The sequence below is a fragment of the Devosia submarina genome, assembly GCF_003056345.1.
GTDB lineage: Bacteria > Pseudomonadota > Alphaproteobacteria > Rhizobiales > Devosiaceae > Devosia > Devosia submarina.
This window is the reverse complement of the sequence record NZ_PYWB01000013.1, coordinates 1-55,325: the sequence shown is the minus strand read 5'-3', so window position 1 is coordinate 55,325 and position 55,325 is coordinate 1. Positions and strand designations below refer to the sequence as shown.

Annotated in this window: 62 protein-coding genes and 1 tRNA gene; 31 read left to right on the top strand and 32 right to left on the bottom strand. The window is 58.8% G+C overall.

Annotated features, from left to right (window positions below; genetic code table 11):
• Positions 1–24: 24 nt before the first annotated feature.
• Positions 25–300: a BolA family protein gene (locus DDE77_RS17395; protein ID WP_108398744.1), complete on the top strand. Its 276-nt coding sequence runs from the start codon at positions 25–27 to the stop codon at positions 298–300.
• 126 nt (positions 301–426) lie between these two features.
• Here the strand turns inward: DDE77_RS17395 and aroB are convergent, their stop codons facing one another.
• Both aroB and DDE77_RS17385 read right to left on the bottom strand, forming a co-directional pair.
• Positions 427–1,536, bottom strand: a complete 1,110-nt coding sequence (gene aroB, locus DDE77_RS17390) for a 3-dehydroquinate synthase (RefSeq protein WP_108398743.1) — start codon at positions 1,534–1,536, stop codon at positions 427–429.
• Positions 1,537–1,539: 3 nt separating this feature from the next.
• Entirely contained in the window at positions 1,540–2,124 is a 585-nt protein-coding gene (locus tag DDE77_RS17385; protein ID WP_108398778.1) for a shikimate kinase, read from the bottom strand.
• A 149-nt stretch (positions 2,125–2,273) separates the two neighbouring features.
• On the opposite strand from DDE77_RS17385, the gene DDE77_RS20260 reads away from it, so the two are divergent.
• The 5 genes from DDE77_RS20260 (at position 2,274) to DDE77_RS17360 (ending at position 6,650) form a co-directional block, all read left to right on the top strand.
• Positions 2,274–2,570 carry a hypothetical protein gene (locus DDE77_RS20260; RefSeq protein WP_425430762.1) on the top strand — a complete coding sequence of 99 codons (297 nt, stop codon included), beginning with the start codon at positions 2,274–2,276 and terminating at the stop codon, positions 2,568–2,570.
• Positions 2,567–3,475, top strand: a complete 909-nt coding sequence (locus tag DDE77_RS17375) for a site-specific tyrosine recombinase XerD (RefSeq protein ID WP_108398742.1) — start codon at positions 2,567–2,569, stop codon at positions 3,473–3,475. The genes DDE77_RS20260 and DDE77_RS17375 overlap by 4 nt, the downstream gene beginning before the upstream one ends.
• 218 nt (positions 3,476–3,693) lie before the next feature.
• Positions 3,694–4,647: an acetyl-CoA carboxylase carboxyltransferase subunit alpha gene (locus DDE77_RS17370; RefSeq protein WP_108398741.1), complete on the top strand. Its 954-nt coding sequence runs from the start codon at positions 3,694–3,696 to the stop codon at positions 4,645–4,647.
• 267 nt (positions 4,648–4,914) lie between these two features.
• Entirely contained in the window at positions 4,915–5,937 is a 1,023-nt protein-coding gene (locus tag DDE77_RS19775) for a L,D-transpeptidase family protein (protein WP_210204424.1), read from the top strand.
• 74 nt (positions 5,938–6,011) lie between these two features.
• Positions 6,012–6,650 carry a hypothetical protein gene (locus DDE77_RS17360; protein WP_108398740.1) on the top strand — a complete coding sequence of 213 codons (639 nt, stop codon included), beginning with the start codon at positions 6,012–6,014 and terminating at the stop codon, positions 6,648–6,650.
• Positions 6,651–6,861: 211 nt separating this feature from the next.
• Here the strand turns inward: DDE77_RS17360 and secA are convergent, their stop codons facing one another.
• Positions 6,862–9,606: a preprotein translocase subunit SecA gene (gene secA / locus DDE77_RS17355; protein ID WP_108398739.1), complete on the bottom strand. Its 2,745-nt coding sequence runs from the start codon at positions 9,604–9,606 to the stop codon at positions 6,862–6,864.
• A 372-nt stretch (positions 9,607–9,978) separates the two neighbouring features.
• Between secA and DDE77_RS17350 the strand changes: the two genes are divergently transcribed.
• The 5 genes from DDE77_RS17350 (at position 9,979) to DDE77_RS17330 (ending at position 13,803) form a co-directional block, all read left to right on the top strand.
• A complete protein-coding gene (locus DDE77_RS17350; RefSeq protein ID WP_245895372.1) occupies positions 9,979–10,932 on the top strand; it encodes a peptidylprolyl isomerase in 954 nt (317 codons plus the stop codon).
• A gap of 264 nt (positions 10,933–11,196) precedes the next feature.
• On the top strand, positions 11,197–12,432 hold the full coding sequence (argJ, locus tag DDE77_RS17345; protein WP_108398776.1) for a bifunctional glutamate N-acetyltransferase/amino-acid acetyltransferase ArgJ: 1,236 nt from the start codon (positions 11,197–11,199) through the stop codon (positions 12,430–12,432).
• Positions 12,433–12,439: 7 nt separating this feature from the next.
• Positions 12,440–13,189 (top strand): GNAT family N-acetyltransferase, encoded by a 750-nt coding sequence (locus DDE77_RS17340; protein WP_157959920.1) that lies wholly within the window; start codon positions 12,440–12,442, stop codon positions 13,187–13,189.
• Positions 13,186–13,584 carry a (deoxy)nucleoside triphosphate pyrophosphohydrolase gene (locus DDE77_RS17335; protein WP_108398737.1) on the top strand — a complete coding sequence of 133 codons (399 nt, stop codon included), beginning with the start codon at positions 13,186–13,188 and terminating at the stop codon, positions 13,582–13,584. Before DDE77_RS17340 ends, DDE77_RS17335 begins: the two co-directional genes overlap by 4 nt.
• Before the next feature lie 24 nt (positions 13,585–13,608).
• Positions 13,609–13,803 carry a Flp family type IVb pilin gene (locus DDE77_RS17330; RefSeq protein WP_108398736.1) on the top strand — a complete coding sequence of 65 codons (195 nt, stop codon included), beginning with the start codon at positions 13,609–13,611 and terminating at the stop codon, positions 13,801–13,803.
• Positions 13,804–13,806: 3 nt separating this feature from the next.
• Here the strand turns inward: DDE77_RS17330 and DDE77_RS17325 are convergent, their stop codons facing one another.
• Together DDE77_RS17325 and DDE77_RS17320 are read right to left on the bottom strand one after the other, a co-directional pair.
• Positions 13,807–15,288 carry a M48 family metalloprotease gene (locus tag DDE77_RS17325; protein ID WP_157959919.1) on the bottom strand — a complete coding sequence of 494 codons (1,482 nt, stop codon included), beginning with the start codon at positions 15,286–15,288 and terminating at the stop codon, positions 13,807–13,809.
• Complete coding sequence (locus DDE77_RS17320) at positions 15,285–16,094, bottom strand: thermonuclease family protein (protein ID WP_157959918.1); 810 nt, start codon at positions 16,092–16,094, stop codon at positions 15,285–15,287. The genes DDE77_RS17325 and DDE77_RS17320 overlap by 4 nt, the downstream gene beginning before the upstream one ends.
• Positions 16,095–16,239: 145 nt before the next feature.
• On the opposite strand from DDE77_RS17320, the gene DDE77_RS17315 reads away from it, so the two are divergent.
• Positions 16,240–16,316: transfer RNA gene (locus DDE77_RS17315), tRNA-Arg, on the top strand.
• A gap of 197 nt (positions 16,317–16,513) precedes the next feature.
• Here the strand turns inward: DDE77_RS17315 and DDE77_RS17310 are convergent.
• The 4 genes from DDE77_RS17310 to DDE77_RS17295 form a co-directional block, all read right to left on the bottom strand.
• Positions 16,514–17,110 (bottom strand): metallophosphoesterase, encoded by a 597-nt coding sequence (locus tag DDE77_RS17310; RefSeq protein ID WP_108398733.1) that lies wholly within the window; start codon positions 17,108–17,110, stop codon positions 16,514–16,516.
• A 10-nt stretch (positions 17,111–17,120) separates the two neighbouring features.
• Positions 17,121–17,552, bottom strand: a complete 432-nt coding sequence (locus DDE77_RS17305; RefSeq protein WP_157959917.1) for a hypothetical protein — start codon at positions 17,550–17,552, stop codon at positions 17,121–17,123.
• A 54-nt stretch (positions 17,553–17,606) separates the two neighbouring features.
• Positions 17,607–17,921, bottom strand: a complete 315-nt coding sequence (locus tag DDE77_RS17300) for a hypothetical protein (protein ID WP_108398731.1) — start codon at positions 17,919–17,921, stop codon at positions 17,607–17,609.
• Positions 17,922–18,129: 208 nt separating this feature from the next.
• Positions 18,130–18,810 carry a hypothetical protein gene (locus tag DDE77_RS17295; protein WP_108398730.1) on the bottom strand — a complete coding sequence of 227 codons (681 nt, stop codon included), beginning with the start codon at positions 18,808–18,810 and terminating at the stop codon, positions 18,130–18,132.
• A 322-nt stretch (positions 18,811–19,132) separates the two neighbouring features.
• Between DDE77_RS17295 and DDE77_RS17290 the strand changes: the two genes are divergently transcribed.
• Entirely contained in the window at positions 19,133–19,651 is a 519-nt protein-coding gene (locus tag DDE77_RS17290; protein ID WP_157959916.1) for a hypothetical protein, read from the top strand.
• Between the two features lie 58 nt (positions 19,652–19,709).
• Here DDE77_RS17290 and DDE77_RS17285 read toward each other — a convergent pair whose 3' ends face one another.
• The 5 genes from DDE77_RS17285 to DDE77_RS19700 all read right to left on the bottom strand — a co-directional run bounded on the left by DDE77_RS17285 (position 19,710) and on the right by DDE77_RS19700 (position 22,942).
• Positions 19,710–19,961, bottom strand: a complete 252-nt coding sequence (locus DDE77_RS17285) for a helix-turn-helix domain-containing protein (RefSeq protein ID WP_157959915.1) — start codon at positions 19,959–19,961, stop codon at positions 19,710–19,712.
• 2 nt (positions 19,962–19,963) lie between these two features.
• Positions 19,964–20,818: a hypothetical protein gene (locus tag DDE77_RS17280; protein WP_108398727.1), complete on the bottom strand. Its 855-nt coding sequence runs from the start codon at positions 20,816–20,818 to the stop codon at positions 19,964–19,966.
• Positions 20,819–20,988: 170 nt separating this feature from the next.
• On the bottom strand, positions 20,989–21,183 hold the full coding sequence (locus tag DDE77_RS17275) for a hypothetical protein (RefSeq protein ID WP_157959914.1): 195 nt from the start codon (positions 21,181–21,183) through the stop codon (positions 20,989–20,991).
• A gap of 126 nt (positions 21,184–21,309) precedes the next feature.
• A complete protein-coding gene (locus tag DDE77_RS17270) occupies positions 21,310–22,215 on the bottom strand; it encodes a hypothetical protein (protein ID WP_108398725.1) in 906 nt (301 codons plus the stop codon).
• Between the two features lie 460 nt (positions 22,216–22,675).
• The gene (locus tag DDE77_RS19700; protein WP_108398724.1) at positions 22,676–22,942 is read right to left on the bottom strand and encodes a hypothetical protein; all 267 of its coding nucleotides are present in this window, start codon (positions 22,940–22,942) and stop codon (positions 22,676–22,678) included.
• Between the two features lie 701 nt (positions 22,943–23,643).
• Here DDE77_RS19700 and DDE77_RS20105 point away from each other — a divergent pair.
• From DDE77_RS20105 to DDE77_RS17230, 7 genes are all read left to right on the top strand, one after another.
• Entirely contained in the window at positions 23,644–23,793 is a 150-nt protein-coding gene (locus tag DDE77_RS20105) for a methyl-accepting chemotaxis protein (RefSeq protein WP_281261313.1), read from the top strand.
• Between the two features lie 80 nt (positions 23,794–23,873).
• Positions 23,874–24,302 carry a hypothetical protein gene (locus DDE77_RS17255; protein ID WP_108398723.1) on the top strand — a complete coding sequence of 143 codons (429 nt, stop codon included), beginning with the start codon at positions 23,874–23,876 and terminating at the stop codon, positions 24,300–24,302.
• An 86-nt stretch (positions 24,303–24,388) separates the two neighbouring features.
• Complete coding sequence (locus DDE77_RS17250) at positions 24,389–25,999, top strand: methyl-accepting chemotaxis protein (RefSeq protein ID WP_245895370.1); 1,611 nt, start codon at positions 24,389–24,391, stop codon at positions 25,997–25,999.
• Positions 26,000–26,344: 345 nt separating this feature from the next.
• Complete coding sequence (locus tag DDE77_RS17245) at positions 26,345–26,704, top strand: hypothetical protein (protein ID WP_108398722.1); 360 nt, start codon at positions 26,345–26,347, stop codon at positions 26,702–26,704.
• Between the two features lie 411 nt (positions 26,705–27,115).
• A complete protein-coding gene (locus DDE77_RS17240) occupies positions 27,116–27,511 on the top strand; it encodes a hypothetical protein (protein WP_157959911.1) in 396 nt (131 codons plus the stop codon).
• 428 nt (positions 27,512–27,939) lie between these two features.
• Positions 27,940–28,269 (top strand): apurinic/apyrimidinic endonuclease family protein, encoded by a 330-nt coding sequence (locus DDE77_RS19765; protein ID WP_210204423.1) that lies wholly within the window; start codon positions 27,940–27,942, stop codon positions 28,267–28,269.
• Positions 28,270–28,667: 398 nt separating this feature from the next.
• Positions 28,668–31,043 carry a heavy metal translocating P-type ATPase gene (locus tag DDE77_RS17230; RefSeq protein WP_157959910.1) on the top strand — a complete coding sequence of 792 codons (2,376 nt, stop codon included), beginning with the start codon at positions 28,668–28,670 and terminating at the stop codon, positions 31,041–31,043.
• A 65-nt stretch (positions 31,044–31,108) separates the two neighbouring features.
• Here DDE77_RS17230 and DDE77_RS17225 read toward each other — a convergent pair whose 3' ends face one another.
• On the bottom strand, positions 31,109–31,312 hold the full coding sequence (locus DDE77_RS17225; RefSeq protein WP_108398719.1) for a hypothetical protein: 204 nt from the start codon (positions 31,310–31,312) through the stop codon (positions 31,109–31,111).
• A 210-nt stretch (positions 31,313–31,522) separates the two neighbouring features.
• On the opposite strand from DDE77_RS17225, the gene DDE77_RS17220 reads away from it, so the two are divergent.
• Entirely contained in the window at positions 31,523–31,984 is a 462-nt protein-coding gene (locus DDE77_RS17220) for a DUF305 domain-containing protein (RefSeq protein ID WP_245895369.1), read from the top strand.
• A gap of 56 nt (positions 31,985–32,040) precedes the next feature.
• On the opposite strand, the gene DDE77_RS17215 is transcribed toward DDE77_RS17220, so the two are convergent.
• Both DDE77_RS17215 and nirK read right to left on the bottom strand, forming a co-directional pair.
• Complete coding sequence (locus DDE77_RS17215; protein WP_108398718.1) at positions 32,041–32,523, bottom strand: DUF411 domain-containing protein; 483 nt, start codon at positions 32,521–32,523, stop codon at positions 32,041–32,043.
• A gap of 46 nt (positions 32,524–32,569) precedes the next feature.
• Positions 32,570–33,550, bottom strand: a complete 981-nt coding sequence (nirK, locus tag DDE77_RS17210) for a copper-containing nitrite reductase (RefSeq protein WP_245895368.1) — start codon at positions 33,548–33,550, stop codon at positions 32,570–32,572.
• A gap of 309 nt (positions 33,551–33,859) precedes the next feature.
• Between nirK and DDE77_RS20155 the strand changes: the two genes are divergently transcribed.
• Entirely contained in the window at positions 33,860–34,090 is a 231-nt protein-coding gene (locus DDE77_RS20155; protein ID WP_342748581.1) for a hypothetical protein, read from the top strand.
• A 458-nt stretch (positions 34,091–34,548) separates the two neighbouring features.
• On the opposite strand, the gene DDE77_RS20295 is transcribed toward DDE77_RS20155, so the two are convergent.
• On the bottom strand, positions 34,549–34,743 hold the full coding sequence (locus DDE77_RS20295) for a four-helix bundle copper-binding protein (RefSeq protein WP_483863849.1): 195 nt from the start codon (positions 34,741–34,743) through the stop codon (positions 34,549–34,551).
• Entirely contained in the window at positions 34,656–35,795 is a 1,140-nt protein-coding gene (locus DDE77_RS17200; RefSeq protein ID WP_108398716.1) for an FAD-dependent monooxygenase, read from the bottom strand. The genes DDE77_RS20295 and DDE77_RS17200 overlap by 88 nt, the downstream gene beginning before the upstream one ends.
• A gap of 110 nt (positions 35,796–35,905) precedes the next feature.
• Here DDE77_RS17200 and DDE77_RS17195 point away from each other — a divergent pair, with 110 nt between their 5' ends.
• Positions 35,906–36,427: a TetR/AcrR family transcriptional regulator gene (locus DDE77_RS17195; RefSeq protein ID WP_170116545.1), complete on the top strand. Its 522-nt coding sequence runs from the start codon at positions 35,906–35,908 to the stop codon at positions 36,425–36,427.
• Positions 36,428–36,448: 21 nt separating this feature from the next.
• Here the strand turns inward: DDE77_RS17195 and DDE77_RS19590 are convergent, their stop codons facing one another.
• From DDE77_RS19590 to DDE77_RS17175, 5 genes are all read right to left on the bottom strand, one after another.
• A complete protein-coding gene (locus DDE77_RS19590; protein WP_157959909.1) occupies positions 36,449–36,622 on the bottom strand; it encodes a hypothetical protein in 174 nt (57 codons plus the stop codon).
• A 107-nt stretch (positions 36,623–36,729) separates the two neighbouring features.
• Positions 36,730–37,806 carry a DNA polymerase IV gene (dinB, locus tag DDE77_RS17190; RefSeq protein WP_108398714.1) on the bottom strand — a complete coding sequence of 359 codons (1,077 nt, stop codon included), beginning with the start codon at positions 37,804–37,806 and terminating at the stop codon, positions 36,730–36,732.
• 66 nt (positions 37,807–37,872) lie between these two features.
• Positions 37,873–38,262, bottom strand: a complete 390-nt coding sequence (locus DDE77_RS17185; RefSeq protein WP_108398713.1) for a hypothetical protein — start codon at positions 38,260–38,262, stop codon at positions 37,873–37,875.
• The gene (locus DDE77_RS17180) at positions 38,262–41,588 is read right to left on the bottom strand and encodes an error-prone DNA polymerase (RefSeq protein ID WP_108398712.1); all 3,327 of its coding nucleotides are present in this window, start codon (positions 41,586–41,588) and stop codon (positions 38,262–38,264) included. The genes DDE77_RS17185 and DDE77_RS17180 overlap by 1 nt, the downstream gene beginning before the upstream one ends.
• 203 nt (positions 41,589–41,791) lie before the next feature.
• Positions 41,792–42,526, bottom strand: a complete 735-nt coding sequence (locus DDE77_RS17175) for a phosphotransferase enzyme family protein (protein ID WP_108398773.1) — start codon at positions 42,524–42,526, stop codon at positions 41,792–41,794.
• Positions 42,527–42,687: 161 nt separating this feature from the next.
• On the opposite strand from DDE77_RS17175, the gene DDE77_RS17170 reads away from it, so the two are divergent.
• The gene (locus DDE77_RS17170) at positions 42,688–43,209 is read left to right on the top strand and encodes a thermonuclease family protein (protein WP_108398711.1); all 522 of its coding nucleotides are present in this window, start codon (positions 42,688–42,690) and stop codon (positions 43,207–43,209) included.
• Positions 43,203–43,460, top strand: a complete 258-nt coding sequence (locus DDE77_RS17165; protein WP_157959908.1) for a hypothetical protein — start codon at positions 43,203–43,205, stop codon at positions 43,458–43,460. Before DDE77_RS17170 ends, DDE77_RS17165 begins: the two co-directional genes overlap by 7 nt.
• Positions 43,461–43,597: 137 nt before the next feature.
• Here DDE77_RS17165 and DDE77_RS17160 read toward each other — a convergent pair whose 3' ends face one another.
• Entirely contained in the window at positions 43,598–44,677 is a 1,080-nt protein-coding gene (locus tag DDE77_RS17160; protein WP_108398709.1) for an acetamidase/formamidase family protein, read from the bottom strand.
• An 866-nt stretch (positions 44,678–45,543) separates the two neighbouring features.
• On the opposite strand from DDE77_RS17160, the gene DDE77_RS17155 reads away from it, so the two are divergent.
• Entirely contained in the window at positions 45,544–45,891 is a 348-nt protein-coding gene (locus DDE77_RS17155) for a DoxX family protein (protein ID WP_281261312.1), read from the top strand.
• Between the two features lie 67 nt (positions 45,892–45,958).
• Here the strand turns inward: DDE77_RS17155 and DDE77_RS17150 are convergent, their stop codons facing one another.
• Complete coding sequence (locus DDE77_RS17150) at positions 45,959–46,540, bottom strand: NADPH-dependent FMN reductase (protein ID WP_342748580.1); 582 nt, start codon at positions 46,538–46,540, stop codon at positions 45,959–45,961.
• Positions 46,541–46,712: 172 nt separating this feature from the next.
• Here DDE77_RS17150 and DDE77_RS17145 point away from each other — a divergent pair, with 172 nt between their 5' ends.
• Positions 46,713–47,090: a winged helix-turn-helix transcriptional regulator gene (locus tag DDE77_RS17145; protein WP_108398707.1), complete on the top strand. Its 378-nt coding sequence runs from the start codon at positions 46,713–46,715 to the stop codon at positions 47,088–47,090.
• Position 47,091: 1 nt separating this feature from the next.
• Here the strand turns inward: DDE77_RS17145 and DDE77_RS17140 are convergent, their stop codons facing one another.
• Entirely contained in the window at positions 47,092–47,592 is a 501-nt protein-coding gene (locus DDE77_RS17140) for a MarR family winged helix-turn-helix transcriptional regulator (RefSeq protein WP_157959907.1), read from the bottom strand.
• A gap of 104 nt (positions 47,593–47,696) precedes the next feature.
• Here DDE77_RS17140 and DDE77_RS17135 point away from each other — a divergent pair, with 104 nt between their 5' ends.
• Both DDE77_RS17135 and DDE77_RS17130 read left to right on the top strand, forming a co-directional pair.
• Positions 47,697–48,947 carry an HlyD family secretion protein gene (locus DDE77_RS17135; RefSeq protein WP_157959906.1) on the top strand — a complete coding sequence of 417 codons (1,251 nt, stop codon included), beginning with the start codon at positions 47,697–47,699 and terminating at the stop codon, positions 48,945–48,947.
• An 11-nt stretch (positions 48,948–48,958) separates the two neighbouring features.
• Entirely contained in the window at positions 48,959–49,996 is a 1,038-nt protein-coding gene (locus DDE77_RS17130; protein ID WP_157959905.1) for an FUSC family protein, read from the top strand.
• A 436-nt stretch (positions 49,997–50,432) separates the two neighbouring features.
• On the opposite strand, the gene DDE77_RS17125 is transcribed toward DDE77_RS17130, so the two are convergent.
• Positions 50,433–51,622 (bottom strand): IS3 family transposase gene (locus DDE77_RS17125; protein WP_108398703.1). Its coding sequence is split into 2 segments (ribosomal slippage): positions 50,433–51,364 and positions 51,364–51,622, totalling 1,191 coding nucleotides; the frame shifts between segments, so codons are not numbered across the junction.
• Between the two features lie 72 nt (positions 51,623–51,694).
• Between DDE77_RS17125 and DDE77_RS17120 the strand changes: the two genes are divergently transcribed.
• Both DDE77_RS17120 and DDE77_RS17115 read left to right on the top strand, forming a co-directional pair.
• Positions 51,695–52,996 (top strand): GH1 family beta-glucosidase, encoded by a 1,302-nt coding sequence (locus DDE77_RS17120; protein WP_108398702.1) that lies wholly within the window; start codon positions 51,695–51,697, stop codon positions 52,994–52,996.
• Between the two features lie 291 nt (positions 52,997–53,287).
• Positions 53,288–53,581: a site-specific integrase gene (locus tag DDE77_RS17115; RefSeq protein WP_245895366.1), complete on the top strand. Its 294-nt coding sequence runs from the start codon at positions 53,288–53,290 to the stop codon at positions 53,579–53,581.
• 310 nt (positions 53,582–53,891) lie between these two features.
• On the opposite strand, the gene DDE77_RS17110 is transcribed toward DDE77_RS17115, so the two are convergent.
• The 4 genes from DDE77_RS17110 to DDE77_RS19760 all read right to left on the bottom strand — a co-directional run.
• Positions 53,892–54,248 (bottom strand): PepSY domain-containing protein, encoded by a 357-nt coding sequence (locus DDE77_RS17110; protein ID WP_108398701.1) that lies wholly within the window; start codon positions 54,246–54,248, stop codon positions 53,892–53,894.
• A 245-nt stretch (positions 54,249–54,493) separates the two neighbouring features.
• Positions 54,494–54,901: a BLUF domain-containing protein gene (locus DDE77_RS17105; RefSeq protein WP_108398700.1), complete on the bottom strand. Its 408-nt coding sequence runs from the start codon at positions 54,899–54,901 to the stop codon at positions 54,494–54,496.
• Between the two features lie 27 nt (positions 54,902–54,928).
• Positions 54,929–55,186, bottom strand: a complete 258-nt coding sequence (locus DDE77_RS20255; protein WP_157959904.1) for an EAL domain-containing protein — start codon at positions 55,184–55,186, stop codon at positions 54,929–54,931.
• Positions 55,114–55,325 (bottom strand): hypothetical protein (locus DDE77_RS19760; RefSeq protein ID WP_210204429.1); only part of this gene is annotated, 212 nt, incomplete at its 5' end. The genes DDE77_RS19760 and DDE77_RS20255, both read right to left, overlap by 73 nt.

Below are 55,325 nucleotides of genomic sequence, written 5' to 3'. Positions count from 1 at the left end.
AAACCGAATAGAAAGCCCGCCCTCATGAGCGTCACAGACACCCTGATCAGCAAGCTAACCGACAGATTTGCCCCCGCTTTCCTCCAAGTGCTCGACGAATCGAACAAGCATCGAGGACACGCCGGGTGGCGGGAGGGTGGTGAAACCCATTTTCGTGTCAGAATCGCGACCCGTCATTTTGACGGGCTGAGCCGCGTTGCGCAACACCGCGCGGTGATGGAAACGCTGGACGCTGAACTCAGGGATCGCGTCCATGCACTGGCCATCGATGTTTTACCATTGGGTGGCCCCTACGAATAGAGGCTTCACCTGATTGCGTTGCCTCATGGTGAGCCTGTGGAGCCATGAAGGCGTGGCAGACAGGGCTCCACACGCTCAACCTCGTGGTTCGACAGGCTCACCATGAGGTTTCTGGGGGTGTGGCGCCTAGCGCATGTCCTCCAGAAATGCGGAAACCACCGCAGGATTGACGTTTTTCTCGATAAACGCCTGCCCGATCCCACGGGTGAGGATAAAGGTCAGGGCACCGCGCGAGACCTTTTTGTCCTGCGCGATAGCCGCCATCAAAATGTCGGTGGACCCCAGCGTGCCGGGGATGTCAGCTAATCTGGTGGGCAGACCCGCCTTGTGCAAGTGCTGGATGATGCGCCCCGTATCTTGTGATGGAGCAAGGCCCTGGCGGGCGGAAAATTCATGCGCCAGCACCATGCCGATGCTGACGCCCTCACCATGAAGGAGCCGGTCGGAATAGCCGGTGTCTTTTTCGAGCGCATGCCCGAAGGTGTGCCCAAGATTGAGCAGCGCGCGTACGCCGAGCTCGCGTTCATCCTCGATCACGACGCGCGCCTTGTGGCGGCAGCAGCGGGCAATGGCTTCGCCGCGTGCTGTGCCGCCCGCAAAGATCTCGGCCTGGTGTTCCTCGAGCCAGAAGAAGAAGTCTTCATCATCGATGAGGCCATATTTGACCACTTCGGCATAGCCGGCGGCGAACTGGCGGGGATGGAGCGTGTCGAGCGTGGAAAGGTCGGCCAGAACCAGGCTTGGCTGGTGGAAGGCGCCGATCAAATTCTTGCCATGAGGCGAATTGATGCCCGTCTTGCCGCCGACGGAGCTGTCGACCTGCGCCAGAAGGCTCGTGGGCATCTGCACGAACGGCATGCCGCGGCGCGCAATGGAGGCGGCAAAGCCCGCAAGATCGCCGATCACGCCACCACCCAAGGCAATGACGAGGTCATTGCGCTCGAGCCGGGCCGCGAGAATTCCCTCCACGGCCTGGCCGAGATAGGCCCAGCTCTTGGTGCTTTCACCGGCCGGGAGGATGATTTCGCTGTGTTCAAGGCCTGCCGCATCGAGGGACGCAGTGAGACGTCCTAATTGCGCCTTGGCGACGGTTTCGTCGGTGATGATGCCATAACGGCGGCCGGGGAAGCGCTCGGCGAGCAGGGCGCCGGCTTGGTCCAGCAAACGGTCGCCAATCAGGATGTCATAGGCGCGCTCACCCAAGGCAACGTGGACTGTGTGGGCTATATCGGCCATGGGTCAATCCTGGCGCTTGAGGAAATGCAGCACGGCGTCGATCACGTCATTGGCGACGACGTCCTGGGGGACATCGCGGCTCGAGACGGTGAGGTCGGCTTCGGCATAGATGGGGTAACGCTCCTCGATCAGCTTTTCGAGCGTGGCGCGCGGATTGGCGGTCTTGAGAAGCGGCCGGTTGGAGCGGCGCGAGACGCGCTCAAAAAGAATATCGGCATTGGCCTTGAGCCAGACGGAGATCGCCTCTCCCTTGACCAGGGCACGCGTTTCCCCATTGACGAACGCCCCGCCCCCGGTCGCCAAAACAATATCCCTGTCCTTAAGGACACGGGCAATGACACGGGTTTCCCCGGCGCGAAATTCGGCCTCCCCACGCTGCTCGAACATTTCGGGAATGCTCATTTGTGCGGCTTTTTCGATTTCCTCGTCGCTGTCGAGAAATTGCCGGCTAAGCTTGGCCGCGACACGCCGGCCAATGGTCGTCTTGCCCACGCCCATCATGCCGACCAGGACGATCGGCTTGCCGGCAAGGCGTTCCACTAATTCTTCGGCGCGGGCCTGTCGCGTTGCCGCGTCGGGACGGTTCACCAATACGCTCCCCAGATGATGCCGCTATCAACCCGCACGGGCGGGTGCTGTCAAGAAGCTGGACGCTATAGCCTGTGTTATGGTGCCATGCCTACCAAACAGAAACCATTTCCCTCTATATAGTCCCAAAACCAAAGCGCCGGAATTTCATGCCCACTTTGATCCGCCTTCTTATCACGCTGCTTTTCCTTGCTGGCCTCGTTTATGCCGGCATGATTGCGCTGATCAGCTTTGTCGAGCCCACGCCCAAGGAAGTAACGGTCCGTATTCCCTCGCGCGACCTGCTGGGTGGAGGCGCACCGGCCCTGCCCGGCAGCGCCCCGGCGCCTGCAGCGCCCGCGCCGGTTGAACCGCCTCCGGCTGAGCCAGCACCAGTGGGCAATGCGCCCGAGGGCACCGGCGCCAATCCGGGCGCTGCCGAAGAAACCCTGCCTGGACAGCCATGAGCGGCCAGCATCTGATCGGCGCTTTTCTGGAAATGATGAGCGCCGAACGGGGCGCGGCCAAGAATACGATCGATGCCTATCGGCGGGATCTGAGCGACTATGCGGGCTTCGTTGCGGGGCGCAAGCAGACGCTGCTCAATGCAAGCCGCGACAGTGTCAACGCCTATCTCGACCAGATCCGGCGCGATGGGCTTTCGGCATCCTCAAGCGCCCGCCGGCTTTCGGCCATCCGGCAGTTCCACCGGTTTTTATGCGCCGACGGGATCAGGGGGGATGATCCGACGCGGATCGTAGCCAGCCCCAAGCCGCGGCGCGCCTTGCCCAAGGTCTTGAGCATTGCGGAGGTCGACAAGCTGCTTTCAACGGCAGAAGAGGAGGCCAATGCGCCTGCCGAGCCGGCGCAGCAGGCGGCGGCCCTGCGGCTCTATGTGTTGCTGGAACTGCTTTATGCCACGGGGCTGCGCGTTAGCGAATTGGTGAGCCTGCGCCGTCAGGCCGTAATGCGGGACACGAGTTATTTGACGGTTGTGGGCAAGGGCAGCAAGGAGCGGGTCGTCCCGCTCAACGACCGGGCTCGTGATGCGCTCAAGGCTTATCTGGGAACGCTTGACCCGGGCCCTTTCTTGTTTCCGGCAGGCGGCGCGGAGGGGTATTTGTCGCGCCAAGTGTTTGCCCGGGATCTGAAATCGCTGGCAGGGCGCGCGGGGATCAGTTCGGCCCGTATTGCCCCGCACGTGTTGCGCCATGCCTTTGCGAGTCATCTGCTGGCCGGTGGGGCGGATCTGCGCGTGGTGCAGATGCTTTTGGGGCATGCCGATATTTCCACAACGCAGATCTATACGCATGTGCTCGATGACAAGCTGCGGGATCTGGTGGAAACGCACCATCCGCTGGCACAGGGGTAGTGGCCTCGTTCTGAGGGTTGATAGCTCCACTCGCGCGACCTCGTGGTTCGACAGGCTCACCATGAGTCTTTAGCCAATTGGCAAGGGCTTTCCGCACGCGATTGGCAACAAGTCTTGACTTGGCGTCGCCTGATCGTCACTTTCCGGCCACTTTAGGGCGCAACAGCAGCGGCCGAATTCATGGGTCGCGAACAACAGACCCCTAACGGGCAGGTGGGATGCAGTCTTATCTCGATTTCGAAAAGCCGGTCGCCGATCTGGAAGGCAAGATCGCCGAGCTCAAGGCCATGGCGGCAACGGACCAGGCCGTCAGCATTGACGAAGAGGTCAACCGGCTCTCGAGCCGGGCCGAAGAGGCCCTGGTGGAAATCTACAAAAAGCTTACCCCTTGGCAAAAGACCCAAGTAGCGCGCCATCCGCAGCGCCCGCATCTATCCGATTACATCCGCACGCTGATCACCGAATGGCAGCCGCTGGCCGGTGACCGCAAATTTGCCGAAGACGCGTCCATCCAGGCCGGTTTTGGCCGGTTCAACGGGCAGCCTGTTGCCGTGCTGGGCCAGGAAAAGGGCAATTCCACGGAAACGCGCCTCAAGCACAATTTCGGCATGGCGCGGCCGGAAGGCTATCGCAAGGCCGTGCGCATCATGGAAATGGCCGACCGGTTCAACATTCCGGTCCTTTCCTTTGTGGACACCGCGGGCGCCTATCCCGGGATCGGCGCCGAAGAGCGCGGGCAGGCCGAGGCCATTGCCCGCTCCACGGAAAAATCGCTTGAACTGGGTGTGCCCAACATCGCCATCATCATCGGCGAAGGCGGCTCGGGCGGCGCCATCGCCATTGCGACGGCCAATCGCGTGCTGATGCTGGAGCATGCCATTTATTCGGTGATCTCGCCCGAAGGCGGCGCCTCGATCCTCTGGCGCGACGCCGCCAAGGCGCAGGATGCGGCGACCAACATGAAGATCACTTCCGCCGACCTTCTGGGCTTCGGCGTGATCGACGCCATTATCCCCGAGCCGACCGGCGGGGCGCACCGGCACCCCGAAACCGTCATGGCGTCGACGCGTGATGCGATTGCCGCGTTTCTGGCGGACTTTGCGGGCAAGGGGCGGCTGGAAGTGCGCGAGCACCGGCGCGAAAAGTTCATGGCGATCGGGACGGCGCTTTAAGGGCTTTGGGGCTACCCCCCACCTGGCCTCCCCCTGAGAGGGGGAGGGACTGCTTAGTGCACTTGGCACAATCGCGGTTTGACTCTGCTCTTTTCCGCCCCCTTCCAGGGGAAGGTCAGGTAGGGGTCTGCACGCTTGCGTGAATAAACCTATCTTTCGCGAAGATATGGCGTGTGGTAACGCTTCGTTCACCAGCACTTCTTCATGCTGCGCTAACCATCCGTCTCCAAGCGGTCGGTGATTTGTTTCGCTTCTAGGCTGCTTATCTTGACATATACCGCGCTGCGCAAATTGTGTTCTGTGCTGATCCTGCTGTGGGTGGCCCTGGGGCTGGTGGCCTGCGGCGGTTTTTTGCCCAAAAGCAACAGCAATCGCCACAACCAGCCGCTGCAAAGCGGCGTGGTCGCAGCGCTCAAGGCCATGGGGTCCGACCCCGGCGAAGCCATGATGATCCGCATCTTCAAGCAGGAAAAAACGCTTGAGGTGTGGAAGCGGACCAAGGCCGGCAATTTCAAGCTTTTCAAGAGCTATGAGATCTGCGCCTTTTCGGGCAATCTTGGACCCAAGATCAAGGAAGGCGACCGGCAGAGCCCGGAGGGCTTCTATACGATCACACCCGGGCTGATGAACCCGAACTCGGCCTATTACCTCGCCTTCAACACCGGCTTTCCCAACAAGTTCGACCGCGCCTGGGGGCGCACGGGGTCCGATCTGATGGTGCATGGCGATTGCTCGTCGCGCGGCTGCTACGCCATGACCGATGACGGCATTGCCGAAATCTATGCCCTGGCCCGCGAAACCTTCAAGGGCGGCAATCGCAGCTTCCAGCTGCAGATCTTTCCCTTCAAGATGAACGCTGCAAACCTGGCCGCCCAGGCCAGCAATGAGCATTTGCCATTCTGGAAGGACATCAAGGAAGGCTATGATCTTTTCGAGCTGACCAAGAACCCGCCCAGCTGGGACGTGTGCGAGCGGCAATATGTGTTTAATGCGCCCGGCAATGGCGCGCTCAACGCCATGGCCCCCTGCCCTGCCATGACGCAGAATGCGGTTTTGATCGCCAAGCAGGAGGCGGACGAAAAGGCCGTGGCCCAGCAGCTTTCGGCAGCCGAAAGGAAGGCGAATGAAGAAGCGGCGATCAAGGCGCGCGGCGAGGCCATGAGCGGGGCCGTGTCGGGCCTGTTCGGAGGCATTGGCGGGCTGTTTGGCGGTGGGCAGGGCGAGGTCAAGCCGGTCATGAGCGGCAAGCCGGCACCAACGCCTTTCCCCCGTGCGGAGTGGCTGCTTTAAAAGGGCAGCCTACCACAGGACAGCCGCATTTGCCGCCGATGGGGTGAGCCGACCTGCCGCAACGGAGATGCGCCTTGGAAGAAATCCCCACGATCGAGGCCGAGCAACGCAGTGCTGTCGCCGAGCAGCCAGCGGCCGCCCCTGCGCGACGCCTGGCCGGCCCGACGCTTCTGGGCTTTGTTGCAGGGCTTGTGGGCGTTGCAGCGCTTGCGGCATCGGCCTGGGTTTATACAGAGACGCAGCGGGACGTGGCGCGGCTTGCAACGGACATTGCCCAGATCAAGGTCAGCCTTGAATTGTTTAACCGCCAGCAGGCCAATGCTGCACCCGCGTCCGTGGATGATGGAGCGCTGGTGGATCTGCAAAATCGCGTGGGGCTGCTGGAGGAGAATTGGCGCAGTGGCCCGGCGGGTGCACCGGCAGGGCTACCGCCGCTGGCGCCCTCCGGGGCAGCCGCCTTGCCCAGCGATGGCGATTGCCTGCCCACAGGGACGCGCTTCATGGTGGCGGCAGGGGACGTTTATCCCGTGTGCGGCACGCCGGCGCGAGTGGAAATCGGCGCGGTGGATGACGGTTATATCACGCTTGGCAATGGCACGGTGATCGCGCAGGGCGGCACGGTGGGGCTGCCCGAAAGCCAATGCATGATCGCGGTGGTGCCAACCCAGGGCGGGGCGGTGAGTGGGTTTGCTGAGATTCGGGTGACGTGCTGAGGGCTGAGCCAATCACGAGCACGATGTCATCCCGGCCTTGAGCCGGGATCCATCCTGAGATGCTTGAAGGAGGTGAATCCTTCGACCTTGCGGACGTACAGCGATCTCGAGATGGGCCCCGGGTAGAGCCCGGGGTGACATTGTGTTTGTGGCGGCTTTTGGTGGCCACAGCAGGCAAAGAAAAAGGCCCGACTTTCGCCGGGCCTCTTTACTAGAACTGCCCGTGGCAGTGCTTGAACTTCTTGCCCGAGCCGCAGGGGCATGGGGCGTTGCGGGCAACGCCCTCCAGCAATTGAGGGTCGATGGGGGTGAGCGAGGGATCGCTGCCCGTGGCGCCCAGCGAGTCGGCAAGTGTGTCGCCGCCATCGGCATCGTTCTCGCCCGTCAGCGGATCGATATGGGTTTCGCGCAGGCGGGAAAGATCGGCAACTGGGGGCTGAACGGGGCGGGGCTGCAGCTCAACATGGCTGAGCTGGGTGGTCACGAGCTCGCGCAGATTGGCCAGCAACGATTGGAACAGCTCATAGGCTTCCTGCTTGTATTCGTTGAGCGGATCGCGCTGGGCGATGCCGCGCCAGCCGACCACCTTGGAGAGGTGATCCAGCGTGACGAGGTGTTCGCGCCAGAGCCCGTCAATGGACTGCAGAAGGATAGATTTTTCCACTTGGCGCATGACGCTGGGGTTGGGTGACCCCGCCGCTTCCATGGCAGCAATGGTGCGCGCTTCCTTGGTTTGGGCGGCTTCGTCGGCAGCGGCGATCATGCGCTCGCGCACGATCTCGGCGTCGATCCCCTCTTCCTCGGCCCAGGCCTGGATGGGCAGGTCGAGGTTGAGGTAGGTCTTGGCGGCAGCAGTGAGCTGTTCCACGTTCCACTGTTCGGGATAGGAGCGGGGCGGAATGGCCTTGTCGATGATGTTGTCGACCACATCGTGACGCATTTCGACAACGGTTTCGCTGACGTCCTCGGCATCCATCAACTCGATGCGCTGCTCGAAGATCACCTTGCGCTGATCGTTCATCACATCGTCGTATTTGAGGATGTTCTTGCGGATGTCGAAGTTGCGCGCTTCCACCTTGCCCTGCGCCCGCTCGATGGCCTTGGAAACCCATGGGTGGGTAATGGACTCGCCCTGCTCGAGCCCCAGCTTGCCCAGCATGGAATCCATTGAATCAACCGGGAAGATGCGCATCAAATCGTCCTGCAAGGACAGGAAGAACTTGGAATGCCCCGGATCGCCCTGGCGCCCGGAACGGCCACGCAGCTGGTTGTCGATGCGGCGCGATTCATGGCGTTCGGTGCCGATCACCATGAGGCCCCCGGCGGCGAGCGCCTTGGCCTTGTCTTCGGCTATGGTGCGCTTGATCTCGGCGATCTTGGCCTCGCGCTCGGCACCCTCTAGGCCGTCGGCTTCTTTCTGGATGCGCATTTCGAGATTGCCGCCGAGCTGAATGTCGGTACCGCGACCGGCCATGTTGGTGGCAATGGTGATCGCGCCCGGCAGGCCCGCATCGGCCACGATAAAGGCTTCCTGCTCGTGGTGGCGGGCGTTAAGGACATTCATCTGCCCGACATTCTTCTTGCGCAGAAGATCGGCCAGCATTTCGGACTTTTCGATCGAGGTCGTGCCCACCAGCACCGGCTGGCCTCGCTCCTGGCATTCCTTGATCAGATCGGCAATGGCGTCGAACTTTTCCGCCGCCGTGCGGTAGATGGCGTCGTCGTCATCCTTGCGCTGGATCGGCAAATTGGTCGGGATGGTGACAACGTCGAGCTTGTAGATGTCAGCGAATTCCTCGGCCTCGGTTGCCGCCGTGCCGGTCATGCCGGCAAGCTTTTTGTAGAGGCGGAAATAGTTCTGGAAGGTGATCGAAGCCAGCGTCTGGTTTTCCGGCTGGATCTTGACGTGTTCCTTGGCTTCCAGCGCCTGGTGCAGGCCTTCCGAATAACGGCGGCCCGGCATCATGCGGCCGGAGAACTCGTCGATAATAACGACTTCATCGTTGCGCACGATGTAGTCCTTGTCCTTGCGGAAGAGCTTGTGCGCGCGCAGGGCCGAATTGGCGTGGTGGACGAGGGCGACGTTTTCGACGTCATACATGGAGGAGGACTTGAGCAGGCCCATTTCGGCCAGCCTTTCCTCGAGCTTTTCGATGCCGCTGTCGGTAAAGGTCACCGCGCGCTGCTTCTCGTCGAGCTCGTAGTCCTCTTCCTCGATGATCGGCATCAGGGCGTCGATCGTGGTGTAAAGATTGGAGCGGTCTTCGGAGGGGCCCGAGATGATCAGCGGCGTACGAGCCTCGTCGATCAGGATCGAGTCCACCTCGTCCACGATCGCGAATTCATGGCCCCGCTGCACCATCTGCTCGCGCGTATATTTCATGTTGTCGCGAAGATAGTCGAAGCCCAGCTCGTTGTTGGTGCCGTAGGTGATGTCGGCGGCATAGGCGGCTTTGCGCTCAGGGTCCGTCATGCCATGGACGATGATGCCCCATTCGAGCCCCAGGAAATTGTAGATCTGGCCCATCCAGGCGGCGTCACGCTTGACAAGGTAGTCGTTGACGGTGACGAGGTGCGCCCCCTTGCCGGTCAGGGCATTGAGATACATCGGCAGCGTTGCCACCAGCGTCTTGCCTTCACCGGTGCGCATTTCGGCAATGCCGCGCTCGTTCATCACCATGCCGCCGATCAGCTGCACATCGAAATGGCGCATGCCAAGGACGCGCTTTGAGGCTTCGCGCACCGTGGCGAAAGCGGGAACAATCAGATCATCGAGGCTGCGTCCCTGGGCGATCTGCGCCTTAAACTCGGCCGTGCGGGCGCGCAGTGCGTCATCGCTGAGCTTTTCGAGTTCCCCTTCAAGCGCATTGATGGCCGCGACATTTGGCTGGTATCGCTTGACGTGCCGATCGGACGGAGAGCCGAAAATCCGCCGGGCGAGCGCAGCAAGTGCCATATTACAAGGTCCTTTGATTGTTCATCGCGGCCGCCCGACAATCAGCAGATATCCTTGGGAGACGGCGCAATGAGAAGCCTTTCCGGCTTTCGGAATGTCTTGATCCGCCGAGTGGCGGAAAAGCGGCTGAGATGTAAGAGCGCACCCCTCTATTGTCAACGTCAGCGAAATGCGCGACACCTCCGCGGCCTGCCGGAAAACCGGGCGCAAGCCACATGTTTTCGCAGCGCCTCCTCGCTCACGAAATGCGGCGTGGCACATTTTGGCCCAAGTGCCATGTGACGGCAGGCGCCGATCTGGCGGCAGACATTTGTTTGCCGTTGACCCAAAAGCTGCGGCGCCCTTTGCAAGCGCCGGCCAAGGAGAGCTAGCTTGTCCAAATCCTTTTCCCTGCGCTTTGCCCGCAGTGCCAGTGTTCTGGCCCTGATGATGGCCGCCACCGCCATGGCTCCAGCCTTCGCGCAAGATGCAGCGCCCGCCGCGCCCGCAGCCGAAGCCCCGGCGGCAGCACCGGCGCCCGTGACGCCGGAAACCGTTGTCGCAACCGTGGACGGCCAGACGATCACCGAGGCCGATCTCAGCTTTGCCGCTGAGGACCTGACCCAGGAACTGAGCCAGATGCCGCCCGAGCAGCGCAAGCCGTTCCTGCTGCGCGTGCTGATCGATATGAAGGTGATGGCATCGGCCGGCCGGGAAGCCGGCATGGGCGAGACGCCCTTGTTCAAGCAGCGCCTGGCCTATCTTGAAGACCGCGCCCTGCGCCGCGCCTATTTCGCCGAGGCAATCGCTTCGGGCGTAACCGAGCAGGCTGTGCGGGCCGAATACGATAAATTCGTTGCCGATTTCCAGCCGGCCGAGGAAATCCGGGCGAGCCATATCCTTGTGCCTACCGAAGACGAGGCCAAAGCGGTCAAGTCCGAACTTGATGGCGGGGCTGACTTTGCAACGCTTGCCAAGGAAAAGTCGATCGATCCGGGTGCTGCCAATGGTGGGGACCTGGGCTTTTTCGGCAAGGGCATGATGGTGGCGCCGTTTGAAACGGCCGCCTATGCCCTGACCGATGTTGGTCAGGTTTCCGAGCCCGTGCAGTCGCAGTTCGGCTGGCATGTGATCCGGCTCGAAGAAAAGCGCCAGTCCAGCGCTCCGGCATTCGAGCAGGTGGCAGGGCAGTTGCAGCAGCAGCTACTGATGAAGACGTTTGACGATACGGTCGCCAAGCTGATGGATGGCGTCGAGATCGACATCCCCGATGCGGCCTTGGCCAACGCCGTGCAGCAGCAGACCCAGACCGATGCGGCGGCCCAAGAAGCGCCGGCGGCGGAGTAAGATGGATCAGCGCGTGTGAGAACGCTCGCTTCCCCTGATTGGAATGGCCCTCGGAGTTGATCCGGGGGCTTTTTATTGGATGCAAGGCAAGGGGTGATCGGATTGGGCCTGATCGTTCACCAGGTAGGCAACGTATCGCCTTCGAGCCCAAAATCCTTCGCCCTCAGGGAAAGGTTAGGTGGGGTTCGTGAGCACCCGTCTTGCGAAGAGGCCATGTTTGGGGCACACGGGGAGACTGATTGCTTTTCCACCAAGGCTTTGCTCATGGCCCATCCGGTTTCCCCCCTCGCGCCGAAATCCTATCCCGACCTGCCGGCCATTGCCGGGGTGCGCTTTGCAACAGCGGAAGCAGGGATCAAGTACAAGAACCGCACTGATGTGCTCTTGATGGCCTTTGACGAGGGCACAACAGCGGCGGGCGTTCTGACCAAGTCCAAATGCTCCTCGGCGGCCGTGGATTGGTGCCGGGCTAATTTGCCGTCTGGCGGCATGGCGCGTGGGCTTGTGGTCAATTCGGGCAATGCAAATGCTTTTACCGGGGTCAAGGGCAAGCAGAGCGTGGAGCTGACGGCGCAATATGCGGCCAAGGCTTTGGGCTGCAGCACGGCGGAAATCTTTTTGGCCTCAACGGGCGTGATCGGGGAGCCGCTCGATGCCAGCAAGTTCGAGGGCGTGCTCGATACCATGGCTGGCAAGCTCGATTCCGGCTCGTGGATGGATCCGGCCAAGGCCATCATGACCACAGACACATTCCCCAAGCTGTCCGGTGCCATTCTCGAGATCGACGGCGTCGAGGTGCGGATCAACGGCATTGCCAAGGGCAGCGGCATGATCGCGCCCGACATGGCGACAATGCTGAGCTTTGTTGTGACCGACATGCCCGTGGCGGCACCTGTGCTGCAGGATCTGCTGGCCCAGCATGTGCAGACGACCTTTAATGCCATCACGGTGGACAGCGATACATCCACCTCCGACACGCTGCTCGCCTTTGCCACCGGCAAGGCCAATGTCGAGCCGCTGACCAGGCCCGACGATCCGCGCGCCCAGGTGTTTGGCGAAGCGCTGCGGGATGTTCTGTTTGACCTCGCCATCCAGGTGGTGCGCGATGGTGAAGGCGCGACCAAGCAGGTTTCGGTTCATGTGGAGGGCGCGACGTCGGACCAGAGCGCGTTCCGCATCGCCAAGGCGATTGCGGATTCCCCCCTGGTGAAAACGGCGATTGCCGGCGAGGACGCCAATTGGGGCCGGGTGGTTATGGCTGTGGGCAAGGCGGGCGAACCGGCTGATCGCGACCGGCTGGCGATCCGCTTTGGTGACCTCCTCGTAGCCAAGGATGGCGAGCGGGCGCCGGGCTATGACGAGGCCGCGACCTCGGCTTATATGAAGGGCGAGGAGCTTGAACTGACGGTGAGCCTGGGATTGGGCGAGGGAAGCGCCAGTGTTTATACCTGCGATCTGACGCATGGCTATATCACTATCAATGGCGACTACCGGAGCTGATAGGCGGGTGGCCCTTTCGCCCGCCGAGATCGAACAGGCAACATTGCTGGCCTGGCCGGCGCTCGAGGAAGCCGCCGATGGCGGCTGGACGGCTCGGTTCGCCCATGGCTACACCAAGCGCGCCAATTCCGTTCATTGCCTTGACCCGGCCGATGACGGGCGTGCCCAGCAGCGCATAACGGCTTTGGCTGAACTTTATCGCGCGCGGGACTTGCGGCCCGTGTTCCGCGTCACCCCCTTGGCAGGGCCCGGCATCGTGGCAGCGCTCGACGAGATGGGCTGGGATGTTTATGAGCCCAGCCTTGTGCTCGGCATGGAGCTGAGCAAGCGGCAAAGGCTGGTGTCGGCGCTTACCAAATATTTCGAGCCAAGCGATCCTGAATGGCGCCAGGTGCAAGCCGATCTAGCCGGCTATTCAGCGCAAACGCGCAATGTTCTGGGCCAAATCCTCGACCGGATCACGGTTCCGGCGTGCGGCATTGTTGTTTATGACGATAGCTACCAGCCGGCCGGCGCGGCGCTGGCCGTCAATGCTCAAAACTGCGCCGTGCTTCTCAATGTCGTGGTCGATCCCGCCAAGCGGGGCGAAGGCTTTGGCCGGGCAGTGATGCATGCCGGGCTCAACTGGACATCGCAGATGGGCGCGAGCTATGCCGCGATCCAGGTCTTGGCGAACAACAAGGTGGCCCTGGGCCTTTACCGCTCACTCGGCTTTGAGCAGATCTACGAATATCATTATCGGCGGGCACCCCAATGAATATCCTTCTTGTTGTTGCCTGCGCCCTGGTGGATGCCGACCGGCGCGTGTTGATTGCACAGCGACCCCAGGGGAAGAACCTGGCGGGCCTTTGGGAGTTTCCTGGCGGCAAGCTCGAAACCGGTGAATCGCCCGAGGCGGCGCTGATCCGTGAGCTCGAAGAAGAGCTGGGGGTTTCCACCAAGACCGCGTGCCTGGCGCCGGTGTCATTCGCCTCGCATTCTTACGAGAATTTTCACCTGTTGATGCCACTCTATGTATGCCGGAAATGGCAGGGCATTCCGCAGCCCAAGGAGCATACCGCCCTTAAATGGGTGCGGCCCCAGGCGCTGCGCGACTATCCCATGCCCCCGGCCGATGAGCCATTGATCGCCGCACTCTGCGATCTGCTCTAGCGACAGCACTGCGCGGGGGCGAGCATGTTGATGGCCTTTATCCAGGCATTCATCGATGACGAAAGCGGGGCAACCGCCATCGAATATGGCCTCATCGCCATGCTGACCTGCCTGTTGGCCATTGCGAGCTTCACCCTGGTGGGCGAGGCTGTGGTCAAGCTGTTCGACAACGGCACGGCCGAAGTGATTGCCGAGCAGACCAGCAAAATCCCGTCCTGAAGGCTATTGCAGGGCCACGATCTTGTAGCGCTCGCCTGGCACTACGGGGTCGCCGGGGTAAAGATTGTTGATGATGTAAAAGAGCTCCGTGCCGCGATTGAGCCCCTGCATCTGACGGGCAAGGCTATCGGCACTTTCGCCCGGCTTGGCGGTGACGATCTTGATCGACACCTTGCTGACCTGGGTGAGGTCGGCCGGCTCCGTGCGGCGGAAGCTTCGGAGCGTTGCTTCGGCGCCCTGGGCAAAGCGCGGGCTGTCGGCCTTGGCGGCAAAGATGAAGCGATAAACCTGCCCATCGAGCCGCATCACGGACACGCGGAAGAACCATTGATCGGTCTGCGCGAGGCCCGAGGCCATGTCGATGCCATTATAGCTTTGGCTGGTAACCGTTTCGGTCTTGAGGCCCGCAATCCAGCCTGATTTGAGGTAGTCGGTGAGGGCCAGGTCGGGCTGCACATCAGCACTGTCAAAGCGCACCGCTTCCCCATCGCCCGCCACGCCCACGACGGCGCTTTGCCCATTTTGCAGCACATAGCCCTGTGGCACGGTGAAGGTGAATTTGGACGCAGGATGGACAAAGCGCTGCCCGATAATGGAGCCTTGCGCGGGGCTGTCGCCAAAGGTGAGGCCAGCAATGGAGGCCAGATAGCCGGCGCGATCGGTTTCGCCAGCGCCCGATTGGCCAAACATGGTCGTGGCTGTGTCGACCGCCTTCTGGATGCGAGCGGGCGTTGAAGGATGGGAGGAGAGGAACCCGTCATCCCCATTGCCGGCGCCTGCCGAGAAAGAGGCAAAGCGGCTCATCACTCCCAGGAACCGCGCAGCTGCCTGGGGATCGTAGCCGGCCTTTCCCGCATATTCGATGCCTTCGCGATCGGCCTCCAGTTCCTGTGCCTGCCCGAAGGCCGCCATGGATTGACGCGTGCGGTTGGCAGCAGCATCGGTGGAAGTGTCACCGCCAAAAACACCCGTGATCACGCGATCAACGATCTGCGTGGTGCGGGTGCGATCCGTGCGGGCGCGGGCATGGCGCAGGGTGACGTGGGCAATTTCGTGCGCCAGGACAGCGGCCAGCTCGCTCGTGTCGGATGCCAGCGCCAGGATGCCGCGCGTCACATAGATATAGCCGCCCGGCAGGGCAAAGGCATTGACCTCGGATGTATCCAGAATGGTGACCTGGAACTGCGCATTGGGCTGGTTGGCCGCAGCCAGGAGCCGCCCCACAATGCGCGCAACCATGATCTCGGCCGGACGATCGGAATAAACCCCGCCATAGGCGGCAATGATGCGCGGATGCTCGCGGCGGCCGATCACCTCGTCATCGGGATCGGTGCCGGCGGGCACAACGGTGGGGGCCGGATTGTCACCCGTCCGGCTCACGGCGATGTTGGAATTGGAAAGCGTCGTGCAGGCCGACAGCGCGAGCAGCGAAACAGCCAGCAGCCCATGTCGCATAAGCCTTGCGATATCCGACTTGCCGCTCATCGTTCTGCCAGAACCTCGATCTGCTCGGGATGGGTCACCTCGATGCGCGGACCATCCCGGTTGTCCACCCATCCACGAACACGAATCAGTGCGCCGTCCAGCGCCAGCGGATCAAACTCGTCCCCTGCAAAAAGCCGCAGGGCCGGAGCCTCAATGACCACCGTGAAGTCTTCTTTCCAGTACTTGCCAAAGTTGAGATAAACCCGCCCGCCGCTCTTGTCGGCGAGAAGGACCCGCCCTTCCACAAGCTCATAATGACCGGCGCGGGCGAGGAGGTCACCCGGCGCATCGGCTTGGCGAACGCTGTAATAGGGATCGCGCCAAATTCCAAGCCCGGCGCGGCGCGCCTCCCCTTCCGCAGCCAGCAGCAAATCAAGGCAGGCGCGGTTGTCGGGAAAGGAGTAAACCCGCGCCAAACCCTTGCCGATCATGGCCTGCTGCACCCAAAGGGAGCCTTCGGCAGTGGCGACGAACACATGCGCAACGTGCCGGCCATAGCGGTCGATTTCCTCGCCGCCGTAACCCAAAAGCACCTCTTTGCCCCCAGCAAGCTCCCCAAGCGCCGCTTTGGCCTCGGGCGCCAGCGGCCAGGTGGGATAGTTTTCCCGTCCCAGGGGCAGCTTTGGGGCCTGGGTTCCGATCAACCGGACCACCTGGCCATCATCCAGGACCAGCGTGTCGCCATCGGTCACCTCGGCCACGACGCCGCCCTCAACCGTGCGCAATTGCGCGCAGGCCATGGCCGAAGCAGAACTTGCCGAAAGGGCCGCAAGGGTAAGCAGATAGGCAAGGCTGGTCTTGAGCAAGGAAGGCCCCGGAAAGCGTTTGCCCATCATATACGCGATTGGGGCAAAATTGCTGAACGCTTTTGTGCCCCAGACGGTGGAGGGCAGCCTTGCAGGCGCGACCAACTTGTAACGTTTGGTTCTAGCTGGTATTTCCTTGCGCCGTGGTCTCGTAGCTCAGCTGGATAGAGCACCGGATTCCTAATCCGGGGGTCATGGGTTCGAATCCCGTCGAGATCACCAGCGGGCCCCTAGGTTTTCCTATACAATCCTTCCCTAAAGCCGCTGGGGCGCCGGACAACTGGGGCGCAACTGGGACGCCGATTAAGGAATCATCCTCCAATCCTTCACCCCCACAATCTATCAAAACTTCCCCACAAAGATCACCATTGCTTTGGGGAAGTTCGTGGGGAAGTGGAGCAAAATGATGGGGGGAAAGGTCATCCGTTCCTCGGTCCACCTGGCACAAGGTCCTGCACCTCGCGCATGGTGATCTTTGCCTCCCGCTGAACGGCCAGGACATCGGCGATGGTGATCGGCTGCAGCATCCATCCGTCGACGCCTACATCACACGCAGCGGTGGTTGACGGCAGTTCGTTGTGGCTGTGGCCGTACAATTGCCTGACGCCATTGTGGGAATTGTACCAAACCCTACCGCCATAGTGATCAAGCAGGAATTCGTGCTGGTCCTCTCCGCTGCCGACCTGCACAATCATGCGGTGATCGACACCGGCCCACGGCAGATCGGCCACGGCCTTATTGTCGTGGTTACCAAGGACAAGGTACTTCTTGCCATTGAGGCGCCTGAAGATCTTTTCCAGTCGCTCCTGGGGCACTGTCTTCCAGGCAAAATCACCGACATGGAATACGACACCGTTCGCCGGCACTTCGCGATTCCAGTTGTGGATGAGCAGGTTGTCGTGCTCGTCGAGATCGTCGTAACCCCTGCGCTTGGCTTGGGAGCCATGGCCAAAATGGGTGTCGCCGGTGAAAAATACGCTGGCGGCGGATGCGAAGGTAAATTTTGGGATCAGCATGGTCCGGCTCCTAAATCTTCATGCCGCCCATCGACCGCTTTGGCCCACCGCCACCGCCGCGGCCCTCGACATTGAACAGAGAAGCCTCGGGACGCAGAGCCTCTTTGTATGCAGCGACGGAATCTGCATCGGCTGCCAGCAGGCCACGGATCGTTTTGCGTCCGGACAAATGTGCCCGAAGCTGGCTGTAGCTGGCACGATTGACGAGGAACAGCATGTCCACATCCAGCAGCTGCAACCATTCGCGGCGGACCGGGCTCAAGCCGGTGCAATCGAGGTCATGTACCTTCTTCCAGTTCAAGCGCATGGAAGCTACGTTTTTGATCGTCGCAATGCGGGGATCGATGCTGACAACCTTCTGCTGCTCCGGAGCGGGCGCAGCAGGCAACAGCATTAATTCAGGACGCGAAAAAAGGCGGGCGAGTGCTTTCAAAACGTTCATTGGACAGGTCTCCAGGTGCCTGTTCGTCACACTGCCGGATGAGCTAGCAAGGAACTATAGGACCGAAAAAAGATCCTTGGTTCGGACCCGCTCCATCCCCAAGGCGGTCAGGAGATCGTCGGTATAGGGCCGTTTGGCATGCCGCATGTCGTGGAGAAATGACTTGCTGATGCCCAACGCGACTGCTGCCTTATTCGCGCTGCCGTGCTTTGTAATGAAGGCTTCAAGCCTGTGGTGGACTTCGATCGAATTGTAGACCGGACGGTTCCTGCCAGCCAGGCGGCGGATGGCATCTTCCACCTCTTGCTTGAGCGCAGGATCGGTATCGGCAGCCCAGGTGATTGCCCGGATGATTTCAGGTGCGTTCATCAGCAAAGTCCCCCAGCACGCCCATGTCGGCGGCTTCAGCTTTAGCCTTGGCTTCAGCGATCATAGCCATCGCGGCCTCAATTTCACAGCCGCAGCAGGGCTCGCTTCTCCGTCGTGCTGACCGCCCACGAGGTGATCCTGTTTGAGCAATGTTCGCTGCGCCATGCGAGCAAGGGCCAGGAAGTGAACGACTGAGTCAGGCGGGAATTCAGGAGCAACTGGCTTGGCGGGCGGGACGCCGATGCGACGCGAGGGGCTCACGATGCCGGCTTCCGAAAGCGGCGAACAAGATGCGTTCTCTTACGGCGGCAATCAGATCGGGATTGATTTGCAGCGAAGGCTGATCGGCAAGGGCTGCATGGATGGCCTCCAGGTGGTCGCCCTGCCCGCAGCTGAACCTCACCTGCCGGGCATGTTTGATGGCGGCTTTGCGCAAAGCCTCTGCGATGATAACCTGCGGGCTGCCGCGGCGCTTGCCCGTCGGAGTGGTGCTCTGGACCGTCTGGTAGATCTCCGCAGCCACATCAGCGGCAACCTGATCCATATTTACCGAAGGATCGATCGAAGGTGTTGCCGGCGCTGGCGCCAGATACCCGGCAACACTGAAGTTGATGTGGAAGCCTGCAGGCCGCTCGAACTTGCCGTCACGAGGCTCATAGCTGACTTCCCAACCTTCGACAGCAAGGCGGGACGTGTCCATGGGCGGGTTGGCAGCTTTGTTGGCTTCAGCGATCAGCGTCGGTGCAGGCGTCGGGTTGTCGAGGATATCGACACGCAGCTTTTCGACATCGCAACCCACCTGTGCGAACTGGCGGCGCAGGTCGTCGATGTTGGTCAGTACCTTGTCCAGGCGCTTGAGCTGGTCGAGTGTGTGTTGGTCGTAGGGCATCGGAAATCCATGGATTTGCATTGATCCAAAGATAATCGAAGGCCTGGAACACTCATAAAGTCAGGGACTGGGCAAGATAACGTGCAGACGATCGACAGACGATCATGCCCGATGTCAAAAGTCCCCTAGGGTTTGGCGGGGGGATCGATGCCGGAAGATTTGCAGACGATCTGCACACGATATTTGCGTTGTTAAAGCGTGCAAGATTAATTCTAGTTTACGCAACTTAGTAGTTAAACATTCCACGTTTTACGACATGGTTCCATGCTTTCGCTGCCTCCATGATCACCTTCAAGCTCGCGGTGGGCGTATGGAGGTGACGATGAAAAGAGTTTTGGCGATGGTGGCAAAGGTGCTGGCGGCCATTCCGGTGTTTGTGCTGGCGTGGAGTGTCGATCTGGGCCGCTTCATCTTGAAGTGCATGCCTGGATATCGCCCGACGGATCCATCTGAGCTGGTCGAGCAATATGCCGAGGCCGTGGAACAGGCACAGGTGACACCTGCAGCAGACCAAAGGCTGGAGCACGTCCGGCAAATTGCCGGACAGCTGGCAGCAGGTCAGATGCCATCGGAAGATCTGAGCGACGGCCTGAGCCCGCAAGCCGTTCAGTGGCTGGGAGTGATGAGCCCCGAGATGCTGGCGATGGTGGCAAAGGCCAAGCCTGAAGAGCTCCGCCAACACATGAAGGGCCACCGAACAATCAGGGGGCTGCTGGCTTATGATCGCGAAAGCGTCGAAGCCTATGCCGCAGCCGTGGCTCAGGAGCCTGAGCCGGAGATCGAACGCAGGCGCCGGCGGCCGCGGCCGGAGCGGTTGGCGGCGGGTTTTGCCCGGGTCTGAACTATCAAGTAATCCTTGAAAGTCGAAAGGCCGCTGGATCACTCCAGGCGGCCTTATTTCATTTGAACTCTTCCGGAACGCCATGTCGATCGAACATGATCAGCAGGCGGGCGATCCAGGGCGGGATATCGCGGCCATCGCTCTCATACCGACGGACGGTGACACTGACCGTATTGTCCGCCCCGACGTATCCGATGGCCCGCCCTAGCTGAACAGTGCTGAGGCCGAGGCGTTTGCGGATGGCCTGCATTTCGGCGCCGGTCATCGCAGGCGTTGACGGGCGTTCAGGGTGAGTGAGATCAACAGCCATTATTACCACTTGTCTTCGCCATCGAGCAGGCGGTGCCATTTTGCCTGTGCTGCTGAAACAGCGTTCAGGAGATCGTTGTATTCGCCAGTGATGACCACGCCACGCTCCGTTGCGTGTTCTTTGGCATAAGCCACCCGGGCGGAAATTGCAGCCTGCAGCTTTGCATAGACGGTGTCCATGCGAGCGGAAATCTCCGCTCCGGTGTGATTGCGATATTCGATCCAAAAGCTGCTGTGGACCGTGTTTTCATCGAAAAACTTGCGGTTCTCTTCGCTGAACGAGCCGAGCTTTTCGGCCCGGATCTGAGCGGCCCAGTGCTTCTGTTTCGTCGAACCACCGAGGCCCTTCAGCGATGGACCAGTCCACCGTGGTGCCTTCGGCTTCTTGATCTTCTTGCTGTCGAGATAAGCCAGATACAGACGAGCCCGTTCAAGCTTATCGTCAACAAGCGAGCCGGGGACGCCGGTGAGATCGGCTTCAATGCCGTCAGCGAAGTCGTCGAATTCTTCGTCGCGTCCGGGATACGGAACAGCCAAGGCCAGCAACTTCTTATTCAAAGCATCACGCTTGTGGCGGGCCTTTGCTTCTTCAGCTCGGGCTTTGTCGAAGGCAATCTGCTGCAGGCGTGAGGCGTCGTAGAATGCGGAGATGCAACGCCCGACCGTGTGCACCCCTTCGAAGCCGACCATGGCGAAATCAATCATCTGGCGGCCGTCGGGAGCACCGTTTTCACGGCCCACGTGGATGGCCTTTGTAACGCGGGGATCGGCCAGCATGACTTCAATGGCGGCGGCAACATCTGCATCGCTGACGGAAGATGCAGGGCGGTTGGCAAGATCACGAAGATTGATCGTCATTTCAGGTCTCCGGTTAGGGGCGATGCTCACTGCATCTGACGTGAAGATGTAGCCAAATGGCTACATCTTCAAGGGGCAATGGACGATTTATTTGCGGCGCAAAAATGCCGCCAAAAACAAGGTCTTGGCGGCAGCTGCACTGATGGTGAAAATATTCGGCCGTTTTGGCGTCAGCCGTGCAAGCGCTTCCGCAAAGCAACCAGCTCTGCCAATGCCGCCTTGCCGTCCGCCCGCACCTCGGCTTTGCGCTGGGCAAGCCGCTGCTGGTAATAGCGCTGGCCCACTTCATGAGCATGATCCTCGGCAGCCAAGGCCGATGCACGCGCAATGCCGTCCTGGATCGCACGGCCGACACCGTATGCCATCAAGCCGCTGCCGACATGCATTGCACCGATCGTCGATCGAGTTCCACTGCGTCCCATCATGAAAGGTGCCTCCTGGCGCTGGGGTGTGAGGTTAGAGCACAAAAACCTTGTGATCAAATGACGGAATTAGGTGGCATTTGAAGGTTCGGCCGATTTTAGCCCCCGCTTGCGGCGGTGGGTGATCTTCTTGCGTGCTGGAGCCACCTTCTCCATCTTCAGCGCCGCATCCAAGCTGCCCAGCCCGGTTGTTACACGCTTCTGCTGAACGTCTGCGATGCGGACGTCATAGGCATGCTCCCCCTTATAAACCGTGGTGAGGGGCACCACCTGCAGATCGATGCCGATCCTGCGCATCTCCATCCAGATTGGCGGCTTGGTCTTTGCCTCTGTCACGAACAGGCGCTGGATCTGGGACGGTGCCAGATGCCCATCGTGGCCGAACACAAGCCGTGGCAGATCCTGTGACATCACCTCGACAGCCAGACCTTTCTTGCTCGGATGCATTGCGAAGCCGACGGCTCCTTCAGGCTTGGCATAGCCCGACATCCATGCACGGTAGCGACACAGCAGCGAGATGGAATGTTTGCTCTCGAGCTGCTGCAGGTCAGAGCTGTCGATCCGGAACGACGCCCAGCGCCGCATTGCACCGAACTCCCTGATCAAGACGGCCCGAAGGCTTTCCGGAATGGTGAACCCCCAAACGTCACCGACCATGATCCTCGGGTTCGTCTGCACACCCGGGTGGCGGTGCCGGTTTTCAATCAAAGGGTGCCAATCCATGCCATCCCAAACATCGGTGTAGGCAATGCGCCTGATCGACTTTTCCAAACGATCAGGCTGCACCCGGCCGAAATGCGAGGAGATCACACGCTGGGGTATGAAAACAGTTTCCTGATCAAAGGTCATCTTGCCCAGCAATTGGCCGAATGCAGACCATATCAGAAGCACCAGACGCAAGTCGGCACCATTGAAGCCTAGCCCGGGAAGCTTGTCTTCTCCCTCCGCAGGGCGAAAACGCATGCCGGCGACCAATTTCGCGGGGAGGTGAAGAACAGGGTAAAACTCAGTCATAACAGGCTCAAATCTTGCAAGATGTACATACTGCACAACTCGCAAGATGGCGCGAGGCTAACCCATTGTCAATAAGGGGATTTGCTTTTGTCCTTGCGAGATAAAAGTCCGCTCTTATAGTAATCTAGAATCTTCTTATATGCTGACTCCTGAGGAGGTGAGCGCAAGCCAGCTTTGGCACCTTCTGGTCTAGGTAGCGCTCGTTTTCTCTGGGCTGGTCAGCTTGCCAGGATCGTTGATTACGGGTCAGCCAGAACAAGGCAGATCGGACGGCCTGAAGCAGCAGAAGGTGATAGCTGGCGATCTACCTTCTGAATTGGTGTTTTGATGAGAGTGGACTGCTCCTTGGGTCGCAGTCCGGAGATGACAGCCAAAGGCAAGGCTATCCAGGGCCTAAAGGCCGTCTCCGCCGCAGTGCGTCCTAACCATCGCCGGCATGCGTCGGCGGTGTTGTGCCTTGCCAGCCAATATCGCAGCTATTGGCCATGACCCATGCTGCCACCACGAAATCGAAACGCCGGGAAGCAGACCGCTTGAGGAAAGCGGCGGAGCGTGCTGCACGGAAGGCTGCCGGTGCACCGACCATGACGCAGGTCGATCTGGCGGTGACAGAGACGATCAGCTTCTTGATCAAGTCCGAGCACTCACTGTCCGGCAAAATGCCGGACGCGATAAAGGTCAAGGACATCGTGAGCCTGGCAACAGCAATCCTGGTGAAGCGCTGGCGGCTGGATCGTGCTGAATGCAAGAAGGCGTTAGTCGCCCGCTTGGGCCCACGCCCGGAGCATGAATGGCCGCACTATTTCCCTCGCCTGCCCAAGAAGCCATCAGCACCTCCTGCGGACACGTCCAGGGTCAATACTGCCAACACCCCCGTTACTCATACAGGACAGGTCCTGAGGTCTAAACCGGAGGTAACAGAAATATAGAACTGTGCAACGCGACGTTCGCTTGCTGTTTGCTAACCTACGCACTATATTGATCGGGCTTATAATATTCCATGCGACTGGCGGCTCTTCGGGGCCGCCTTTTTTTGCCTGCTGCTTGTCTCAATACAGTTGCGAATTGGGAGGGTGCTGGTATCCCGAACGGACATGTCGCACAAGGATCGTGGGCGTGCGGACATGTCCCAGTCCATCCTAGCTTTTCCTAGCTGCGGGGCCTGTTTGCTTCGTTTCCGAGTACAATCGCAGGTCAAAAAAATACACCCGTAACTTTTCTTAACACGCAGTATGAACCTGGAAAACGCAAAGCCAGGATGGGGCCGGTTGCGGACTGACCGGTTTCGGCTAGAGATTGGAGAAAGCCGCCTTTTAGCTGCCGCCGCATTTGTCGTCGTCTACTCCGGTCACTGCCAGAACCTATCGCTCAATCAGCTGAACTGATGGGGTGAATGCCCCCACTGACGCCACCCAGGCCATGACCGCCATCGAGACCTCTTCGGGCAAGATCTCCAATATCATCGGCATGATCGACGACATCGCCTTCCAGACCAATCTGTTGGCCTCAACGCTCCGGTTGAAGCGGTCGGGCCATTGACGCCGGCAAGACCTCTGCGGTGGAAGTGCGGCGCCTGGCGCAGAGCGCGGCCAGCGCCTCCTCGGACGTCAAGGCGCTGATTGAGGCGAGCGGGCGAACTGCGCAGTGAAGCACAATTGGTCAATCGTGCCGCTGAACGCCTACAGGACATTTTGACCGGAGCGGAGGAAAGCGCGGTGCTGATCGATGCCATCGCGACGGCCAATCGCGACCAGTCCGATGCGCTTGAAGAGGAGGCCATTGCAGTGCGGCAGATGGATGAGCTGACCCAGCACAATGCTGCGCTTGTGGAAGAGACCGATGCCGCCATCGAGCAGACCGAAGTCCATCCGAGTGAGCTGGACCGGATCGTGGCGGTGTTCCGGAGCGGGCAGCTTGCGGCGGTGCCCAGGCTGGCGCGTCCAGCGGCGCCGCGGCCTGCTCAAGGTGGAGGGCGGAGACTGGGTGAGGCCCAGCGAAAGGTCCTGCACACATCACGCGATAACCCATCCTTTACCACGAATGGCTAAGGTTTCCGTGACTATGATCCAGATGAAGATTTGCGAATCTCGATGGGCACAGAACGTCACAGAAGCCAATCTGGAAGCCCCTCGCCATGACCTCAGATACCGCCGATCTTCTCCAGTCTCGTCTCGACTTTATCGGTCTTGATGAAAATGCGCGGGGCAGCGTGGCCCGCGCCCAGCCGATGATCGAGGCTCATCTCGAACCGGCCCTGACCCGGTTTTATGCCAAGATCGCCGAGGTGCCGGCCGTGGCCCGCTTCTTTGATGGCAAGCCACAGATGGATCGGGCCAAGTCCAAGCAGCTAGGCCATTGGTCAGCCATTGCGACGGGGCAGCTGGACCAAGCCTATATGGAGGCCAGCAGCAAGGTGGGCCTCCGCCATGCCAAGATCGGTCTGGAGCCGCGCTGGCATATCGGTGGCTATGGCGTGATCATGGAAACACTGGTGCGCGGACTGGTGCACGACACCATGGCGGCAGCGCTCGAGCCGGAAAAAGGCCGCTTCGGCCGTTCCGTACCGCGCAAGGCGGAAGCCGTGCTGGCTGATGCGGATGCCATGGCCGACATGTTGGTGGCGGTGCTCAAATCCATGCTGCTCGATGTCGAGCTTGGCGTAACCGCCTATTTTGACAAGCTGACGGCCGATGCCCGAGAGGCGAATGACGCGGCGCGCGCAAAAATCGACAAAGCCGTCGCCGCGACCGGGGCGGTGCTCCGTGATGTGGCCCGGGGCAATCTCACCAGCCGGGTGACCGAGGCGCTCGACCCCGAATTCGACCAGATCAAGCAGGACACCAATGCGGTGGCAGAACGGCTGACCGAGATCATCGGGCAATTGCAGCAGACCTCCCGCTCGCTCAAGACGGCGACCGGAGAAATTCTGTCCGGCGCCAATGATCTGGCCGATCGCACCACTCGGCAGGCGGCGGCCATTGAGCAGACCTCTGCTTCGGTTGAACAGCTTTCCACGGCGGTGGTGGAAAATGCAAAACGGGCGGTAGCCGCCAGTGACACGGCCCGCCAATTATCACGCAGCGCAACCGAAGGTGGCGCGGTGATGGGCGAGGCCAACCAGGCCATGAGCGCCATCGAAACATCGTCGGGCAAGATCTCCAACATTATCGGCATGATCGACGACATCGCCTTCCAGACCAACCTCCTGGCCCTCAACGCGTCGGTGGAAGCGGCGCGGGCTGGCGAGGCCGGCAAGGGTTTTGCCGTGGTCGCCGTGGAAGTGCGGCGGCTTGCACAGAGCGCGGCCCAGGCCTCGAGCGACGTCAAGCAATTGATTGATGCCAGCGCAGGCGAGGTGCGAAACGGCACCCAATTGGTGGCGCGCGCCGCCGAGACGCTACTTGATATACAGACCCGCGCCGAGGAAAGCGCCGGGCTGATCGATACCATTGCCCGGGCCAATAGAGAGCAGTCGCAGGCGCTTGAAGAAGTGACCATGGCCGTGCGGACCATGGACGAGATGACCCAGCACAATGCGGCGCTGGTGGAACAAACCAATGCGGCCATCGAGCAGACCGAGGGCCAGGCGGTTGAACTCGATCAGATCGTAGATGTATTCCGACTGACCGGGACCGTTCAGTCGGTACCGCAGTCGCAGAAGTTGGCCAAACCCACACCGGCAGTTCGATCCGTATCGCAGATATCGGGTAATACCGCTCTCGCCGCTGATTGGGAGCAATTCTAGCCTACCCTAAAAGACGCCATTTTACTCTGCCATTCCGGGGACAGCAAATTACGCCAAATCGCCATCGCCTCGACTTGCGTGGACCGTCTGCATTCAGGAGATCCAAGAGGCGTTGTTAGTGGCCAAAAAGGGGCGCATTGCTGCCACTAAGCGCCGCATGTTGGTGAGTCTGGGCTAAAATCATTGTCCCATTTCCCGTCCTGTCTGCTCACCACTATTACAAACCCGGATAGGAGCAATTTGTTACAATCAATATCTGTGGGATTAGTAAACCGGCATGTTCCAGCTAACCTAGAATAAGGTTTTTCGGTTTAGATGAGATGCCTCTCAACAAAGGAGGCACCTATGCCAAACAGAAATTCAGCTACTCGCCAGCATATCTTTGTAAAGCTCATCCTCTCCACCTCTGAGGCGATGGTTTATTACTCCGACTTGAACGAGTATGATCCTGACGACCCCTTGAGCCAGCGCATCCACAAGCACTTAGTCAAAGAGTTCGAGGAGGCTTACTTCAACTTGATCGTAGACCTTGAGGAATTAGGGTTCGAGGTGTATCGAGAATTTTACGTCGATGAGCTTATCGGCGAGGAATATCACCTGACTGTTGGACACGACGATCGTGACGATGTCAAAGTTGTCGTGGAAACCTTCCATGAAGAAGCTCAAGCAATCATCATGAAACTTCCAGAGATTAACTGGGGATAATGTAAGTAAGCATCCATCCCGCCTCTTCAAGCTGCAAACCATAAGATTTGCAGAGGGCATGCTAATGCCCTGTCGGCTATGCTGCCTGCCGGTCAAAATCGGGTGCGCTCCAATGAGAAGCAAAAATCAGTTCGTGATAAGTGAAAGTTATCACGGAGTGGCCGGATTTGCTTCTCATTACAAGCAAAGAGAAGCTAACACTACTTAGCTTCCTAACCAGCAAGAAATTGGAGAGTATTCAGGTTTGATGTCGAGGGAACATCCGGGGAACATAGACTAAAATTGTTCCGAATAATTTGGCATGACTAATCCAGTTCATGCTTGACGCTTGCGTTGGTCAGTGAGAAAATTCTTTTCAATCGATTGGTGGTCAGCTTCGCTGTGAGAAAGCGCTCACTAACAGAGCTTACCATGATCAAAATGGCCGCGTGTGTTGCGGTCGATCTATCCACCGGAGCAGGTTTGCTCCCGCCTGTTAAAGCGGAACTCATGTCTACGTTTTCCAATGGTCTCTTGGCGTCAGCGATGGCCGCAAACTCAGCAGGGTTCATACAAAAATGGGTGCGGGCCGACAGATCCGGCGCTCTGCTTCAGGAACTCATTGCCGCAATACTTTATGCCGACATGGCGGAAATCGACCCGGTGAATGCCATCTTGGAACGTAGCTCGATACGGGAAGCAATCGAAAAAAATGAGTCATTAGCGGAGGTGGTCGGCGCTGACCTCCCGTTGGCGCTTCAAACCATTCGCGCCATGGCATCTTCCTTGCCACAGGACTCTGACCAGCCTGGCCCGCGCAGGAGCTAAGGCAAGCACTGTGCCGCCGCTCGGCAGCTAAATTTCCAAGCACGTCGGTTGTCGACATCAACTATCCTTTTTTGGTGGCGAATTCTCGAACAAACAGGTCAAGGAGGCACTCGATCCTAACAGTCTCAGTGCCATTGGTATCACTCCCGAGATCTACACCCGAAACTTCGTGAAGGGCTCGTTGACCGACCCCGACGCCGGGATCCGACGTCGCACCCATGAGCTGGTGAGCGACGCTTGCGAGCAGGTGCGCTTCTTCGGGGCCGACTATGTCAAACTCTGGCTGGTCAGGATGGGTGGGATTATCCCTTCCGGGTCGATTACGGCACGCTCTGGCAACATTCTCTCGATGGAGTGGGGCAACTCGCAAGCGAGGATCCGGCCTCAAGTTCGTCATCGAGTACAAGCCGCGCGAGGCACGCGTCTGCATGAGCTTCGGCTCCGTTGCTCGCACGCTGCTTGGCACCGAGGAGATCGGCCTGCCCAATATAGGGATCCTTCTGGATTTCGGTCACGCCATCATGGGCGGTGAGTCCGCTGCGGATTCCGCTCAGCTCGCCATCGACTATGGCCGTCTGTTCGGCATGGACGTGAACGACAACTACCTTTCCTGGGACGACAACCTAGTGGCCGGGAGCCTACATCCGATCGAACTGTTCGAGTTCTTCTACGTCTTGCGCAAGAACAAGTGGGAAGGTGTCTGGCAGCTCGATCGATTTCTTAGCTGTGAGGACAGTGTGGCAACAGCGACGACATGATGCCATTGGCGCACTCAAGACAGCGCAGAAGTCACTGTTCAGCTCCTTTTAGAATTAAAAGCGCTTTTTAGATCTCAGCTCCATGACCTGGGGCCATTGCGCCTTAGCATTTCAGCCCACCATCAAGTCCGCCCTACAACGGCGGCAGTGACAAGATGGTGAGTTGAGTACGATAGCCTTTGGCAGTCCCCCCCTCCCCTGCGGCTGTACACCTGATTGAGCGATGTCGTTTGCTATTGGTCGACGACAATCTTGGGCTGAACGGCCGGAATGGGGTGGGTAGCCGTCAGTCTGCTTTTGGTCTGACGGGTCAACATACGGACATTCGGCCAAAAGACTTCGATCCCCCTTGACCTTGCCACCGCAGGAAGGTGCAGGGTTGGACAAAGGAGATCATCATGTCCGAACACCCAATGCACAACGACCATGATCACCAGCATCACGCCCATCACCATAGGCGCGATGGGGCGCCTGAAAGCGCGTCTGCGACCAAGGATCCCGTATGCGGAATGACGGTCAATCCGCTGACTGCGCAGCACAAGGCGACCTACGAAGGCAGTACCTACTACTTCTGCTCGGAAACTTGCCGAAGCAAGTTCATGGCCGAGCCGACCAAGTATCTGGGGGAAGTGAACGCCCCGATCGAAACGGCGCCGCCCGGCACGATCTGGACTTGCCCGATGCATCCAGAGATCAGGCGGAACGAACCCGGGTCTTGCCCCATCTGTGGAATGGCCCTTGAGCCGGAGTTGCCCACAGCGGACATAGGGCCAAGCCCGGAACTGCAGGACATGACGCGGCGGTTCTGGATCGGGTCAGCGCTGGCGCTACCGGTGTTCGTCTTGGAGATGACCGCACATGTGGTCGACCTGCACCATTGGGTGTCGGGGCAGACGCTGAACTGGATACAGCTGGTTCTGGCAACACCGGTCGTCCTCTGGGCAGGGTGGCCGTTCTTCGAGCGTGGCTGGGCCTCTATACGCAACCGCAGCCTTAACATGTTCACGCTGATCGCCATGGGCATCGGTGTGGCTTGGCTCTACTCGGTTGTGGCAACCCTGTTTCCCGCGATCTTCCCCACGAACATGAGGGGGATGGACGGTGCCGTTCCCGTCTACTTCGAGGCCGCAGCCGTTATCACTGCTCTCGCTCTGCTGGGCCAGGTTCTTGAACTGCGTGCCAGGGAGCAGACCTCTGGCGCCATAAAGGCACTGCTTAACCTGGCGCCGAAGATCGCCCGCCGCATCACGGCAGATGGCTCCGACGAAGAGGTCGAAGTGGATCTCGTCCTCGTCGGTGACCGGCTACGGGTGCGACCGGGCGAACAGGTACCAGTCGATGGCAGGGTACTGGAAGGTCGCAGCGCAGTGGACGAGTCCATGGTGACCGGCGAGTCCATGCCTGTCACCAAGAGCGAAGGCGCCAAGCTGGTCGCCGGCACCATCAATCAGTCTGGGGGTCTGGTCATGGAGGCGACAGGCGTTGGCCGCGACACCATGCTGGCCCGCATCGTGCAAATGGTGGCTGCCGCCCAGCGTTCAAGGGCGCCCATCCAGCGCTTGGCGGATCAAGTCTCCGGTTGGTTCGTCCCCCTGGTGATCGGCATCGCGATCCTGGCATTCGGCGCCTGGATGATCTGGGGCCCTGAACCTCGTTTCGCCCATGCGCTCGTCGCCGCCGTGTCTGTGCTGATCATAGCCTGTCCTTGTGCCCTCGGTTTGGCAACGCCCATGTCTATCATGGTGGGTGTAGGTAAGGGTGCCCAAACCGGGCTGTTGGTCAAGAATGCGGAAGCCCTTGAACGTCTGGAAAAGGTCGACACCATCGTCGTGGACAAGACCGGCACCCTGACCGAAGGTAAGCCCAAAGTGACGCACCTTCTTCCAGCCGAAGGATTCGATGAGCATACCCTTCTCGGTGTGGCGGCCAGCCTGGAGCGCGCTAGCGAGCATCCGCTTGGTGTTGCCATCGTGGCTGCGGCCCAGGAACGCACCCTTGAACTGTCCAACCCCTTCGATGTGGACTCTCCTGTCGGGAAAGGATTGACGGGGCTGGTAGACGGAAAGCGGGTGCTGATCGGCAGCGCTAAGTATCTCGCTTCTGAAGGCGTGCCGGTAGAAGACTGGAAGGGAAAGGCCGACGATATCCGATCCGAAGGCGCCACAGTCGTGCTGGTGGCAATCGAGGGAAAAATTGCCGGGGGCATCGGTATTGCCGACCCCATCCGGCAGACGACGGCCGAAGCTCTGTCTGCGCTAAGGTCGGAGAACATCCGCGTCGTCATGATGACCGGCGACAATGCCGTAACCGCACAGGCGGTTGCCCAACGTCTCGGAATCACCGAAGTGGAGGCCGACGTACTTCCAGAACGCAAGAGCGAGGTGGTCGAACGCCTTAGATCCCAAGGCAAGGTGGTGGCCATGGCCGGTGATGGTGTTAATGACGCGCCTGCGCTCGCAGCCGCCGATGTCGGCATTGCCATGGGAACCGGAACCGATGTTGCCATGGAAAGTGCGGGGGTGACCTTGCTCAATGGGGACCTGATGGGCATTGTCCGTGCCCGCCGCCTATCGCACGCAACAATGGGAAACATCCGCCAGAACCTGTTCTTCGCGTTCATCTACAACGCAGCTGGGGTACCGGTTGCAGCGGGTCTTCTCTATCCGTTTTTCGGCATTACCTTGTCACCAGCGATCGCTGCGGCGGCCATGGCACTGTCCTCGGTCAGCGTAATTGCCAACTCCCTACGCCTTCGCGGGGCGACGATTGTGTAGGTCGATGGATATGCTTGCTGCCCCTTGCCCGAATTACATGAGGAACCGTACAAAGATGTGTGGGTTCAGTTGCCATGAAACGTGACCGCTTGGAGCATAGCCGCAGGTGGCGCTTGCGGATAATCATTGCCGTCGTGCTGGCTGTGGTGTCGGCCATGACACTGCACCACAGCGCGATGGCAAGTCAGCTTGCCGTTGCTCACCACCAGCATCAAGACCAGGTTCATCCCGATAACGACTGCGGCGTTTTGGCTTGCGAGCAGCATCATCACACTTTGCCTGAATGTTGCGGAGTGGGATTGTGCCTCGCTGCCTTACCGGGACCTGCTTCTGCCACTCCTCCCAGTTGGAACCGATCTCCGCGCCACCCTGTGTCCACCCCTGTCAATGTGAGCTGGCCCATCGCGCGCCTTGATCGACCACCAAGGCATTCCTGACCCTTCCGATTACCCGTTTGGAAACTTTTCAGGAATGAACAAATGAACTTCTTCAAAGTAACTGCTGTAGCTGGTGTGCTGCTCGCTGCCTCGTCAGGAACCCTTCTCGCTCAGGAACACGGGGGGCATGACATGTCGAACATGGCCTCAGGCCAGATGCAGCTTCCCGATATCTGCATGACCGGCGGCGAGCATCCGATGGAAGAAATGTCCATGGAACCAGGACAGATGGATGAAGCTCACATGGCCCTGATGGAGGGCATGGATGAGATGAACCAGCAGATGATGATGGGCATGATGGCCGAGGACGTGGACGTAGCATTCGTCTGCGGCATGATCCCCCACCACCAGAGTGCGGTAAACATGGCTAAGGCTGAGCTCGAGCATGGTGACAACGAAGACGCCAAGGCCATGGCGCAGAAGATCATCGACTCCCAAGAGCAGGAGATCGCCGAAATGATGTCCTGGCTTGAGGAGCAGGCTCCCGCTGAAGCGCAGAATTAGGCAAAGCAGAAGGGGCGCATATAGCGCCCCTTCACTTGTCCCCCAGTCTGCTGCAACTAAAGCCGTTGCTCACCGGCAAAGCGCATGAACACGGATTGCTCGGCGTTTCCAAACGAGATCACGTCGTAGTTGTCCGGCGGATAGCCTTGCGGTGCGCTCATGCCCGGCGAACCGAGCGGCATGCCTGCGACAGCTAGGCCTGAGACGTTTGCAGGTCTCGTTTCCAGCAGCCTGTTTATGGCGCCAACCGGCACATGGCCTTCAATGAGGTAGTCGCCGATGAGGGCTGTGTGGCAGGAGCGAAGCTCCAGAGGAATGCCTCTTGCGTTCTTCACCGCCTCCATGTCTTCGACATCGGCAGCCTGAACGGAAAAACCGTTTGCTCGCATATGGGCCATCCAACCACCGCAGCAGCCACAATACCGATCTTTCCAGACTATCACAGCCTGGACGTTCTCGACGCTGAAAGCGGGTATGATCGTCAGCCCCCAGGCGGCTGCGCCCAGAAATAGGGCCGATCTGCGGGTGAAAACCTTCATCTACTTATTCCTTCAAAGGATCCTGCTCGGTATTGAATACCGAATTTCAGCCATGTGTGTGGCCCACGTCCAGTTCAGGTTCAGGCTTATGTCCAAATTCGGGTTCAGCAGAGCTTAGGCCAGGCGCATCGAAGATATCCGGCTGCTCTTTGCCGGTGACGACCAGCTTGCCAAGGAGGCCACGTTCGGCTCGCGAAAGTGCATGATCAACCAGGTTGAACTCCCCCGGCACCTCCAGCGTCATATCCACCACAGCAGCACTGCCTGGCGGCACAGAGATAGTACCAACATCCAGCATCGGTGGGCTGGCGAATGATCCCAGCTGATAAGCGCGATCGAATATTTCTCCGATGACATGGAAGCTGGAGTCTTTGTTTGGCCCACCAACGCCGAAATAGATCCGGATGGTCTCGCCTGTTTCGGCCATCAGCGCATTGTCACCAGTAAGTGCTTCGGCGGCACCGTTGAAGACGTAGTACTCAGGCTGTTCAGCCCCGAGCTTCTCCACACTCCCTTGCAGGTTACCCTGCGTACCAAATGCCTCAGCGGTATAGAGCTCCCCCTGCATGACATAGAATTCTCTATCCACGGGCGGCAGCCCTTCTTCGGGCTCGACCAAGATTAAACCGTACATCCCATTTGAGATGTGTTGTGCCACTGATGGCACGGCGCAATGGTACACGTAGAGTCCAGGCTTTAGGGCCTTGAAGGAGAACTCCCGGGTTTCGCCCGCTTCTGCATGGGTTGCCACCCCGCCGCCGCCCGGGCCTGTGGCAGCATGGAAGTCGACACTGTGGGGTTCCGAACTGTCGGAGGCATTGTGGAGGCTGACCTTGATGGTGTCGCCCACGCGAGCCCGCACGAAGGGCCCTGGCACTTTCCTGTTGAAGGTCCAGTAATGGTAGGTGGCGCCATCCGCGAGCGCTCCGGTCACCTCCACTGTTTCAAGGTCTATCATGATGGTCTGCGGCGCACGGCTCTCCCATGCCGGCAGATCGGTAGCCTTCCGAACAATGTCGAGCGGCACAGCGGCTGTGCCGTTCTCCTCAGGATGCTCATGAGACCCGGCTGCCGAAACGGCTCCGGCAGAGGTGACCAACATCAAAATAGCTGCCAGGACGGGGAGTAGGCGATTGGGCGCGCGCATGTGGTGTCCTTTTCGATATTGTTGAGCTCACAATAGCCTGCCTGCAGCTTTGGTTCGTTGCGCCAGCGCAATTAAACAGGGCGAGCACTGACCAAAGCGCTTGCGGTAAACAGCACCGAGGCTTTCACTCGCCTGAACTGTGCGACACCGAGGAAAGCGAAAACGACCGAACATGGACAACCCGCCCAGTTGCAGGACAAGCATCGCGGCCACGGCGGCAAAGGACACCCCCACCTGAAGTTCTGGATCAACATGATCCTGGGCTTCATCGTCATGTACGTGGTGATGTTCTCCATGATCAATGGCCCGGGCGATTTCCGGAACAACCTCAACATGTTCTACATGGCCGTGGCCATGTGGGCGCCCACGGGCATATTCATGCTCGCCGCTATGCCGGGCATGTTTCCCAGTAGGGCGTGAATATCATCCTCTAGTGCTTTTCGCCGTGCTGACGGTCGGCTCATTCTGGGCACACGTTCGCAGGCGTTGATCGATGACCGCCAGTTCATCCGTTCCATGATCAGCACCATTCCGGTGCCATCCTTATATGTCGTGAGGCAGACATACGGATCAGGAACTGGTGCAGCTCTGCGGCGACATCATCGAGGCGCAACGACGCGAGATCGAGCAGATGGAGACGATTGGAGCTCGGCTGTAGCCCAGGTTGGCCTTTGCCGCCTGACGGGGAGCGAACTCAGGCAGCAACCGACAAGAAGGCTATACACGTTTCCTCCGAGGAACCGTCCAACAAGCTGCACAAGGCCGATTTCATCGCGGGGCTATGAATGGCCGCTTTCTGGATTTCGTAATTTGCTGTGAGTGACAGAAATGGGGTCGAAACCGGCCCTGCCCCATTCGACTTTGAACTGGTTCGCAGCCTAGCGACTTCCGATCGCCTGGAGTTTGCGGCTGAGCTTCGTTGGACAAAGCTGGCTACAGAGTTGGATCAAACCCTTTTCGAACACATGCCGCTGGGCAGACATGGTCAAGCAAAACCGGCAAGCATCTGCGCAATCCGTTTGCGGACGACTGGAGATCGCCCGACCAACGTGAGCACCCGATCGCGCAGCCATCTTGGTGCCTGTGACTTCAGTGTAGCAAGCCTGGTAAGTCGATCGGTTCGATCAAGAACCTGCTGCGCAGATGCACGTCTTGCCGCTGCGTACTCGTCGAGCTGCGTGCCACCATGCCGCAGAAAATCCGTCAGCGCTGATGCTAGCGCTTCAGCATCGCGTACCCCTAAGTTCATGCCCTGCCCTCCTGCTGGGCTGTGCACATGAGCAGCATCGCCGACGAGCAGGAACGGTCCATCACGGAAACGATCCGCAATCTTATGGTGGACCTGGAAACGCGAGCCCCAAATAACATCATGAACCTTTACGCCGCGACTGGGCCCCCGAAGATCGATTAGGCGCTGTACATCTGCCGTGCTTGGCTGCGCTGGAGCGTCTGCCAGTTGCGCGACCACTCGGAAGCGAGACCGCGACATTGGTGCGACGACCAGCGTCCCTCCTTGAGCGAAAAAAAGACTTACCTCGCTTACAGCAATGGGCCAGTCCATGTGAACATCGGCGAGCAGGAATGACCCATAGGTTTTGCCGGGGAAGCCAATGCCCGCACTTGTGCGTACCAGACTTTTCTCTCCGTCAGCCCCGATGATGAAGCGAGCTGCTATGCTCTGATCGCCCGATGCACTGGAGATGCGAGCAACGACCCTGTCTTGCTGGCGTGCGAACTCCACAACCTGCGCGGCCCGGCTGACCTGATGGCCTAGCTGTGCAAGCCGGGTAGTTAATACCGCCTCGGTTTCATCTTGCGGGATCATCAGCGCATAAGGCGTTGCGCTATCAAGGACAGAGAACCGTGCCTCCAGAAGCACCCGGTCACGCTGTCGAACCCTGAAGTCTGGCGTCTTGATACCCTGCGAGATGAGCTGTTCGGCAACCTTAAGCCGACCAAGTGTTTCCAGAGTTGCGGCGTGAATAACAGCGGCCCGCGAGGTGTTCTGCGCCGCAGGCAAGGCATCAACAATGCGAAACTCCACTCCGGCCTGAGCCAGTCCAATTGCGGTGGCCAAACCAGCGGGACCTGCTCCAACGATCAGTACGTCTGTTGTTTCGATCATGAGCGCCTCCTATGTAAACGCTTGATTACATCCGGTTCCAGCGCTATGTCAACAGGCGTTTACATGAGGTACATATGAGCCGAGACTCCGAAGCAACACAGGAACGGTTGGTGAGTGCTGCCAGACGCCATTTCGCGCTCTATGGGTTCGAGCGCACCACAGTACGTGGCATTGCTGCAGAAGCTGGCGTGAACGTCGCGCTGATCAGCCGATACTTCGGCGGTAAGGAAGAGTTATTCGCGAGGGCCGTAGCCATCGACCTTGAACTTCCTGACCTGAGTTCTGTACCCAAAGATCACCTGGGCAAGCGCCTGATCGAGCATTTCTTCAAGCGCTGGGAGGGAAACGAAGCCGACGATTTGCTTCGGGTGTTGGTTCGAACGGCAGCGACGAACCCCATCGCCGCTGAGAAGGTCTCAGCCATACTGCACAATCAAATCATTCCCATGGTGACCAGGATCGCGGGGGACAAGGACGCGCAGCGCCGGGCGAGCCTCGTTGCGACGCAGATCCTTGGCCTGGCCTATTGCCGTTATGTGCTGAACTTGAGCGATGACTATCTGGCTCCACAGCAAGCTATCGGAGCTATAGGAGAGACGGTGCAGCGCTACCTCTTGTCGGACCTCCCTTGAGCATAGCTTTTGGGAATACACTCAATCTCTCACGATCCAGACTGCCAGAGCATGGGCTGACACACTCACGAGCAGTGCCAGGAGCACAGCATCACCTGGAACATGGTTGCCGAGATAGGCTCCTCCTGTTGTCGCCAGTACTGCCACCGCCAGACCATTCAGGTATTGCGCAGTTGTCTTTCGCTTCTCAGTCATATGCACCTCCTGTTGCGTGAGAACAGGATAGGTGCTCTGCAGAGCAGGCGGAGAACGGGAGTAAGCTGGATAACTGCAACCTGACGAGGTTCCCGCTGCGCCCGCATTCAGCGCTCGATAGGCAACGCCATCTGAGAAGGCTGATCCTCCACAGCGCTGCCGAAGCTTGAGAGCGTTACGCCCAGCAGACGGATGGGAAGCCGCGGCGGAAACACTTGCGCCAGAAGATCCTCAACCACGCCGGTAAGCTCGGGAAGACTGGAGACGGGAACAGGTCGGCTCCTTGATCGTGTGATCTGCTCGAAGTCTGCATACTTGACCTTGAGCGTTACGGTGCGACCGTGCAGATCACGGGACTGACACACCCGCCAAACCTTCTCCATTAACGGTGCGGTCAGCTCGCGAGCCTCATCAATGGTCGTGATGTCATTGCGGAACGTGTCCTCCGCCCCGACCGACTTGCGCTCGCGGTTCGGTTTGACCTCGCGGTGGTCGATGCCGCGGGCCAGATCATACCAGTATTGCGCATGCTTGCCGAACATACGGGTTGCCTCCTCCAGCGACAAGACTGCCAGATCTGCTCCCGTGGTGATGCCAAGCTTGTGCATCCGTGCCGCGGTTGCAGGGCCAACACCATGGAACTTCTCGATCGGCAAGGCGGCAACGAAGGCAGCGCCTCTTTGCGGCGGGATGACAAAGAAGTTGTTTGGCTTGCGATAGCCAGACGCCATCTTGGCCAGGAACTTGTTGTAGCTGATCCCGGCCGACGAGTTCAGCCCCGTCACTTCCTTGATCCTCCTCCGGATCGTATTGGCAATGTCGGTCGCCAGTGGGATGTTCTGCAGGTTCTCGGTAACATCAAGATAGGCCTCGTCCAACGACAATGGCTCGATCAGCGTCGTGTGCTCGGTAAAGATCTCCCGGATCTGCGCGGATACGGCTTTGTAGACCTCAAAACGCGGGGGCACGAAGATGAGCTGCGGGCACTTCCGCATCGCAGTGACCGACGCCATGGCCGAGTGAACGCCAAACGCCCTGGCCTCATAGCTTGCAGCCGCAACAACACCGCGGGCAGCGCCATGTCCCACGGCAACAGGCTTCCCGCGCAGCTCGGGATTGTCCCGCTGCTCGACGGACGCATAAAAGGCATCCATGTCGATGTGGATGATCTTGCGGATGCTCATGTCCTTGCGCCTGGGACCCCCATCTTATCTCTCCTGCCTCTGACATGGCGTGTCAGCAGCCTTGCCTTACCGCCCAAACTTGCGACCACCCTTGCGCTTACCGACCCACGGCATCTCACCGGCCATGTTGGCCTCTCGCGTTCGCTGTAACTTAAAGAGCTCTTCGGTGGACAGGATTGCGGTCCCTGCCCCATGCGTGCCGGAGAACGCAGGCCGTGTGCCGGCATGACCCAGAGCGAAGGTCGGATAGCGCCAACCGCAGATCGAACATATAAGCCGTGCCGCAAGGTATTCCTTGCCTAGGTAGAAGTCGAAGCTCCAGCCGACATGGACAGCCAGTACCTCAAGCCGCAGCTGTGCGTCATGGGTGCAATGGTAATAGTGGCTGCAATAGGCATGGATGGCGCGTCCAGTGACGCGAAAATCCTCCAACGTGCGAATTGGTCGGATCAGCATCAGTGAAAGTTCCGCCCTGCCGGAAGAACATCAACCAACCGCTGCCGAAGCGCCTCCTGATACTGCTCCTGCTCCCGATTGCGTCCGCTGGGGCCGCCCGTCTTCCCCTCATCCGCCCGAGCAATGATGCGCTCGCCAATGTCCGCGCCGCCAGCAATGGCAGCCATGTCCGATGTGAGGTCCACGAACTCCTTGGCAATGACGTGAATGACAATGCCCTCGCGCTGCAGCGTCCCTTTGACGCCCAGCACACGAGCGCCGAGCACGACGCGCCGATTGGCCTCGAACACCTTGGGCCAGACGATAACGTTAGCCACACCGGTTTCATCCTCCAAAGTGGCAAAGATCACCCCGCTGGCCGTCCCTGGCCGCTGGCGCACCAGGACAAGACCAGACACCAGAACAGTGCTGTTGGCTGGGAGAGTGCGTAAATCATCAGCCTGAACGAACCGCCTTCTGCTTAGGTCCGGACGCAGGAAGCTCATGGGGTGCCCCTTGAGCGAGATCGAGAGCGCGCGATAGTCGTGGATGACCTCCTCGCCCGGCGGCATGGGCGGCAAGCCGCTCTCGTCTTCTGCCCATCGGGCCGGTCGCTCACCCGCCTGGAACAAGGGCAGTGTCTCGGCACCATGCTCGCCAACCAAGCCAGAAACGGCCCAGAGCGCATCCCGCCGGCTCAGGCCAAGAGACTGGAAGGCGTCGGCTTCAGCAAGAACCTCGATGACCTTGGGCGAGAGCTGGGTCCGCAGCCACAGATCACGGATGCTGTCATAGCCACCTTGCCGCCGGGCCACGATGATGTTGGCGTGGTCCGCCCTTAAACCAGCAACGAGATTGAACCCCAGCCGAACACCGCGATTGCCCCAGATATCCTCCTCCATGTCGCGGTGCCGCGGCGCGATGTTGAGCCCACTCTCATTGCTTCGCTCCATGACGTTCTCGAGATCGCTGAGGTTGATGTCGACGGGACGCACATCGACGCCATGATCCTGGGCATCCCGGATAATCTGGGAGGGCGCATAGAACCCCATGGGCTGGGAGTTCAGCAGCGCCGCCGCAAACACATCGGGATAGTGGCATTTGATCCAGCACGAGACGTAGACCAGCAGGGCAAAGGAGGCGGCGTGGCTCTCGGGAAAGCCGTAGGAGCCAAAGCCCTCGATCTGCCCAAAGCACCTCTCGGCAAATTCTTTGTCATAGCCTCGCTCGAGCATGCCGTTGATGAACTTCTCCCGGAACAGGCCCACCCCGCCCGTGCGCTTGAAGGTGGCCATGGCTCGCCTCAGGCGATCAGCCTCTCCTGGCGTAAAGCCCGCCGCAACAATGGCGATCTTCATGGCTTGCTCCTGGAACAGTGGCACGCCATAGGTTTTCTTAAGCACCTGCTCGAGTTCAGGCGATGGATAGCTGGTGGGTTCAAGACCCTGACGGCGCTTGAGGTATGGGTGCACCATATTGCCCTGGATGGGACCAGGCCGCACGATCGCCACCTCGATGATGAGGTCATAGAACTCTGATGGCTTTAGCCGGGGCAGCATGGACATTTGCGCCCGGCTCTCAATCTGGAACACACCGATCGTGTCTGCCCGATGCGTCATCTTGTAGACGCGGGGGTCTTCCTGCGGGACCGTGGCGAGGGTCAACGACAAGCCGTAGTGCTGACGCAGAAGATTGAAGCTCCGCCGAATGCAGGAAAGCATGCCAAGGGCCAGCACATCGACCTTGAGGATGCCGAGCTCATCAAGGTCATCCTTATTCCACTCAATGACCGTTCGGTCTTCCATGGCGGCGTTGCTGATCGGCACGAGGTGGTCGAGCCGGTCGCGGGTGATGACGAACCCGCCGACATGCTGGCCGAGGTGGCGTGGGAATCCGTATAGAACACTGGCGATATGAAGAACCATGGAGATGGTTTGATCTCGTGGATCGATGCCGATCTGCTTGAGTCGCTCCGTTGGGAAGTCGATCTTGCCCCAGCCCCAGTTCAGACCGGAGATGGCCGAGATGGTGTCGTCGGACAGGCCGAAGACCTTCCCAACGTCCCGCAGGGCGCCCTTGGTCCGATAGGTAATGACGTTGGCGGTGAGCCCGGCCCGGTGCCGCCCGTACTTCTGGTAGATGTACTGCATCACCTCTTCGCGTCGCTCATGCTCAAAGTCGACGTCGATGTCTGGTGGCTCGTCACGTTCGGTCGAGACGAACCGCTCGAACAGGAGGTCGATCAGCATGGGATCGACTTCGGTGATGCCAAGGCAAAAGCACACGGCAGAGTTGGCGGCAGACCCCCTGCCCTGACACAGGATGCCGCGCTCCTGCCGGGCGAAGCGCACGATGTCCTGGACGGTCAGGAAGTATGGCGCATAGCACATCTCACCTATAAGGGCGAGTTCATGCTGGAGACCCTTTTGCACGCGCTCAGGCACACCTTCGGGGTAGCGCCCCTTTGCACCGGCATAGGCAAGCCGCTCCAGCGTCTGCTGCGCCGTCTCGCCATTGCCGACCGTTTCTTCGGGATAGATGTAGCGGAGCTGATCCAGTGAGAAGCTGATGCGCTCGATGACGCGCCTGGTCTCTGCCAGAGCCTGGGGGTAGTCGCGATAGAGCCGTGCCATGTCCCGGGACGGGCGAATGAAGCGCTCGCCGTTTGCTGCGAGGAGAAAGCCGGCATTCTCGATAGTCGTCAGCTCCCGAATGCAGGTCAGCACATCCTGAATCACCTTGCGACCGGGCTCATGATAGAGCGTATCCATAGTCGCGAGCATGGGCAGCCTGGCATGGGCGCAGGCGGCAGCAAGTCTGCCCAGTCTGGCACGATCATGACCGTCAAAGCACTGAGCAGCTCCGACCCAAACCTGCCCTTGATTGCCATGCGCAAGCCGCTGAGCGATGGCGACGTCATGCTCAACCTGACCGTCGCGTGGCATAACGATCATCAGCTGACCGGAAGCGTGCTCGATTAGATCCTGTAGCTCGAGATGGCACTCGCCTTTGAGTGCCCGCCGATTGCCAAGGGTCAGAAGCGCCGCGAGCCGGCCATACGCCTCTCGATCGCTTGGATAGACGACAATGTCCGGCGTGCTGTCCGAGAAGACGATGCGAGCACCGACAACCAGGCGGAAGTCAGGATAGTCTTTGCGCAAATCCTTCCACGCCGAAAAGGCACGCACCACGCCCGACAAGGAGTTCCGGTCGCAAATGCCGATGCCGGATAGACCAAGCCCTGCAGCCTGGGCCACCATCTCGAACGGGTGGCTGGCGCCCCGCAAAAAGGAAAAGTTTGTGGCGGCAACGAGCTCGGCATAAGTCCCGACCAGCTTCTCGGGCATATGCTTCGTCTCAACCACAACCGACTCCTACACGAGCAATGTTCCTTCTTTGTTCTCACCGAGTCAGCTGCGGAGTCAAGGCAAGCAGAAGGAGCCTGCGAACCTGTGGAAAAGGATCGAGCTCCCATAGGGACGATGCTTTCCAATGCGGCGATTCAGCCTGCTTGTTGCAGGGTCTGCACTGCCAGGAGAGTGTGCTTGATCTAGATGGCTCTCACTTCGGCCAGACGCCTGACGGCATATTCATCTTTCCAGCATACAGCTGCCTCCCATGCAGCCGCTGCCTGTGCGGCAATGTCATGTTCATCAGCATCGAGATCTGCGGTATTGTGAGGCAGCACCAGATCAAGCAGATCCACGTCAACATGTGCTTCATCCCAGTCGATCAGGGCAACACTGTTTGCGGTCACGCGAACATTGCCGGGATTGTCAGGGTTGCCGTGCACAACGCAGGTTGGCCGTCCCACAAGCCGCGCCCAGGCCGCCCGGCAGCGAGCAACCGCTTCTGCGGGCATCGCAGCAAGATTGATCTTGGTTCCAGTTTGGGCATGTAGCAGGTCGGTGGAAGAGCGCCATCCTGGCCGTTGCGGCCATCCTTGTGTTAACTGGTGCACCTGCCGCAGTGTTTCGGCGACGCGCCGCCAATCTTCAGCCGTCTCCGGGGGGCTACCCTCCATATATTTCATCACCATCAAGCCATCCACGAACAGGCGACCATCTGTGGTGGGGATTGGCACCGGCACTATCAGCCCATTGTGCTCAAGGTGCTGCAGGAGTGCCGTTTCCCATGCAAGATCAGCATCGCTTCTTGTACCGAGCCGCGCCACGGCGATCTGACCATCCAGGCGCACGCTCCAAACATCGTTGACAGATCCACCATGCAGCGGCTCGATCCGGTGAGCGTCCTTTCCCCAGTTCTCGAGCGCAGCCCAGCCCACCGCAGCATTCTCCAACAACAACTCTTCGAGCCTAGCTCGGTGCCGAATTTGGAGCAACGCTGAGCTTCACCTGATTGGCATGTCTAGGCTGTTTCGCCACCATTCGCACTGGAGACGATCTTCGAAAGCAAACGGCAACGCTCGACTGGTATTCTACTGTCATGAAAATCATTCGCTTTGACCCCAAACGCCGCCAAAATCGATCCCGCCAGCAGCCGAGAGATCTCCTCACGCCAGCACTCGCTCTGGCGGCATTGGTGAGCGTATGCACTCTGGCCTGGGTCGCTGCGGGCACCTTGCTGCCGAGCGGTACTCAAGCCTTGGTAGCATCGGAGCTGCGTGCTCAATTTCGGATGTGCGGTTCAGGCCAACGCCATACCTGCGTTGTTGATGGCGACACCATCTGGTTTGATGGCACGAACCTGCGGTTGCAGGCCTACGATACGCCGGAACCTTACAACGACATCTGCGGTGGAGCACAGGAGGTCGCTCTGGCGAAGCGGGCTAGCGCCCGCTTGCTCGAACTGCTCAATTCGAACAGCTTTACTGTCGATACTTTCGGCACTGATCGGTATGGCCGCACCCTCGCTACCGTCCGGATCGGTGGGACCGATGTCGGTGACATACTGATCTCCGAGGGTCTTGCCCGCAGATGGCCTGATGGCCCTGAGTTCTGGTGTTGATGCGCGTTCCGAGCGTTGATCCGAAGCAAGACAAGCTGATCGAGCACTTTGAAAAGAAGCTCGCTTATTTCCAGAGCCTCACGTCGCATCGGCGGGAAGAAGAGGCGGCAGATGAAGCCGAAGCGACCTGTCGGGCTATGCTGTCTCATCTTCGCGGCAATAACCGAACGGAGGCCGCTAGTACGGCGCAGCCACTGACGCTAGAGGAATGGCTGGACCAGAACGATCGGGAGACCAGCCAGGACGATTAAAAATGGCTCGTTTGCGGGCCATCCGCGCTTCAACAAGGGCAAACTAGTGCCTGGCAGACAGCCAGGGCAGCATGAATCCGCCCTGACTTCGCTTCTTGGAGGTGCATCGAAAATGCAGAGCCTCCCGTTTCATCTTGCTACTTGGCGGCGGGTGCCCAGAAGTCGTCTTCAAGGTCGAGGAACAGGCTCTTGGGGATCATGGCGTGCACCCCTTTAGTGCCGTCAACGATTTGGCTGACCTCAAGATCCACACCAATGCTGGTCAGCGAATACGCTTCCATTGTGTCGAGGCCAAAGCGGGCAGACAGGAAATCGATAGATTCCTGCACCGCATATTCCGCTGCCAGATCCAGATCGGGATCCAAACCCATGGGAATGAAGTGGGTTGCAGTCTCAAGAAGTGGAAAGTTCATAGGCGTGTCCTTGTGGAGGATAAACTCCACGGTCACCTCCAGCGGGGACTCAACGGCGGTCAGGTTGGATTCGCCGTCGCCTTGGGCAGCATGGCCATCGCCCGTTGAGAACAGCGCACCTTCAACAGCAACTGGCAAAAAGAGAGTGGTGCCTGCCGTCACCTCCTTGAGGTCGATGTTGCCACCATGGCGCCCAGGAGGCGGGCTCGGAACGCGCTCTGCAGCTGCAAGGCCCATGATCCCCATGAATGGTGCCATTGGCACTTCAATGCTCTCGTTGAAGGGGATCATCTCCCGTTCCATGTCGAACAAAAAGACCTTGGACCAGCCGCCCTCAGGAACGATGCCGGGTAATGCACCGCCAGTGGTGGTTGTCAGGTTGACGCCATAGAATGGAGCTAGCGCCGCAACATCGTGCACGCGCATCTCGATCATGTCGCCTGGTTCGGCTCCCTCGATGTAAATCGGACCAGTGAGGATATGGACGCCCTCCTTCTCAACGTTCTCGATAATGCTGACGAGGTCCGCCACGGCGTCAGTGTTCGGTAGCCCGTTCTTTTCGGCGAAGCCGGCTGGGTCCTCCATGGGAAATCCAGCGGAATTCACCGTCTCGATCTTCACCGTATCGCCTGGCTGAATGGTGAGCACCGGTTCAAGATCCGGCGAAAAGTAACCCCAGTGTACAGTATCAGGCGTTGCGCGCAGCACGTGGTCTGGCTCCGAGGCTCCCTGTGCGAGCGCCGGCACTGCTGAAGTCAACAGCAGGCCCGAAACGGCCAACAACGCAGGGTTTATCTGGAACATGATTTTTCCTTTTAGGCTTGGTGTGCATAGTTCGTGCTAGCAGGCCTTGAGTGGACCATTGCTGCGCCGCTACAGCTGCAAAGGGCGTGCCAACGATCTTAGGGCGAAAAATCTGCTATAAGATCAGCAGCGCACGAAAAAAGCCTCAAATGTAAGCACAAGGCCGCCTTAAAGGGCTTCAATGTTTTTGACTTAAGATCGCGTCGGACTTGATGCGAGCCTCCATATGCGTACGCCACCACAACTCCTACCTGTGGCCTCGCTTTTCTGCTCCCCTTGAGGAGTTGAACAACCGCGGCGAACCCGGTAGCCGGCTAGGCGCAGGGCGCTCTACTTCGCCTGTGTCCCAGCTGCGCCCATCGCAACAGCAATGACTCAGGTGCGCACATCGCAGACGACACATTCATTGTCTAGCGATCAGCTGGGCTCGTCTGCACGACCCCAGGGCACAAGGTTGTGGGCCGAACGACGCCCAACTGGGATGGCCTCCAACAAACTAGCGTTCGCGCTTGAGTTCTTCAATTCGCTTGCGCCCTGCGTGCTTGCCTGACTATCGATCACCTGCCAAGGCGAACGCGTGTTAAACGTCGAAGCTTCTCAAGAGGACAATGGGACGGTCGAGCCTCACCTTCCACCAGGTCAAAGTTCAACAGCATCAATGTGTGGCCGGTCGCCGAAAGCTGATCAAGTATTGTCGCCCCTACCCTACCCTGCCCTTCAATGCCATGAAGCAAATGGCGTCCACGGGGTGGTTTGCGGACAGTCCGCTTCCGATTCAGCGGCGACGAAAGCGGACTGCACATTATGCTTGTAGGGGACTACTTCAGCCATAGGCTTTTATCGGCCTTTGGGCCGCTCAGATTGCCTTGGCACTGGTTTACGGCAGCGCTGGATCGATGAAGCTGCTTCAGCCCATCGATGTGCTTGTCGCCTCTGGCTTGACCTACATCGCCACAATGCCTGAGCTGTTCATCCGCTTTGTCGGCCCGATGGAAATCCTCGATGCCATCCGCCTTATCCTACCGACGCTGACGCGTATTCTTCCAAAGCTGATGCCAGCAGCAGTAGGACTTTCGATCGTGCAAGTAGGGGCACTTATTCTTCATGCTTCACGCGCTGAGTTCGTGGTCCTGCCGATAAACGTCGCCCTCCTGGTGCTGGCTCTGTTTGTAGTTTGGGGACGAAGCCGAAAAGCTCCTATCGCCTCCCGATGATATCTCTGCGGCGGGCACAGGCCCGCCGCTCAACCTAAGGGATCGCTCCGTCACCGAAATCCTTCATTCATGCCACAATATGCTCGCGCATGTTCTTTAAACCCCCCGTCCATCGCTGTAGCTGATTAAACATGGCGTTGGCACCTTGAACGGCTTCATCAGTCGGTGTGAAAGTGCCTTTATCGTCGATCATTTGTTGAACAAATGGCAGGGGAAGAGTCGGCGTGAGGGTGACCACATGCAAATTGCCAAGCAATGATCGCAGCACTTGCGCAGACCGTAAGCCACCGGAGACCCCACCGTAACTTACAACGGCGGCCGGCTTCTCGAACCACTCGAAAGCTAGGTACTGGATAGCGTTTACTAAGGAAGCCGGAGGGAAGTAGTCATATTCGGGGGTTACAAACACAAAGGCGTCTGCCGTGGAAACTATGCGGCTCCACTTCTTGCTATGCTCATGTTCATACTTGCGCATCATGGGATGACCCGGCTCATCTAAAAGCGGTAAAGCCAAGTCGGCAAGGTCAACAAGCTCTACCTCGAAGCCATCGTGCTGATCTGCAACCTGCTTTACCCAGTGAGCAACTGCAGGGCCGACCCGGCCAGGCCGAGTGCTTCCAATTATGATTTTGAGCTGGAATGCCATCATGTTTCTCTTCAGTGCTAGAGGCCCAACTCTTGCCTACGAGGGCAAGGAAGGACGCCGTTATGGTTGGGCGGTATCTTGTTGAAACTAAGGTTTCGACGAGATACTATATCGACCTACATCGCTATGCACGAACGTCACAAGACGGCACTTTCAAGTTACCGAGGTATCCTCGATGAAACCAATCCACCTAGACCACGGACACCCAAACTGCGCCGCCACCCGAGACGTTCTCACGATCGTCGGCAGCAAATGGGCAGTGCTCATCGTTGCCTTGTTAGAAGAACGTCCAAAGCGGTTCTCTGAACTCAAACGAGAAGTCGGCGACATTAGTCAGAAGTCGCTCACCGCAGTGCTGCGCGAGCTTGAAAGGGACGGGATCCTAAACAGGACAGTTACGCCCAGCATTCCACCACGAGTTGACTACGCTCTAACAGACCTCGGGCAATCTCTTCTTAAGCCCATTGCCTCTCTAGGCCGATGGGCCGCCGAAAACCATCCTGACGTTTTGCGCGCTAGAGCTTGCTACCTGAGTGGGAACAAACAAGCTTAAGTTAATTTCGCATGGAAGAATTCTTACCGGGGGCTATATCAGCGCCTTCCAAGCGAAACTTCTGTAAGCTTCCTCGGGTGCTAACGATTACTTGTTCTATAAACCGTCGCACCACGATGGCCTCTTCCGGAGAGAGCGCATCTATTACTTCGGCGTTGAGCCTAAACAACTTCGCACGCAGATCGCTAAATTCTTTTTCACGTGCCACATCTCCAAGCGAAAGAAGTACACCACGCCGATCTGTCGGATGCGGCGATCTTACTATAAATCCTTTAGCTTCAAGCCTGTTAATCAGGATAGCAATCGCGCCGGTCGTAAGTCCTAAATGCTCCGCAAGTGCTTTCGGCGTGACCGCCCCTTCCGCCCTCGCCACGAACACCAAGGCTAACAGATCTGCCTGATTTAAGCCGATCTGCTCGGCAGCCCAGCGCTGAACTTGGCTGAGTTCGAGTGTCAGTTCCCGCATCAGTTCATCAAGCCCTGGTTGCGATTGATAATTCATCGGATTGATCCTGGAATGCATGGTACCTATGTCGCATAGTATATTTGTTGCAAAGCTATATCGCAAGGGATATGTTGACTGCACAGATTGTACAGGAGGCAGCGATGGCCAAGAGCGACGGAACGGACGGTGCAGACACAGTTGCACCAATTGGTGACGACCTCACAGCAAAGGCAACACAGCCGCGGCTTGCAATTGTCTCTTCCAGCCAAGAGCGGCCGCGAACCTCGGCATTAGCGGAGCAATCAGCAGTTCCTGAAAGCGCCTCGTCGGCCTCGCGACCTGGCCAAAACAACAAGCGTAAAAAAGCCGGAGCGGTTGGCTTCCTTCTATTGGTCGGCGTAGGCGCTTGCTTTGCTTGGTACCCATTGTCCGATCGGTACGCTCCATATGCAGGCAGCGCCTCCGTCACTGCGGACGTGACCCAAATCTCTGCCCGTGTGTCCGGTCCAGTAGTTGAAGTGGGTATCAAGGATAACGCTCAAGTTACCGCCGGTGATGTGTTGTTTGCGATCGACGATACGACATATCGGATGGATGTTGAGCTCGCGGAGGCTCAGCTCGCACAAGTACTCAATACTGTAGGTTCAGGATTTGCAGCTATACCAGCCGCAGCTGCAAGGCTTGAGCAGGCCGAACTGGCGCTCGAAACAGCCAATGAAGATTTGGATCGAGCTCAGCAACTCTTCGATAGAGGCTTGGTCGCGCCTGCAAAGCTCAGCGTCGCACAGGCAGCGCAGCGTTCAGCTATCTTGACCGTGGATGCAGCCAGTTCAGAGGTCGAAAGACTGACTCTCGCAGCTGGTGCTGCTGATTCCGACAATCCCAGTGTGCGATCGGCTCGAGCCACGCTTGAGAAGGCTGAGTTCGCTTTGGCCAGCACCCAGGTCGTCGCTCCTTCTGATGGGTACGTTTCGAACCTTTCTTTGACAGAAGGGCAATATGTTGGCGCTGGTACTCCTGCGATGACATTCATAAATCCGGCGACCCAAATGATTATAGCCGATTTTCGTGAAAACCAGTTGATCAGTGTTCAACCCGGAGACCGGGCCATCGTGACCTTTGAGGCAGCGCCAGGCAAACAGTTCCCCGCGACGGTTGAGAGCGTTGCGTGGGGCATCAACAGTGGCCGTACAACCGTTAATGGGCTTTCTCAGTCGTCCAACGATACGCGATGGTTTCCTCCTGCAAGGAAGATACCAGTCCGCATCAACATCGAGGACATCACGGCGATCCCGGCAAACGTCCGCTTAGGTTCCGAAGCCAGCGTCCTAATCATTCCGGAAGACGGTCCTATCCCAGAATTGTCCAAAGCTTTCCTCGCAATCAGCGGCTTTTTTGCTGGTTTCAATTAGGTCTCTGCGACATGGAAGAGTTACCTCGGGTCGATCCTAACGAAGACCCTTATCTGGCACTGCGGACATCCCTGGCGGTCGCGGTTTGCCTTCTCCTGTCGGAACCTCTGGGCATAACAATGCCTATGCTCCCAGCGTTGTTCGGCATGATTTTCATGTCCAACCAACGTGGCGCGCTCACGCCACGAACCTTTGTCATTCCAGTCATGCTGCCAATCATTGCGATTGTCTTCAGTTGGACTGCAGCCGTCACAGTTAACGAACCGATGGTATTCATCGCTCTTAATTCTCTTCTGGCTGTTGGGGGGATGTCGCTCGCCCTTTTCCGAGGATCCAAGGCAGGTATGATGCTGACAGTGTTTCCTCTCATGATGGCCATGGCTGCTTTAACAAGTGACTTCGCATTGGCGGCCATTAAAGACAGCATGGTGATGGGAGGTATCGCTCTAGGAGTGTCAATTGTAGGCCTCAACGTGCTATTCCCGCCGCAAACTTCGCGGGTGCATGAAGAAGTAGCGTCTCCCTTGGTCAGCGATCAGCCATGGACTGCTCTGCTCATCCGCGTAGCCGTCTACGTTCCAGTGATGATCTTTGTTTTCTCCACCGGGGACATGAACATGATGATTGTTCCCCTAATGCTGTTTTTTGTCTGCGCCCAGCCGTCGACAGATACCCGCATGCATCAGGTGATAGATCGTGGGGGAGGAACCATGGTGGGGGGGCTAATCGCAGCCCTTATTATGGTGATGTACAGCATCGTTCCTGAGCTGCCAGTTCAAATATTGCTGCTGTCCGCCATGACCTATTTCCTGATCGATAGAATGACGACAGGAGCATGGCGTCCCCTTCGATATCAAAACATTTGTTCGACAGCATTGGTGATGGTCCTATCTGCAACAACCACCGGAAGAGATGCTTTGGAGGTTGTTTTGCAACGAGTGGTCCTGACTGCAGGGACAATGGTAGGCGCGATTTTGATCCTTGCCATATTGGAAGCAGTCTTCCTTGCTGACCGTAGTGCTGATCTCCCTGAACCTGCCGTTTCTTAGAGTTGATTGAACTTGGAACGTTCTCGCAGCGACCGATTATGTCCCCTTGGCAGGCGCAGGCCTCCATGCGCATCTGGGCCTCGTGGTATGCCCAGAACTGTCGAGTAGGACGGAGGGTGCTAAATTGTGGCACCCTCCGTACCTGACAGAAGCACCCCGACACAAAACCGGCAGGCGTTTGATCTGACGTGTGCACTTAAGTTTAGGCATTGCCACCCGGGAAGTCTGGTAAAGCTTTTGGCTAAGAAACTGGTGTGGAAACCATGTGCAAGCGTCGATGGCGATAGCCGTTCAAGGGCCATAACTTCCTGGCGTAGATCAGGGTTAGACGGCGCCAAGCCTAGATTGTTTGAGGCGACAAAACGTTGAACGCTCAGCGTCAACGCGGAAGTCCGCTTTCAGGAAGGTCACTTTGGACTGACGTTGCCCCCAACTTCTATCCAGCGTGATGGAGACTCTGGCGGTTGTCATGGCCGAACTGGCCGGGGTGAGCGACGGGGGCTGCCGCGGAGCCCGCAATTGAGCGCAGCGGCAGGTCCCGGCGCGGGTTGAAGGTGTTTGCGTACTCGTCTGGGGTCATCCAGCCGATCCGCGAGTGAGGTCGGTTGAGGTTGTAGTCCGTGCGCCAGCCTGCAACCGCAGCCCTGGCATAGGAGAGCGAAGGGAAGAGCGTTTCGTTCAGGAGCTCGTCCCTGAGCCGACCATTGAAGCTTTCGATGAAGGCGTTCTGCATAGGCTTGCCGGGCGCGATATAGTGCCAGTCGATGTGGTTGCGATCCGCAAAGCTCAGGATCGCGTTGGAGGTGAACTCCGTCCCATTATCGCTGACGATCATCTTTGGCCGGCTACGGCTGGTGATGAGCGTCTCTAGTTCGCGGGCGACCCTGAGCCCCGACAGAGATGTGTCCACCACCAGGGCGAGGCACTCGCGGGTGCAGTCATCAACCACGGTCAGCACCCGGAAGCGCCGACCATCGGTAAGCTGATCGGAGACGAAGTCGAGGGACCCGCGCTCGTTTGGCGCCATCGGTATCAGTATGGGCGATCTGGTTCCCATGGCACGTTTACGGCCACCCCGGCGACGCACTGTCAGCTTCTCCTCGCGATAGATGCGGAAAAGCCGCTTGTGGTTGACCTCGTAGCCTTCCCGGCGGAGCAACACGTGCAGCCTTCGATAGCCGAACCTGCGACGCTCATGAGCGATAGCCTTCATCCGCTCGCGCAACGCCACATCATCGGTGCGAAGGGCTTGGTAGCGCATCGTCATCCGGCAACATCCCAGCACTCGGCACGCCCGCCGCTCGCTCATCCCATACTTGGTCTGGAGATGAGCGACAGCCTCCCGCTCAGCGGCGGGCGCTACCATTTTTTTCCCAGAAGATCCTTCAAGGCGGCATTGTCGAGCATGCTGTCGGCCAGCAGCTTCTTGAGGCGCGTGTTCTCGTCCTCAAGGGCCTTCAGCCTTTTGGCCTCGCTGACGTCCATCCCGCCAAACTTAGCTTTCCACTTGTAGATGCTGGCGCTGCTCACGCCATGCTTGCGGCACAGATCGGCGATGGGAATGCCGGCCTCGTGCTCCTTCAAAACACCGATGATCTGCTCTTCGGTGAACCTGGCTCGTTTCATCTCTGGTCCTCATTGGGCCAGAGCCTACTTCAAACTGGATTAGGCGCAGGGGGCAACGTCAAAGGACGCATCATGTTTTCTCACACCCGAGCCGATTTCGGACCTGATTTCATGTTCGGCGTAGCCATGGCTGCCCATCAGATCGAGGGTGGCCAGACCGATGGTCGCGGTTCGTCCATCTGGGACAGTTTTGCGAACACGCCCGGTAACACACGCAATTTCGACAATGGCAACATTGCGTGCGACCACTACAATCGCTGGGCCGAAGATCTCGACCTGATCCGCGACGGCGGCTTCGACGCTTATCGCTTTTCCTTCTCCTGGTCGCGCCTGATCCCGGAAGGGACTGGCGCACTCAATTCCAACGGCTTCGCGTTCTACGATCGGCTGATCGACGGCATGCTCGAGCGCAACATTAAGCCGTTGGCGACGCTCTACCACTGGGACCTGCCCAGCGCCCTGCAGGACCGTGGCGGCTGGATGAACCGTGACACCGCCCTGGCCTTTGCAGACTACGCGGCCATGGCGTCTGAAAAGTTCGGCAGCCGCCTCGAGAGCATCGCAACGTTCAACGAACCCTGGTGTATCACTGTACTCAGCCACTTCCTGGGCGCACATGCTCCTGGCTATCGTGATGTCCGCGCTACCGCTCGCGCCATGCACCACGTACTGCTGGCCCACGGCCTCGGCATCAAGGCCATGCGGGAAGTCGGCACCAACGACAAGCTCGGCATTGTCGTCAATATGGAGAAGTGTGATCCGGCCAGCGACAAGCCCGAGGACATCGAAGCGGCAGCGCTGGGCGACGCCATCTTCAATCAGTTCTTTCTCGATGGCGTGCTCAAGGGCAGCTATCCGGAGAAGGTCACAAATATCCTGGAGCCGCACCTGCCCAAGGACTGGCGGGACGATATGGCGACGCTCAACCAACCGCTCGATTGGGTCGGCATCAACTATTATACGCGCTTCCTCTATACAGCCGATCCAAAGGTGCCGGTTTTCCCGTTCACCCAGGCGCGCGGTCCGCTTGAAAAGACGAATGTCGGTTGGGAGATCATCCCCGAAGCGCTGACCGAGTTTTTGGTTCGCGTGTCCAACCGTTATCCAGGCCTGCCGATCTATGTCACCGAAAATGGTGCCTCGGAGACAGACGAGGCCAAGCGGATCAGCTTCTTCGATCGGCATTTTGCGGCGATGATCGAAGCTCAGCGACGAGGTGTTGATCTTCGCGGTTACGTGGCTTGGACCCTGATCGATAACTTTGAGTGGGCCGAAGGCTTCACGCCCAAGTTCGGGCTGGTCGGAATGGATCCTTTAACGTTGGATCGCCATCCGAAGCGCAGCTATGAAGCGTTCAAGACCATGCTTGCTTAAGCCTACATCACCGACCTGCCGTAACATTCTGAAGTGCAATACGCCTAGGGCTTGGCATCTTGCCTGGCTCAGAACGGCCTTTGCGTAGCTCCTGTTGAACGGCCACTCTGATCGTCCCGTGCTTGGTAGACTGGCCGCTTCCAATAGGCTGGTTGGGGGTGGGTGAACTAACCCGCTGCGCGGGAGGGTGAGCGTGGTGAGATGGCGGCTACGCGACTGAAGTCATCGCCTGATTGAGGATCGCCTGGTTCGGGCGTTCTCTTTTGGCTCCTTCAATCCAGGAGCCCGACAATGACCACAGTCCTTCCCAACAGCCCTGTCAGCCCGCTGCGCCAGAAGCTGATCGACGACATGACCATGCGCCACTTCTCGGCAGCGACCCAGCGCAACTACATCCGTGATGTCGGGCGTTTCGCATCGTTCCTCGAGCGGTCGCCGGACACCGCAACCACCGAAGATGTGCGCCAGTTCCAGCTGGCCCATAGCGAGGCCAACGTCCCGGTGCCGACCATGAACACCGTAGTCTCGGCGCTGCGCTTCTTCTTTGCCGATATGCTCGACCGGCCGACCAGGCGCGCAAGCTGATGCGGGTGGCCGCCCCCGTAACGTGCCAGTTGTGTTGAGCCGTGACGAGGTTGCTCGTCTGCTCAACGCGACCTGCGGCCTTAAGCAACAGGCGGCGCTGTTGGTCCCTATTTCATCTTCGACCAGCAAGATGCGCATCACGTTCCTTTCGTTGTAGCTGAAAGCGAACGGCAGCAGCTGCGAAGCCCATGGATTTTTGTAGACGATCGTTCCGTCAAAACCAGCCCGGTACAGCACTTCCGGTACGCTTTTGAACTTTCCACATCGGGCAAACACCGAAGCAGCAAGCGCTTCGGTGTTTTGCCTGTGGTTAGTCGTTTCCTTCAACCAAGCTTTCCGTCGAACCGAAAGACTGTGCCGACCAGCCCGAGCCGGTTGGACGAACGCTGAACTGGGTGGCGACACCTGACGCGGGCTGGCGGATCTGAAGAGTGTTCTTGTCGACCAGGATAAAGGCGCTGGAGCCATCGGCCTTGTGCGTGTCGACACGAATGGCACCACCCCATTCTTCTACCCGCTCAGCATCGATGCCATTTTGCTGCAGGATGGAGATGATGGTCTGGTGCGAGCGACCGTTGATGGTTTGATCACGATCACTTTCATTGGCGAATGCAGCGGCCGGAACAAGAGCAACGGCGGCGGCAAGCAGGATGGGAAGGTGTTTCATTTGGATGTTCCTTTCTTTTGAACATCCTCACCTTGCGACCCCACCATTGCCCCAACATTGCGGAGCCAAATATTTGCGAACTCTATGGTGACTAGCGCGGGATTGCAGCGTCGAGGTTCCACCACCAATCCACACGGGACGATAGAACGGCGTGCAAGAAGCGGACGACGGTGAGTTGTCGAAGTAAACCGACGCGGTCCTCTTCCTCAGTAGGGCGGGTGTTTGAATTGCTCTTAGGGGCGACATCACACGGCTAAGTCAATCAGGAAAGACCCTAGCCTGGTTCCTGCGTCGGGTTGCCCCTGCTCGATGTCGCGCATGGCTCGGCGGATTGCACGCGAGATCACCAAAGACCTCCCGGAATAGGCAAGTGACCAGTTGGGCAGCCTTCGCTCCGTTGCAGCACTGTCGAGGACGGTCTTAATGTCCTGATGCCGCGCATCGCTTTCGATTGCGGCACGCAATGCTCGCACGTTCGTCTCTGGTCCCTCGACGAGCTGAGCGAAGTGCGTTCCGTCAAAGACCAGGACGCCAGTAACCTCCAGTTCGGCGTTCTTAAGTCTAGACTGGTCAACGATATCAGTGATTTCACTCTCGATGTCAGCGGAGCTGATGCAGCTTCTGCTGATGTAGATCCAGTTCCACAAGTCCATGCGCTAAAAAAATGCTTTGCTGATAGTTCAAGAAGCCAGCTGCCGGCCTGATTGAAGGGTCATAGAGCTAATCCGATCAAGCGACCAGCTTCGTATAAAGTCTGGTACCCGCGCATTGTTCATGGCCTTGGCAATGAAGTATCCCTGAGCAACATCACACTTTTTATGCTGGAGAATGTTCCATTGCTCGAGTGTCTCAACACCTTCAGCAACTACCTGAATGCCGAGGCTCTGCGAAAGACCAATAACAGCTGCGACGATTGCAGCTGCATCTGGATTTCCCATATCGCTGATGAATGAATAGCCCCTAGATTTGTAGACGCCTTCTTCCCTAATTTTGAGGCAAGGAGGCCTTTATGGGCAAAGCCAATTTCACCGACGAGTTCAAGCGGGACGCGGTGCGTCAGATCACCGACCGGGGTTA

Coding starts and splice junctions, on each gene's coding strand:
- DDE77_RS17395 (WP_108398744.1), top strand. CDS start 25: ATGAGCGTCACAGACACCCTGATCAGCAAGCTAACCGACAGATTTGCC.
- aroB (WP_108398743.1), bottom strand. CDS start 1,536: ATGGCCGATATAGCCCACACAGTCCACGTTGCCTTGGGTGAGCGCGCC.
- DDE77_RS20260 (WP_425430762.1), top strand. CDS start 2,274: ATGCCCACTTTGATCCGCCTTCTTATCACGCTGCTTTTCCTTGCTGGC.
- DDE77_RS17375 (WP_108398742.1), top strand. CDS start 2,567: ATGAGCGGCCAGCATCTGATCGGCGCTTTTCTGGAAATGATGAGCGCC.
- DDE77_RS17370 (WP_108398741.1), top strand. CDS start 3,694: ATGCAGTCTTATCTCGATTTCGAAAAGCCGGTCGCCGATCTGGAAGGC.
- secA (WP_108398739.1), bottom strand. CDS start 9,606: ATGGCACTTGCTGCGCTCGCCCGGCGGATTTTCGGCTCTCCGTCCGAT.
- argJ (WP_108398776.1), top strand. CDS start 11,197: ATGGCCCATCCGGTTTCCCCCCTCGCGCCGAAATCCTATCCCGACCTG.
- DDE77_RS17335 (WP_108398737.1), top strand. CDS start 13,186: ATGAATATCCTTCTTGTTGTTGCCTGCGCCCTGGTGGATGCCGACCGG.
- DDE77_RS17330 (WP_108398736.1), top strand. CDS start 13,609: ATGTTGATGGCCTTTATCCAGGCATTCATCGATGACGAAAGCGGGGCA.
- DDE77_RS17325 (WP_157959919.1), bottom strand. CDS start 15,288: ATGAGCGGCAAGTCGGATATCGCAAGGCTTATGCGACATGGGCTGCTG.
- DDE77_RS17310 (WP_108398733.1), bottom strand. CDS start 17,110: ATGCTGATCCCAAAATTTACCTTCGCATCCGCCGCCAGCGTATTTTTC.
- DDE77_RS17305 (WP_157959917.1), bottom strand. CDS start 17,552: ATGAACGTTTTGAAAGCACTCGCCCGCCTTTTTTCGCGTCCTGAATTA.
- DDE77_RS17300 (WP_108398731.1), bottom strand. CDS start 17,921: ATGAACGCACCTGAAATCATCCGGGCAATCACCTGGGCTGCCGATACC.
- DDE77_RS17295 (WP_108398730.1), bottom strand. CDS start 18,810: ATGCCCTACGACCAACACACACTCGACCAGCTCAAGCGCCTGGACAAG.
- DDE77_RS17290 (WP_157959916.1), top strand. CDS start 19,133: ATGAAAAGAGTTTTGGCGATGGTGGCAAAGGTGCTGGCGGCCATTCCG.
- DDE77_RS17285 (WP_157959915.1), bottom strand. CDS start 19,961: ATGGCTGTTGATCTCACTCACCCTGAACGCCCGTCAACGCCTGCGATG.
- DDE77_RS17280 (WP_108398727.1), bottom strand. CDS start 20,818: ATGACGATCAATCTTCGTGATCTTGCCAACCGCCCTGCATCTTCCGTC.
- DDE77_RS17275 (WP_157959914.1), bottom strand. CDS start 21,183: ATGGCATACGGTGTCGGCCGTGCGATCCAGGACGGCATTGCGCGTGCA.
- DDE77_RS19700 (WP_108398724.1), bottom strand. CDS start 22,942: ATGTCCTTGACCTTTATCGCGTCCGGCATTTTGCCGGACAGTGAGTGC.
- DDE77_RS17250 (WP_245895370.1), top strand. CDS start 24,389: ATGACCTCAGATACCGCCGATCTTCTCCAGTCTCGTCTCGACTTTATC.
- DDE77_RS17245 (WP_108398722.1), top strand. CDS start 26,345: ATGCCAAACAGAAATTCAGCTACTCGCCAGCATATCTTTGTAAAGCTC.
- DDE77_RS17240 (WP_157959911.1), top strand. CDS start 27,116: ATGATCAAAATGGCCGCGTGTGTTGCGGTCGATCTATCCACCGGAGCA.
- DDE77_RS19765 (WP_210204423.1), top strand. CDS start 27,940: ATGAGCTTCGGCTCCGTTGCTCGCACGCTGCTTGGCACCGAGGAGATC.
- DDE77_RS17230 (WP_157959910.1), top strand. CDS start 28,668: ATGTCCGAACACCCAATGCACAACGACCATGATCACCAGCATCACGCC.
- DDE77_RS17225 (WP_108398719.1), bottom strand. CDS start 31,312: ATGATGCTGCTCGCAAGCCAAAACGCCGCAGTCGTTATCGGGATGAAC.
- DDE77_RS17220 (WP_245895369.1), top strand. CDS start 31,523: ATGAACTTCTTCAAAGTAACTGCTGTAGCTGGTGTGCTGCTCGCTGCC.
- DDE77_RS17215 (WP_108398718.1), bottom strand. CDS start 32,523: ATGAAGGTTTTCACCCGCAGATCGGCCCTATTTCTGGGCGCAGCCGCC.
- DDE77_RS20295 (WP_483863849.1), bottom strand. CDS start 34,743: ATGGCTGCGCGATCGGGTGCTCACGTTGGTCGGGCGATCTCCAGTCGT.
- DDE77_RS17200 (WP_108398716.1), bottom strand. CDS start 35,795: ATGATCGAAACAACAGACGTACTGATCGTTGGAGCAGGTCCCGCTGGT.
- DDE77_RS19590 (WP_157959909.1), bottom strand. CDS start 36,622: ATGACTGAGAAGCGAAAGACAACTGCGCAATACCTGAATGGTCTGGCG.
- dinB (WP_108398714.1), bottom strand. CDS start 37,806: ATGAGCATCCGCAAGATCATCCACATCGACATGGATGCCTTTTATGCG.
- DDE77_RS17185 (WP_108398713.1), bottom strand. CDS start 38,262: ATGCTGATCCGACCAATTCGCACGTTGGAGGATTTTCGCGTCACTGGA.
- DDE77_RS17180 (WP_108398712.1), bottom strand. CDS start 41,588: ATGCCCGAGAAGCTGGTCGGGACTTATGCCGAGCTCGTTGCCGCCACA.
- DDE77_RS17170 (WP_108398711.1), top strand. CDS start 42,688: ATGAAAATCATTCGCTTTGACCCCAAACGCCGCCAAAATCGATCCCGC.
- DDE77_RS17160 (WP_108398709.1), bottom strand. CDS start 44,677: ATGTTCCAGATAAACCCTGCGTTGTTGGCCGTTTCGGGCCTGCTGTTG.
- DDE77_RS17150 (WP_342748580.1), bottom strand. CDS start 46,540: ATGATGGCATTCCAGCTCAAAATCATAATTGGAAGCACTCGGCCTGGC.
- DDE77_RS17145 (WP_108398707.1), top strand. CDS start 46,713: ATGAAACCAATCCACCTAGACCACGGACACCCAAACTGCGCCGCCACC.
- DDE77_RS17140 (WP_157959907.1), bottom strand. CDS start 47,592: ATGAATTATCAATCGCAACCAGGGCTTGATGAACTGATGCGGGAACTG.
- DDE77_RS17135 (WP_157959906.1), top strand. CDS start 47,697: ATGGCCAAGAGCGACGGAACGGACGGTGCAGACACAGTTGCACCAATT.
- DDE77_RS17130 (WP_157959905.1), top strand. CDS start 48,959: ATGGAAGAGTTACCTCGGGTCGATCCTAACGAAGACCCTTATCTGGCA.
- DDE77_RS17120 (WP_108398702.1), top strand. CDS start 51,695: ATGTTTTCTCACACCCGAGCCGATTTCGGACCTGATTTCATGTTCGGC.
- DDE77_RS17115 (WP_245895366.1), top strand. CDS start 53,288: ATGACCACAGTCCTTCCCAACAGCCCTGTCAGCCCGCTGCGCCAGAAG.
- DDE77_RS17110 (WP_108398701.1), bottom strand. CDS start 54,248: ATGAAACACCTTCCCATCCTGCTTGCCGCCGCCGTTGCTCTTGTTCCG.
- DDE77_RS17105 (WP_108398700.1), bottom strand. CDS start 54,901: ATGGACTTGTGGAACTGGATCTACATCAGCAGAAGCTGCATCAGCTCC.
- DDE77_RS20255 (WP_157959904.1), bottom strand. CDS start 55,186: ATGGGAAATCCAGATGCAGCTGCAATCGTCGCAGCTGTTATTGGTCTT.